Source organism: Streptomyces sp. NPDC029164 (assembly GCF_055563995.1).
Map to the genome: position 1 here is coordinate 108,347 of NZ_JBVHWW010000009.1, position 56,082 is coordinate 164,428.

Annotated in this window: 52 protein-coding genes, 2 pseudogenes and 2 riboswitches; of the genes and pseudogenes, 17 read left to right on the forward strand and 37 right to left on the reverse strand. The window is 71.7% G+C overall.

All coding sequences use genetic code 11. The features are described 5' to 3' along the window. Window positions 1-38 precede the first annotated feature (38 nt). The 5 genes from ACZ4VT_RS11280 to ACZ4VT_RS11300 form a co-directional block, all read right to left on the reverse strand. Complete coding sequence (locus ACZ4VT_RS11280; protein ID WP_467948548.1) at window positions 39-905, reverse strand: hypothetical protein; 867 nt, start codon at window positions 903-905, stop codon at window positions 39-41. Between the two features lie 50 nt (window positions 906-955). Next, window positions 956-1,870 carry a methylenetetrahydrofolate reductase [NAD(P)H] gene (gene metF, locus ACZ4VT_RS11285; protein WP_467948550.1) on the reverse strand — a complete coding sequence of 305 codons (915 nt, stop codon included), beginning with the start codon at window positions 1,868-1,870 and terminating at the stop codon, window positions 956-958. A gap of 167 nt (window positions 1,871-2,037) precedes the next feature. Continuing rightward, a complete protein-coding gene (thiE, locus tag ACZ4VT_RS11290) occupies window positions 2,038-2,673 on the reverse strand; it encodes a thiamine phosphate synthase (RefSeq protein ID WP_467948552.1) in 636 nt (211 codons plus the stop codon). A gap of 76 nt (window positions 2,674-2,749) precedes the next feature. Then, a complete protein-coding gene (locus ACZ4VT_RS11295) occupies window positions 2,750-3,115 on the reverse strand; it encodes an Rv2175c family DNA-binding protein (protein ID WP_362810719.1) in 366 nt (121 codons plus the stop codon). 88 nt (window positions 3,116-3,203) lie between these two features. Then, window positions 3,204-4,439, reverse strand: a complete 1,236-nt coding sequence (locus ACZ4VT_RS11300; protein WP_467948554.1) for an NAD(P)/FAD-dependent oxidoreductase — start codon at window positions 4,437-4,439, stop codon at window positions 3,204-3,206. A gap of 81 nt (window positions 4,440-4,520) precedes the next feature. Beyond that, window positions 4,521-4,632: riboswitch (TPP riboswitch) on the forward strand. On the opposite strand from ACZ4VT_RS11300, the gene thiO reads away from it, so the two are divergent. The 6 genes and pseudogenes from thiO to ACZ4VT_RS11330 all read left to right on the forward strand — a co-directional run. After that, window positions 4,630-5,799 carry a glycine oxidase ThiO gene (gene thiO, locus ACZ4VT_RS11305; RefSeq protein WP_467948555.1) on the forward strand — a complete coding sequence of 390 codons (1,170 nt, stop codon included), beginning with the start codon at window positions 4,630-4,632 and terminating at the stop codon, window positions 5,797-5,799. Its footprint overlaps the riboswitch before it by 3 nt. Continuing rightward, complete coding sequence (gene thiS / locus ACZ4VT_RS11310; RefSeq protein WP_362810728.1) at window positions 5,796-6,026, forward strand: sulfur carrier protein ThiS; 231 nt, start codon at window positions 5,796-5,798, stop codon at window positions 6,024-6,026. The genes thiO and thiS overlap by 4 nt, the downstream gene beginning before the upstream one ends. A 5-nt stretch (window positions 6,027-6,031) precedes the next feature. After that, window positions 6,032-6,826: a thiazole synthase gene (locus ACZ4VT_RS11315; RefSeq protein WP_362810730.1), complete on the forward strand. Its 795-nt coding sequence runs from the start codon at window positions 6,032-6,034 to the stop codon at window positions 6,824-6,826. 241 nt (window positions 6,827-7,067) lie between these two features. Beyond that, a complete protein-coding gene (gene pknB / locus ACZ4VT_RS11320) occupies window positions 7,068-8,981 on the forward strand; it encodes a Stk1 family PASTA domain-containing Ser/Thr kinase (RefSeq protein WP_467948557.1) in 1,914 nt (637 codons plus the stop codon). Window positions 8,982-8,990: 9 nt separating this feature from the next. After that, entirely contained in the window at window positions 8,991-9,848 is an 858-nt protein-coding gene (locus ACZ4VT_RS11325; protein ID WP_467948672.1) for a deoxyribonuclease IV, read from the forward strand. A gap of 33 nt (window positions 9,849-9,881) precedes the next feature. After that, window positions 9,882-10,199 (forward strand): annotated as a pseudogene (locus ACZ4VT_RS11330) (DUF4396 domain-containing protein); the annotation flags it as partial. An 18-nt stretch (window positions 10,200-10,217) separates the two neighbouring features. On the opposite strand, the gene ACZ4VT_RS11335 reads toward ACZ4VT_RS11330, so the two are convergent. After that, window positions 10,218-10,850, reverse strand: a complete 633-nt coding sequence (locus ACZ4VT_RS11335) for a sulfite oxidase-like oxidoreductase (RefSeq protein WP_467948558.1) — start codon at window positions 10,848-10,850, stop codon at window positions 10,218-10,220. Between the two features lie 202 nt (window positions 10,851-11,052). Between ACZ4VT_RS11335 and bfr the strand changes: the two genes are divergently transcribed. Continuing rightward, window positions 11,053-11,529 (forward strand): bacterioferritin, encoded by a 477-nt coding sequence (gene bfr / locus ACZ4VT_RS11340; protein ID WP_314248774.1) that lies wholly within the window; start codon window positions 11,053-11,055, stop codon window positions 11,527-11,529. Window positions 11,530-11,594: 65 nt separating this feature from the next. Here the strand turns inward: bfr and ACZ4VT_RS11345 are convergent, their stop codons facing one another. Both ACZ4VT_RS11345 and ACZ4VT_RS11350 read right to left on the reverse strand, forming a co-directional pair. Then, the gene (locus ACZ4VT_RS11345; RefSeq protein WP_467948674.1) at window positions 11,595-11,861 is read right to left on the reverse strand and encodes a (2Fe-2S)-binding protein; all 267 of its coding nucleotides are present in this window, start codon (window positions 11,859-11,861) and stop codon (window positions 11,595-11,597) included. 157 nt (window positions 11,862-12,018) lie between these two features. Beyond that, window positions 12,019-13,374, reverse strand: a complete 1,356-nt coding sequence (locus ACZ4VT_RS11350) for a class II 3-deoxy-7-phosphoheptulonate synthase (protein ID WP_351303669.1) — start codon at window positions 13,372-13,374, stop codon at window positions 12,019-12,021. A gap of 329 nt (window positions 13,375-13,703) precedes the next feature. Between ACZ4VT_RS11350 and ACZ4VT_RS11355 the strand changes: the two genes are divergently transcribed. Then, window positions 13,704-15,647 (forward strand): anthranilate synthase family protein, encoded by a 1,944-nt coding sequence (locus ACZ4VT_RS11355; protein ID WP_467948561.1) that lies wholly within the window; start codon window positions 13,704-13,706, stop codon window positions 15,645-15,647. 26 nt (window positions 15,648-15,673) lie between these two features. Here the strand turns inward: ACZ4VT_RS11355 and ACZ4VT_RS11360 are convergent, their stop codons facing one another. From ACZ4VT_RS11360 to ACZ4VT_RS11380, 5 genes and pseudogenes are all read right to left on the reverse strand, one after another. After that, complete coding sequence (locus tag ACZ4VT_RS11360) at window positions 15,674-16,414, reverse strand: NAD(P)-dependent oxidoreductase (protein ID WP_467948563.1); 741 nt, start codon at window positions 16,412-16,414, stop codon at window positions 15,674-15,676. After that, window positions 16,315-17,283 (reverse strand): annotated as a pseudogene (locus ACZ4VT_RS11365) (6-phosphofructokinase); the annotation flags it as partial. The pseudogene ACZ4VT_RS11365 and the gene ACZ4VT_RS11360, both read right to left, overlap by 100 nt. A 137-nt stretch (window positions 17,284-17,420) precedes the next feature. After that, window positions 17,421-18,098 (reverse strand): response regulator transcription factor, encoded by a 678-nt coding sequence (locus tag ACZ4VT_RS11370; protein ID WP_327413537.1) that lies wholly within the window; start codon window positions 18,096-18,098, stop codon window positions 17,421-17,423. Then, window positions 18,095-19,306: a MacS family sensor histidine kinase gene (gene macS, locus ACZ4VT_RS11375; protein ID WP_362810754.1), complete on the reverse strand. Its 1,212-nt coding sequence runs from the start codon at window positions 19,304-19,306 to the stop codon at window positions 18,095-18,097. The genes ACZ4VT_RS11370 and macS overlap by 4 nt, the downstream gene beginning before the upstream one ends. Before the next feature lie 33 nt (window positions 19,307-19,339). Further along, window positions 19,340-20,080 carry a lysophospholipid acyltransferase family protein gene (locus ACZ4VT_RS11380; protein WP_467948676.1) on the reverse strand — a complete coding sequence of 247 codons (741 nt, stop codon included), beginning with the start codon at window positions 20,078-20,080 and terminating at the stop codon, window positions 19,340-19,342. Between the two features lie 170 nt (window positions 20,081-20,250). On the opposite strand from ACZ4VT_RS11380, the gene ACZ4VT_RS11385 reads away from it, so the two are divergent. Then, window positions 20,251-21,030 carry an alpha/beta hydrolase gene (locus ACZ4VT_RS11385; RefSeq protein ID WP_467948566.1) on the forward strand — a complete coding sequence of 260 codons (780 nt, stop codon included), beginning with the start codon at window positions 20,251-20,253 and terminating at the stop codon, window positions 21,028-21,030. After that, window positions 21,023-21,619 carry a hypothetical protein gene (locus tag ACZ4VT_RS11390; RefSeq protein ID WP_467948568.1) on the forward strand — a complete coding sequence of 199 codons (597 nt, stop codon included), beginning with the start codon at window positions 21,023-21,025 and terminating at the stop codon, window positions 21,617-21,619. The genes ACZ4VT_RS11385 and ACZ4VT_RS11390 overlap by 8 nt, the downstream gene beginning before the upstream one ends. A 55-nt stretch (window positions 21,620-21,674) precedes the next feature. Here the strand turns inward: ACZ4VT_RS11390 and ACZ4VT_RS11395 are convergent, their stop codons facing one another. From ACZ4VT_RS11395 to ACZ4VT_RS11420, 6 genes are all read right to left on the reverse strand, one after another. Then, window positions 21,675-22,475, reverse strand: coding sequence for an endonuclease/exonuclease/phosphatase family protein (locus ACZ4VT_RS11395; protein WP_467948570.1), 801 nt, complete (start codon window positions 22,473-22,475; stop codon window positions 21,675-21,677). Between the two features lie 85 nt (window positions 22,476-22,560). Continuing rightward, window positions 22,561-23,502 carry an ROK family glucokinase gene (locus ACZ4VT_RS11400; protein ID WP_362810763.1) on the reverse strand — a complete coding sequence of 314 codons (942 nt, stop codon included), beginning with the start codon at window positions 23,500-23,502 and terminating at the stop codon, window positions 22,561-22,563. A 61-nt stretch (window positions 23,503-23,563) separates the two neighbouring features. Further along, window positions 23,564-24,019, reverse strand: a complete 456-nt coding sequence (locus ACZ4VT_RS11405; RefSeq protein ID WP_467948572.1) for a DUF5304 domain-containing protein — start codon at window positions 24,017-24,019, stop codon at window positions 23,564-23,566. Between the two features lie 76 nt (window positions 24,020-24,095). Next, entirely contained in the window at window positions 24,096-25,253 is a 1,158-nt protein-coding gene (locus ACZ4VT_RS11410) for an ArsA family ATPase (protein WP_467948574.1), read from the reverse strand. A 34-nt stretch (window positions 25,254-25,287) separates the two neighbouring features. Continuing rightward, window positions 25,288-25,728, reverse strand: coding sequence for an SRPBCC family protein (locus ACZ4VT_RS11415; protein ID WP_362810771.1), 441 nt, complete (start codon window positions 25,726-25,728; stop codon window positions 25,288-25,290). A gap of 136 nt (window positions 25,729-25,864) precedes the next feature. Beyond that, on the reverse strand, window positions 25,865-26,686 hold the full coding sequence (locus tag ACZ4VT_RS11420; protein WP_467948678.1) for a metallophosphoesterase family protein: 822 nt from the start codon (window positions 26,684-26,686) through the stop codon (window positions 25,865-25,867). Between the two features lie 255 nt (window positions 26,687-26,941). Here ACZ4VT_RS11420 and ACZ4VT_RS11425 point away from each other — a divergent pair, with 255 nt between their 5' ends. After that, complete coding sequence (locus tag ACZ4VT_RS11425; protein WP_467948576.1) at window positions 26,942-28,741, forward strand: AMP-dependent synthetase/ligase; 1,800 nt, start codon at window positions 26,942-26,944, stop codon at window positions 28,739-28,741. A 16-nt stretch (window positions 28,742-28,757) separates the two neighbouring features. On the opposite strand, the gene ACZ4VT_RS11430 is transcribed toward ACZ4VT_RS11425, so the two are convergent. The 7 genes from ACZ4VT_RS11430 to ACZ4VT_RS11460 form a co-directional block, all read right to left on the reverse strand. Next, window positions 28,758-30,374 (reverse strand): GMC oxidoreductase, encoded by a 1,617-nt coding sequence (locus ACZ4VT_RS11430; protein WP_467948578.1) that lies wholly within the window; start codon window positions 30,372-30,374, stop codon window positions 28,758-28,760. Window positions 30,375-30,542: 168 nt separating this feature from the next. Beyond that, entirely contained in the window at window positions 30,543-31,685 is a 1,143-nt protein-coding gene (locus ACZ4VT_RS11435) for a glycosyltransferase family 4 protein (protein WP_467948580.1), read from the reverse strand. 23 nt (window positions 31,686-31,708) lie between these two features. After that, window positions 31,709-32,827, reverse strand: coding sequence for a hypothetical protein (locus tag ACZ4VT_RS11440; protein ID WP_467948581.1), 1,119 nt, complete (start codon window positions 32,825-32,827; stop codon window positions 31,709-31,711). A 97-nt stretch (window positions 32,828-32,924) separates the two neighbouring features. After that, on the reverse strand, window positions 32,925-33,980 hold the full coding sequence (locus tag ACZ4VT_RS11445; protein WP_467948582.1) for a C40 family peptidase: 1,056 nt from the start codon (window positions 33,978-33,980) through the stop codon (window positions 32,925-32,927). Between the two features lie 222 nt (window positions 33,981-34,202). Next, window positions 34,203-35,231: a C40 family peptidase gene (locus tag ACZ4VT_RS11450; protein WP_467948584.1), complete on the reverse strand. Its 1,029-nt coding sequence runs from the start codon at window positions 35,229-35,231 to the stop codon at window positions 34,203-34,205. A gap of 252 nt (window positions 35,232-35,483) precedes the next feature. Continuing rightward, entirely contained in the window at window positions 35,484-36,848 is a 1,365-nt protein-coding gene (locus tag ACZ4VT_RS11455) for an NYN domain-containing protein (RefSeq protein ID WP_467948680.1), read from the reverse strand. A gap of 40 nt (window positions 36,849-36,888) precedes the next feature. Next, window positions 36,889-37,128 (reverse strand): hypothetical protein, encoded by a 240-nt coding sequence (locus ACZ4VT_RS11460; RefSeq protein WP_008738811.1) that lies wholly within the window; start codon window positions 37,126-37,128, stop codon window positions 36,889-36,891. Between the two features lie 146 nt (window positions 37,129-37,274). Here ACZ4VT_RS11460 and ACZ4VT_RS11465 point away from each other — a divergent pair, with 146 nt between their 5' ends. Next, window positions 37,275-37,997 (forward strand): rhomboid family intramembrane serine protease, encoded by a 723-nt coding sequence (locus tag ACZ4VT_RS11465; RefSeq protein WP_467948586.1) that lies wholly within the window; start codon window positions 37,275-37,277, stop codon window positions 37,995-37,997. Beyond that, window positions 37,994-38,275 (forward strand): Lrp/AsnC family transcriptional regulator, encoded by a 282-nt coding sequence (locus ACZ4VT_RS11470; RefSeq protein ID WP_008738815.1) that lies wholly within the window; start codon window positions 37,994-37,996, stop codon window positions 38,273-38,275. The genes ACZ4VT_RS11465 and ACZ4VT_RS11470 overlap by 4 nt, the downstream gene beginning before the upstream one ends. Before the next feature lie 562 nt (window positions 38,276-38,837). Here the strand turns inward: ACZ4VT_RS11470 and ACZ4VT_RS11475 are convergent. The 6 genes from ACZ4VT_RS11475 to ctaE all read right to left on the reverse strand — a co-directional run bounded on the left by ACZ4VT_RS11475 (window position 38,838) and on the right by ctaE (window position 46,151). Next, a complete protein-coding gene (locus ACZ4VT_RS11475) occupies window positions 38,838-40,274 on the reverse strand; it encodes an aminotransferase class V-fold PLP-dependent enzyme (RefSeq protein WP_467948587.1) in 1,437 nt (478 codons plus the stop codon). A gap of 258 nt (window positions 40,275-40,532) precedes the next feature. Further along, window positions 40,533-40,649, reverse strand: a riboswitch (SAM riboswitch). Between the two features lie 89 nt (window positions 40,650-40,738). Beyond that, complete coding sequence (gene trpD, locus ACZ4VT_RS11480) at window positions 40,739-41,803, reverse strand: anthranilate phosphoribosyltransferase (RefSeq protein WP_467948589.1); 1,065 nt, start codon at window positions 41,801-41,803, stop codon at window positions 40,739-40,741. Window positions 41,804-41,967: 164 nt separating this feature from the next. Then, entirely contained in the window at window positions 41,968-43,593 is a 1,626-nt protein-coding gene (gene qcrB, locus ACZ4VT_RS11485) for a cytochrome bc1 complex cytochrome b subunit (protein ID WP_467948591.1), read from the reverse strand. Next, a complete protein-coding gene (qcrA, locus tag ACZ4VT_RS11490; protein WP_467948593.1) occupies window positions 43,590-44,648 on the reverse strand; it encodes a cytochrome bc1 complex Rieske iron-sulfur subunit in 1,059 nt (352 codons plus the stop codon). The genes qcrB and qcrA overlap by 4 nt, the downstream gene beginning before the upstream one ends. After that, window positions 44,645-45,454, reverse strand: coding sequence for a cytochrome bc1 complex diheme cytochrome c subunit (gene qcrC / locus ACZ4VT_RS11495; RefSeq protein ID WP_351296691.1), 810 nt, complete (start codon window positions 45,452-45,454; stop codon window positions 44,645-44,647). Before qcrC ends, qcrA begins: the two co-directional genes overlap by 4 nt. 76 nt (window positions 45,455-45,530) lie before the next feature. Beyond that, window positions 45,531-46,151, reverse strand: coding sequence for an aa3-type cytochrome oxidase subunit III (ctaE, locus tag ACZ4VT_RS11500; protein ID WP_467948595.1), 621 nt, complete (start codon window positions 46,149-46,151; stop codon window positions 45,531-45,533). A 199-nt stretch (window positions 46,152-46,350) separates the two neighbouring features. Here ctaE and ACZ4VT_RS11505 point away from each other — a divergent pair, with 199 nt between their 5' ends. Continuing rightward, window positions 46,351-46,755, forward strand: coding sequence for a hypothetical protein (locus ACZ4VT_RS11505; RefSeq protein WP_467948597.1), 405 nt, complete (start codon window positions 46,351-46,353; stop codon window positions 46,753-46,755). Window positions 46,756-46,808: 53 nt separating this feature from the next. Here ACZ4VT_RS11505 and ACZ4VT_RS11510 read toward each other — a convergent pair whose 3' ends face one another. From ACZ4VT_RS11510 to ctaC, 4 genes are all read right to left on the reverse strand, one after another. Beyond that, window positions 46,809-48,056, reverse strand: a complete 1,248-nt coding sequence (locus tag ACZ4VT_RS11510; RefSeq protein WP_467948599.1) for a L,D-transpeptidase — start codon at window positions 48,054-48,056, stop codon at window positions 46,809-46,811. 127 nt (window positions 48,057-48,183) lie between these two features. Further along, window positions 48,184-48,582, reverse strand: a complete 399-nt coding sequence (locus tag ACZ4VT_RS11515) for a cytochrome c oxidase subunit 4 (protein ID WP_467948601.1) — start codon at window positions 48,580-48,582, stop codon at window positions 48,184-48,186. Further along, a complete protein-coding gene (ctaD, locus tag ACZ4VT_RS11520) occupies window positions 48,579-50,315 on the reverse strand; it encodes an aa3-type cytochrome oxidase subunit I (protein WP_467948602.1) in 1,737 nt (578 codons plus the stop codon). The genes ACZ4VT_RS11515 and ctaD overlap by 4 nt, the downstream gene beginning before the upstream one ends. Beyond that, window positions 50,312-51,283 (reverse strand): aa3-type cytochrome oxidase subunit II, encoded by a 972-nt coding sequence (ctaC, locus tag ACZ4VT_RS11525; RefSeq protein WP_467948604.1) that lies wholly within the window; start codon window positions 51,281-51,283, stop codon window positions 50,312-50,314. Before ctaC ends, ctaD begins: the two co-directional genes overlap by 4 nt. A gap of 291 nt (window positions 51,284-51,574) precedes the next feature. Between ctaC and ACZ4VT_RS11530 the strand changes: the two genes are divergently transcribed. Continuing rightward, the gene (locus ACZ4VT_RS11530; RefSeq protein ID WP_467948606.1) at window positions 51,575-52,954 is read left to right on the forward strand and encodes an aminotransferase class V-fold PLP-dependent enzyme; all 1,380 of its coding nucleotides are present in this window, start codon (window positions 51,575-51,577) and stop codon (window positions 52,952-52,954) included. Between the two features lie 231 nt (window positions 52,955-53,185). Here the strand turns inward: ACZ4VT_RS11530 and ACZ4VT_RS11535 are convergent, their stop codons facing one another. Next, window positions 53,186-54,160: a carbohydrate kinase family protein gene (locus tag ACZ4VT_RS11535; RefSeq protein WP_467948607.1), complete on the reverse strand. Its 975-nt coding sequence runs from the start codon at window positions 54,158-54,160 to the stop codon at window positions 53,186-53,188. Between the two features lie 130 nt (window positions 54,161-54,290). Between ACZ4VT_RS11535 and ACZ4VT_RS11540 the strand changes: the two genes are divergently transcribed. After that, window positions 54,291-54,530 carry a hypothetical protein gene (locus ACZ4VT_RS11540; protein WP_351304572.1) on the forward strand — a complete coding sequence of 80 codons (240 nt, stop codon included), beginning with the start codon at window positions 54,291-54,293 and terminating at the stop codon, window positions 54,528-54,530. A 76-nt stretch (window positions 54,531-54,606) separates the two neighbouring features. Continuing rightward, window positions 54,607-56,061: a hypothetical protein gene (locus ACZ4VT_RS11545; RefSeq protein ID WP_467948610.1), complete on the forward strand. Its 1,455-nt coding sequence runs from the start codon at window positions 54,607-54,609 to the stop codon at window positions 56,059-56,061. Window positions 56,062-56,082 lie beyond the last annotated feature (21 nt).

A 56,082-nucleotide genomic window follows, 5' to 3' on the forward strand; every position in this document is an offset into this window, starting at 1 on the left:
AGTGGGCGGACCGGTCCGCGGACCGGTCCGCGCGGGGGTCAGTAGCGGTACTGCTCGTACTCGCCGGGCTGGGAGTACGGGTACTGCTGCGGCGGCTCGGCCTGCTCGTCCCCCGGGTAGGGCTGGCCGGCCCCGTCGGTGGACCGCTGCTGGGGGACCCAGACCCCGCCGGGCGGGGTGTCCGTGGAGTACTGCTGCTGCCCGTAGTCGGCGTACGCGGTGTAGTCGTACGGCTGGGGCGGGGCGACACCGCCGCCGGTGCCGATGTACGGGTCCGAGTAGGCGGCGTAGACCTGCTGCTGGCCGCCCGTCGGGTAGCCGCCGGAGTAGTCGTACCCGCCGCCCTGGTTCTGCGGGTCGTAGTACGCCGCGTACTGGTGGGCGTCCTGTTCCGCCGTGGTGAACGGCGAGGCGAAGGCCGCCGTCTGGGCGGCCTCGGGGGCCTGCGCGAAGCTCTGTATCCCGTAGGACCCGGTCTCCTCGGGCACCGGTTCCGGGCTGTAGACCTCTTCGGCCGCGGCCTGGTACGGCCGCTCGTCCGCCGCCCCGTCCGCGTCCTCGTAGGCGAGCGCGGTGACCTGGAGCGCGGGCTCCCGCTGTGTGGCCGGGCTTCCGGACCGGCGGCGTCTGGACTGCCGTACGGGTTCCCCGCCACGGCGCAGGGCCCAGCCGGCGACGAAGCCCTTGCGGAAGGAGAGCGTCACCAGGGTCTGGCCCACGGCGAACGCCGCCGCGCCGGCCCCGATGACCGGCACCGACGGCAGCACCACCCCGGCGACCACGCCGAGGAAGCCCGCGAAGGCGAGCAGGCGCCAGCGGAGCCGGGCCTTGTACTGCATCAGGACCTCGGCAAGCAGCCACAGCGCGACGAAACCGAACGCGATGTAGAGGACCGTCATTCCCATGCATGGCCCCTCTCGGTACGGCCGCCGGCGCGGGAACGGGGGGCGGCCGCTCAGGCCCGCTGGTGCAGGCCCAGGTTCTCGTAGATTTCGAGAGTCGCCGTGGAATTGTTCAGCGTGATGAAGTGCAGCCCCGGGACACCCTCGGACAGCAGCCGCGCGCAGAACTCCGTGGCGAACTCGATGCCAATGGAGCGTACAGCGGCCGGATCGTCCTTGACGGCGAGCATGCGCTCTTTCACGTGCGCGGGGAAGACCGCGTTGCTGAGTTGGGGCAGCCGGTCGAGCTGCTTGATCGCCACAACAGGCATGACCTCGGGGATGATCGGGGTCTCGCAGCCCGCCTTCTCGGCGCCGTCGCGCAGCCGCAGATATTTCTCCGGATCGAAGAACATCTGGGTGATCGCGTAGTCGGCGCCCGCGCGGCACTTGTCCACGAAGTGCCGGATGTCCGTGTCCCAGTCCGTCGAACGCGGGTGCATCTCGGGGAAGGCCGCGACGCCGACGCAGAAGTCGCCGGACTCCTTGACGAGGCGGACCAGGTCGGCGGCGTAGTGCACGCCCTCGGGGTGCGCCACCCACTCGCCCATGGGGTCGCCCGGCGGGTCTCCGCGCACGACGAGCATGTTCCGGATCCCGGCGTCGGCGAACTGCCCGATGACGTTGCGCAGTTCGGCGACCGAGTGGTCCACGGCGGTGAGGTGCGCGACGGGCGTCAGGGTGGTGTCCGCGGCGATCTCCTGGGTGGCCTTCACGGTGCCGCCGCGGGTGGAGCCGCCGGCTCCGTAGGTCACGGAGACGAAGCTGGGGGATACCGCCTCGACCCGGCGCAGGGCGTTCCAGAGGTTGCGTTCGCCCTTCTCCGTCTTCGGGGCCCAGAACTCGAAGGAGTACGAGCGCCCGGACGCGAGGAGGTCGCGGACCGTGTGTGCACGATCCGACCAGGTGGAAGCGGTACCAGAGGCCATGTGGGCAGGTTAGACGCGGCCGGCCGGTCACCGAAGCGCTGTCCGCCTTTTGGACACGTTTTTGGACACTTGGTCGCGCGGCGCTGGCGAAGCACTTTCCAATCCGCTAGGGCGCGCTACGGCTGTCCGGGTGTCCGGGGTGTCCGCGGTGTCCGGGCGGACAGGACTCAGCCGAGCCGGGCCCGGACACGCTGGGCGAGCTCCGCGGCGGCCGCACCGGGGTCGGTGGCCTCGGTGAGGGCGCGGACGACCACGACGCGGGTGGCGCCGGCGTCCAGCACCTCGTCCAGGTTCGTGCTGTCGATGCCGCCGATGGCGAACCAGGGGCGGTCCTGCTCCCGCGAGGCCGCGTACCGGACCAGGCCCAGGCCGGGTGCGTGGCGGCCGGGCTTGGTGGGCGTGGGCCAGCAGGGGCCGGTGCAGAAGTAGTCCACGCCGGGCTCGGCGACGGCCGCGTCGACCTCGTCCTCGGCGTGGCAGGAACGGCCGATCAGCACTCCCTCGCCGAGGACGGCGCGGGCCGCGGGGACGGGGATGTCGCCCTGGCCGAGGTGCAGGACGTCGGAGCCGATGGCGTGGGCGACGTCCGCGCGGTCGTTCACGGCGAGGAGCCTGCCGTGGCGGCGTGCGGCCTCGGCGAACACCCGGAGGTGGTCGAGTTCCTCCCCCGCCTCCATGCCCTTGTCCCGGAGCTGGACGATGTCCACGCCTCCGGCCAGGACGGCGTCGAGGAACTCGGGGAGGTCACCCTGCCGCTTCCGGGCGTCCGTGCAGAGATAGAGCCGGGCGTCGGACAGCTGCATGGGTGAACCCCCCGTGGTGGAGGCGGTGCACGGGCGCGGGGCCCGTACACCGCGGTGGAGCGAACTGCGGATCAGGTCAGAGGGCGAGCGCCTGAGCGCGGCGCTTCACCTCCGTGCCGCGATTCTCGCTCAGCGCCTGCACCGGCGTGCCGGGCAGGGTCGGATCCTCGGTGAAGAGCCACTCCAGGATCTCCTCGTCGGTGAAGCGGTCGTCGCGCAGCACGGTCAGCAGCCCGACCAGGCCCTTGACGACCTTGTCACCGTCGATGAAGGGAGCCGGTACCTGCAGGGTGCGGTTCTCGCCCCGGCGTACGGCGATGAGCTGCCCTTCCTTCACCATCTGGCGGACCCGGGTCACCTCGATGTCGAGCATCTCCGCGATGTCGGGGAGGTGCAGCCACGAGGGGACAAGGGCATCGATCTTTGCGTCAATCTCGGTCACGGAGACAAGCCTGCCATCTCGGCTCCGCCGCCGGTACCTGGGCAGCCCGTACGGGTCGCCGCCCGCACTGGGCTGCGCCCCGGAGCCGTCAGGCCGTGGCCGACTTCAGTGGGGTCGCGGGGTCCGCCACCTTGGACGGGTCCAGTGGCACCGCCGCTTCGATGAGCTTCCGGCCCTGGGCCACGTCGCGGGGGCGGCCCACCGCGAGGACCGCGACCAGGGAGCCGGCCCGCAGCCAGCACACCGACCAGGCCGCCCCGGCCGGGTCGCCGCGCCACAGGAGGGTGTCGGCCCCGCCGTGGTGCCCGGCGTACTGCACGAAGCGCCCGAACTGCTCCGACCAGAAGTACGGCACCGGGTCGTAGACCTCGCCCGCCTCCCCGGCCGCCCGGGCTCCGGCCAGGATGTTCGCCGCGACCGTCCGCGGCCCCTGGAGCGCGTTGTCCCAGTGGTGGACGAGCAGCCGCTTCCCGTACCGCCCGGACGGGAAGGAGGCGCAGTCGCCGACGGCGTACACCCCGGGCAGGGAGGTACGCAGGTACGCGTCGGCGGTGACCGAGCCGTCCGGGCCCCGTTCCACCCCGGTCCCGGCCAGCCATCCGGTGGCGGGCCGGGCTCCGATGCCCACGACGACCGCGCCGGCCGGCAGGGCCCGCCCGTCCGCGAGCAGGACCCGGCCCTCCTCGATCCCGGCCACCTTCGCGCCGGTGATCAGCTCGGCGCCGGCCTCCTCGTACCAGCGCGCCATCGGCTCGGCGACCTCGGCGGGCAGCGCCCCCGCCAGCACCCGGTCCGCCGCCTCGACCACGGTCACCGCGCAGCCCGCCTCGCGGGCCGCGGTGGCGAACTCGGCGCCGATCCATCCCGCCCCGACGACCACCGCCCGGGGCGCGGCCGCGAGGACCGGACGCAGCCGCGCCGCGTCGTCCAGCGTGCGCAGCAGGTGGACGCCGGGGACGCCCTCGGTGCCGGGCAGGGTCAGCGGTTCGGCGCCGGTCGCCAGCACGAGGACCTCGTACGGGACCGGGCCGGCCTCGGTGTCCAGCTCGCGGTCGGCGGCCCGCAGTCCGGTGACCTCGATGCCGAGCCGCAGCTCGATGCCGAGCCCCTCGAAGTCCACGTCGAAGGCGGAGTCCTCGGCCTTGCCGAGCAGGACCGCCTTGGACAGCGGGGGGCGGTCGTAGGGCTGGTGGGGTTCGGCTCCCAGCAGGGTCAGGGGGCCGTCGAAGCCCTGCTCGCGCAGGGCGACCGCGGTCTGCACCCCGGCCATTCCGGCGCCGACGATCACGACGCCGCGCTGATTGTGTTCCGTCTGCTCGCTCACCCGGCCACCCTAGTCATCTGACGCTCCGTCAGGAATAGGTGCCGCCTTACCGGCCGTCCGCGGCCGGGTTAGTCTGGCCACCGTACCTATCGCGGGAGTCCGGCGCACCGGGCTGAGAGGGAGGCTGGCCGGCCTCCGACCGTACGAACCTGATCCGGGTCATGCCGGCGAAGGGAGGGGCTGGACGCCCATGCACTCATCTCTGAAGGGATCCGACGTCCTCGTCATCGGGGGCGGGATCATCGGGCTGGTCACCGCCTGGCGTGCCGCGGCGCGCGGGCTGCGCACCGTACTCGCCGACCCGGCGCCCGGCGGCGGCGCCGCCCAGGTCGCGGCCGGCATGCTCGCCCCCGTCACCGAACTGCACTACGGCGAGGAAGCCCTGCTGGGCCTCGGCCTCGCCTCCGCCGCCCGCTATCCGGAGTTCGCCGCCGAGCTCGCCGACGCCAGCGGCGGCATCGACATCGGCTTCCGCGCCTGCGGCACCCTCGCCGTCGCCCTCGACGCGGACGACCGCCTCCACCTGCGGGAACTGCACGCGCTGCAGCGCCGCTGCGGCCTGGAGTCCGAGTGGCTCACCGGCCGCGAGTGCCGCCGCCTGGAGCCCATGCTCGCCCCGGGCGTACGCGGCGGCCTGCGCGTGGACGGTGACCACCAGGTCGACCCGCGCCGGCTCGCGGCCGCCCTGCTGGCCGCCTGCGAGCGGGCCGGCGTGATCATCCACCGGGCGGCGGTGGAACGGCTGCTGGTCACCGCCGGCCGGGCGGCCGGAGCCGTGCTCGACGACGGTACGGAGCTGCGCGCCGGCCAGGTGGTGCTGGCGGCGGGCTCGCTCAGCGGCCGGCTGGCGGGCGTACCGGCGGAGGTGGTGCCTCCCGTACGGCCGGTCAAGGGACAGGTCCTGCGGCTGTCGGTGCCCCCGGCCTACGCGCCGTTCCTCTCCCGGACCGTCCGGGCCGTCGTCCGCGGCAGCCACGTCTACCTGGTGCCGCGCGAGAACGGCGAACTCGTCGTCGGCGCCACCAGCGAGGAACTCGGCTGGGACACCACGGTCACCGCGGGCGGGGTCTACGAACTCCTGCGCGACGCCCACGAACTGGTCCCCGGCATCACCGAACTCCCCCTCACCGAGACCCGGGCGGGGCTGCGCCCCGGCTCGCCCGACAACGCCCCGCTGCTCGGCCCGACCGACCTGCCGGGCCTGCATTTGGCCACCGGGCACTACCGCAACGGGGTGCTGCTGACCCCGCTCACCGGTGAGGTGCTCGTCGAGCTGCTGGCCACCGGCGAACTTCCGGAGATCGCGCGCCCCTTCAGCCCCCGCCGGTTCTCCGCCGCACGTCAGGAGTCGTACGCATGAGCCTTCCCGCATCCGCATCCGCATCGGTCTCCGTCTCGGTCAACGGCGAGCCGCGCGAGGTCGCGGCCGGCACCACGCTCGACACGGTGGTCGCCACCCTGACCGCGGCGCCCTCCGGCGTCGCCGCGGCCCTCAACGAGACCGTGGTCCCGCGCGGGCAGTGGCCGGCCACGCCGGTGGGCGACGGCGACCGGGTCGAAATCCTCACCGCGGTCCAGGGGGGCTGAGCGGCATGGCTGACGACCTCTTCACCCTGGGCGGCCGGACCTTCTCCTCCCGCCTGATCATGGGCACGGGCGGGGCCCCGAGCCTGGACGTGCTGGAACGCTCCCTGGTCGCGTCCGGCACCGAACTCACCACGGTCGCGATGCGGCGCCTCGACCCCACGGTCCAGGGCTCCGTCCTCTCCGTCCTGACCAGGCTCGGCATCGCGGTCCTGCCGAACACGGCGGGCTGTTTCACGGCGGGCGAGGCCGTGCTCACGGCCCGGCTGGCCCGGGAGGCGCTGGGCACGGACTGGATCAAGCTGGAGGTGGTCGCGGACGAGCGGACCCTCCTGCCGGACGGCGTGGAGCTGCTGGACGCCGCCGAGATCCTGGTGGACGAAGGCTTCACGGTGCTCCCGTACACGAACGACGACCCGGTGCTCGCGCGGAAGCTGGAGGACGTGGGCTGCGCGGCGATCATGCCGCTGGGGTCCCCCATCGGCTCGGGGATGGGCATCCGCAACCCGCACAACTTCGAGCTGATCACGGAGCGGGCGTCGGTGCCGGTCATCCTGGACGCGGGCGCGGGCACGGCGTCGGACGCCGCGCTCGCGATGGAACTGGGCTGCGCGGCGGTGATGCTGGCCTCCGCGGTGACACGGGCGCAGGAGCCGGTGCTGATGGCGTCCGCCATGCGGGACGCCGTCTCGGCGGGGCGGCTGGCGTTTCGCGCGGGGCGCATTCCGCAACGCCGCTTCGCCGAAGCCTCCTCTCCTGCGGAGGGCCGCGCTGTCCTGGACCCGGAACGCCCGGCGTTCTGACCCGCGGCTCTCCCGCTGGGGCTCCGCCCCAGCCCCCTACGGCGTTCCGCGCCCGCGCCTCACACGCCGGCGAGGCTGAAACGCCCAGCTCGCCGCACCATCCGGCCTCGCCGGCGTGTGAGGCGCGGGGTCTGGGGCGGAGCCCCAGGTGAGGGCGGCGCGGGCGGCTCGGACGTCACAGCTGCGCTGCAAGGCGGACCACCCAGGCGGGGCAGTCGCGGCGCCCCAATAGAATCGCGGCGTGGATACGACCCTGGATGACCCCCTCGTCGGGCGCGTGCTCGACGGCCGCTACCGCATCGACGCCCGCATCGCGGCCGGCGGCATGGCCACGGTCTACCGGGCCGTCGACACCCGCCTCGACCGCGTGCTCGCCCTGAAGGTGATGCACCCGGCCCTCGCCGCCGACACCGCCTTCGTCGACCGCTTCACCCGCGAGGCGAAGTCCGTGGCCCGGCTCGCCCACCCCAACGTGGTCGCCGTCTTCGACCAGGGCACCGACGGGCCGTACGTCTACCTCGCCATGGAGTACGTCTCCGGCTGCACCCTGCGCGACGTGCTCCGCGAGCGCGGCGCGCTCCAGCCGCGGGCCGCGCTCGACATCCTCGAACCCGTGCTCGCCGCCCTCGGCGCCGCCCACCGGGCCGGCTTCGTCCACCGCGACATGAAGCCCGAGAACGTCCTGATCGGCGACGACGGCCGGGTCAAGGTCGCGGACTTCGGGCTGGTCCGGTCCGTGGACTCGGTCACGAACACCACCGGATCCGTCCTCGGCACCGTCTCCTACCTGGCCCCCGAACAGATCGAGAGCGGCGTCGCCGACACCCGCGTGGACGTCTACGCCTGCGGTGTCGTGCTCTACGAGATGCTCACCGGCGCCAAGCCCCACCTCGGCGGCAGCCCCGCTCAGGTCCTGTACCAGCACCTCCACGAAAACGTCCCGCCGCCCTCCGCCGCCGTCCCGGGGCTCCCGGTCGGGCTCGACGAGCTCGTCGCGGACGCCACCGCCCGCAATCCCGAGCTGCGCCCCTACGACGCCGCCGCGCTGCTCGGCCTCGCCCGCGAGGTCCGCGGCCGGCTCAGCGACGCCGAGCTGGACGCCGTACCGCCGCAGGCGCGCGCCGAGGTGCGCTCCTCCGCCGAGGACCGCACGGGTGTGATCCCGCGCCCGGTGGCCGCGCAGCCCGTGAACCTCACCTCGCGGCTGGAGACGCTGCCCCCGCCGCCCGCCGGGCCCGCCCCGCACCGGCAGGTGCCCACCGGGCGGCCCCGCCGTGGCGTGTTCCTGATCATCGCCGGGGTGCTGCTCGCCCTCGGGGTGGGCACCGGCGTCTGGTACATCAACTCCGGCCAGTTCACGAAGGTCCCGAACCTGCTCGGCAAGACCGAGGCGCAGGCCCGGTCCCAGCTGTCCGCGGCGGGGCTCGGCGTGAAGGGGGTCGACCGGAAGTTCAGCGACGCCTTCGACCGCGGGACGGTGATGAACACCGATCCCCCGGGCGGCCGGCGGATCCGCGGCAACGGCGCGGTGACCCTCACCATCTCCCGCGGCCCCGAGGTCGTGGCCGTGCCCAACCTCAAGGGCAGGCCGCTGGAGGAGGCCAAGGCCGAGCTGACGAAGTCCGGGCTGGCGCCGGGCATCGTCACGCAGGCCTTCAGCCAGGACGTCGCGCAGGGCTCGGTGATCAGCTCCGACCCGGCGGTCGGCGACAAACGGGCGCCGGACACGGCGGTCTCGCTCGTCGTCAGCAAGGGCCGCCCGGTGCCGGTGCCGAGCGTGACGGGGCTCCCCGTCGACCAGGCGAAGGCCGGCCTGGAGGCGCTGGGGCTCAAGGTGGCGACCGCCCCCGAGCAGGTCAACTCCCCCGCGGCGGCCGGTACGGTCGCCAACCAGTCGGTCGGCGCCGGCACCCAGGCCGCGGCCGGTGACACGGTCACGCTGACCGTGTCCAAGGGCCCCCGTCTGCTTCCGGTCCCGAACGTCACCGGCCAGGACGTGGACGCGGCCCGCAAGGCACTGGAGGCCGCCGGGTTCAAGGTGAAGGTGGAGCGCCCCTTCCTCTCCTTCAGCAACACGGTGGACACCCAGTCGGTGCTGGGCGGGCTGAACGCCCCCGAGGGCAGCACCATCACGATCCGGACCAAGGGGCTGTAGGCCGCGGTGATACGCAATCCAGTCGGCGGGCACGTCCCCGTGGCGGGCGGCCTCGCCAAGGTCGGACTGCCCTACGCCCGCGAGATGGGCGCCGAGGCCGTCCAGGTCTTCGTCGCCAATCCGCGCGGCTGGGCCACCCCGGTCGGCAATCCGGCCCAGGACGAGCGGTTCCGGGCGGAGTGCGCGGCCGAGTCCATCCCGGCGTACGTGCACGCGCCGTACCTGATCAACTTCGGCTCGCACACCGAGGCCACCGTGGAGAAGTCGGTGGAGTCGCTGCGCCACTCACTGCGCCGCGGCCGGGAGATCGGCGCGCTCGGCGTGGTCGTGCACACCGGGTCGGCCACCGGGGGCCGGCCGCGCGAGGCGGCGTACGCGCAGGTCAGGGAGCACATGCTGCCGCTGCTGGACGAGCTGACGCACGAGGACGACCCGTTCCTGCTGCTGGAGTCCACGGCGGGGCAGGGTTCCTCGCTGTGCTCGCGCACCTGGGACTTCGGCCCGTACTTCGACGCGCTCGACCACCATCCGAAGCTGGGGATCTGCCTGGACACCTGCCACATCTTCGCGGCCGGTCACGACCTGGCGGAGCCGGGCGGTACGAAGGTGACGCTCGACCTGCTGGTGGACGCCGTGGGCGAGGGCCGGCTGAAGCTGGTCCACGCGAACGACTCCAAGGAGGGCGTGGGCGCCCACAAGGACCGGCACGCCAACATCGGGCAGGGCCACATCGGCCGGGAGGCCTTCGCCGAGCTGTTCACCCACCCCGCGATGGAGGGCGTACCGCTGATCATCGAGACCCCGGGCGGCGAGGAAGGCCATGCGGCGGACGTGGCGCTGCTGAAGGAGCTGCGCGGCCCGCAGTGATCCGGTGATCCCTTGAGGCATGCCCCTGGGGACACGGCACTCGGGTGGGGAAACGTGTCCACCATGATCCTGGCGATCGTGCCGGCGTTCTTCTTCGGCCACGCCCTCACCCTGCGCGGGATCCTCTGCGCCGGCGTCGACCTCCGTACGGCCATCCGGGTGCCAGTGATCGCCCTGTGGCCCGGCGCGATGGACGCGCACCTCTCGGAACCGCTGTTCTGGACGGTCCTCGCGCTCTCGCTCGCCGTCGCCTTCGTGGTCACGGTCACGGTCCCGGTCCCGGTCCCGGTCAACAAGTGGATGATCGGCCGCGGCAAGGGCCACGCGGTCGTCCACCAGTACCACCACTGAGCGTCGGCCGCCCCGGGCCTACAGCTCGGGACCGTCCCCCGGCTCCTCCTGGTACGAGTAGCGCTGCTCGCGCCAGGGGTCGCCCAGGTTGTGGTAGCCGCGCTCCTCCCAGAAGCCACGGCGGTCGGCCGTCATGTACTCGACGCCGCGGACCCACTTGGGGCCCTTCCAGGCGTACAGGTGCGGAACCACGAGCCGCACGGGGAAACCGTGTTCGGCGGTGAGCAGTTCACCGCCCTGGTGGGTGGCGAAGACGGTCCGCTCGGAAGCGAAGTCGGCCAGCCGCATGTTGGAGCTGAAGCCGTACTCGGCCCACACCATCACGTGCGTGACCTGCGGCGCGGGTGGCGCCAGGGCCAGGATCTCGCGGGCGAGGACACCGCCCCATTCGGCGCCCTGCATGCTGAACTTGGTGACGCAGTGCAGGTCCGCCACGACGGAGTCGAACGGCAGGGCCGTGAACTCCTCGTGGTTCCAGCAGTGCTTGTCCCCGTCGGCGGTCGCGCCGAAGACCCGGAATTCCCACCGGTCCGGCTTGAACTTGGGCACGGGCCCGTAATGGGTGACCGGCCAGCCCCGCTGCAGCCGCTGCCCCGGTGGAAGCTCCAGCGGCTCTGCTCCCGGAGATTCCCGGCTTTCCGGCTGACCCATGACTCCATGGTGACAGACTGCGCAGGGTGGTCATGACCAGGTCTGGACCTATTCGGGCAAGTCACGGCAACTCCCACTAAGGAGGCACTTACTGGACGGCCTCCGACGGCAGTGCAAGGATGCCCGCAGATCCCCCAGTTAGCGCTGGGAGGTACCCCCAGCCCCGTCACGTAGCTGACATTGCCTGGAAGGAGCCTCTGCGATGCAGGGCGACCCCGAGGTCCTTGAGTTTCTGAACGAGCAGCTGACCGGCGAGCTGACGGCCATCAATCAGTACTGGCTGCACTACCGCATCCAGGACAACAAGGGCTGGACCAAGCTCGCCAAGTACACGCGTGAAGAATCCATCGACGAGATGAAGCACGCGGACAAGATCACCGAGCGCATCCTGATGCTCGACGGTCTGCCGAACTACCAGCGGCTCTTCCACGTGCGCGTCGGACAGACGCTCACGGAGATGTTCCAGGCGGACCGCCAGGTCGAGGTCGAGGCCATCGACCGGCTCAAGCGCGGCATCGAGGTCATGCGCGGCAAGGGCGACATCACCTCGGCCCGCCTCTTCGAGGAGATCCTGGAGGACGAGGAGCACCACATCGACTACCTCGACACCCAGCTGGAGCTCATCGATTCCCTGGGCGAGCCGCTCTACATCGCGCAGCTGATCGAGCAGCCGAGCTGACAGCCGGCCGTCGGTTCATCGGCCGCCCGTCGATCCAGAGGCCGACCCGGCCGATCAGGAGCCGATCAGGCCGCTTCCGCCAGTGCGGGCGAACGTGCCGGCGCCGTCTCGGCGGCGAGCACGGCCACCGCGTCACCCTTCTCCAGCAGCTCCCGGCGCGGGCAGGCGCCGCGGCCGAGTATGCCCTGGATGGTGCGGACGCAGGAGCCGCAATCGGTGCCGGCCTTGGTGGCCGAGGCGATCTGCCGCGGGGTGCAGGCCCCGGCGGCCGCGTGGTCCTTGACCTGCTTGTCGGTGATCCCGAAGCAAGAGCAGACGTACACGCGGTTCACCTCCCTGGGCGGAATGGTTCGACGAGCCATCCCCTTTTCGGTGAGGCTTACCTAACCGTACCCAAAGTTAGGGTGACCTAAAAGCCCTGGATACGACTGTGGGGCGCGGATCACATCGATCCGCGCCCCACAGTCGTACGAAGGTACTGACTGATCCCTACTGGTCCCGGTACATCTCGGCGACCAGGAACGCCAGGTCCAGGGACTGGCTGCGGTTCAGCCGCGGGTCGCAGGCCGTCTCGTAGCGCTGGTGCAGGTCGTCGACGAAGATCTCGTCGCCGCCGCCCACGCACTCGGTGACGTCGTCACCGGTGAGCTCGACGTGGATGCCGCCCGGGTGGGTGCCCAGGGCCTTGTGGACCTCGAAGAAGCCCTTGACCTCGTCGAGCACGTCGTCGAAACGGCGCGTCTTGTGGCCTGAGGCCGCCTCGAAGGTGTTGCCGTGCATCGGGTCGGTGACCCAGCCGACGACCGCACCGGAGGCGGTGACCTTCTCGACCAGCTCGGGGAGCTTGTCGCGGACCTTGTCGGCGCCCATGCGGACGACGAAGGTCAGCCGGCCCGGCTCGCGCTCGGGGTCCAGGCGGTCGATGTACGTCAGCGCCTCGTCCACCGTGGTGGTGGGGCCGAGCTTGATGCCGATCGGGTTGGCGATCTGCGAACAGAACTCGATGTGCGCGTGGTCCAGCTGGCGGGTGCGCTCACCGATCCAGACCATGTGGCCGGAGGTGTCGTACAGCTTGCCGGTACGCGAGTCGGTGCGGGTCAGCGCGCCCTCGTAGTCGAGCAGCAGCGCCTCGTGGGAGGCGTAGAACTCGACGGCCTTGAACTCGGCCGGGTCGGTGCCGCACGCCTTCATGAAGTTCAGCGCGTTGTCGATCTCCCGCGCCAGCTGCTCGTACCGCTGACCGGACGGGGAGGACTTCACGAAGTCCTGGTTCCAGGCGTGCACCTGGCGCAGGTCGGCGTAACCACCGGTGGTGAAGGCACGCACCAGGTTGAGCGTGGAGGCGGAGGCGTTGTACATGCGCTTCAGCCGCTCGGGGTCCGGGATCCGGGCCTCTTCGGTGAAGGCGAAGCCGTTGACGGAGTCGCCGCGGTAGGTCGGCAGGGTGACGCCGTCGCGGGTCTCGGTGTCCTTGGAGCGCGGCTTGGAGTACTGGCCCGCGATGCGGCCGACCTTGACGACCGGCACGGAGGCCGCGTACGTCAGTACGGCACTCATCTGGAGCAGCGTCTTCAGCTTGGCTCGGATGTGTTCGGCGGACACGCCGTCGAAGGCCTCGGCACAGTCGCCGCCCTGGAGGAGGAACGCCTCGCCCTTGGCGACGGCTCCCAGACGGGCACGCAGCTGGTCGCATTCACCCGCGAAAACGAGGGGAGGATACGACTCGAGGTCCGCGACGACAGCGCGCAGAGCCTCGGCATCGGGGTACGAAGGCTGCTGCGCCGCGGGAAGGTCTCGCCAGGTCGCCTTGGCGGCGGGGGCTTGGGTTTCAGCGTTCACGGTCACCTCGTACACATTACGGCGTCATACGTCTCATCCCGCCCTCCGCCCACAACGTGAGACGGTCCCGCTCGAAGGCAGGGGGACCCCTGCGGAACGGAATCCGTGGTTCAGCCCACGCCGTGAGACGGATCCGGCGCCGGCGGGCCGCTCTGGGCTAAGGTGCCTCCCATGTACGCGCACGCGAACCAGAACTGGTGGTGGCCCGCTCCCGGCGGCCCACTTCTCGCGCGTACCTGAGACGACACGCGACGACGCGAAGGCCGCCCCGAGGGGCGGCCTTCCGTGTTTTCCGACGCGGGCGCCGTTCCTCCCACCGGAAGGACGCCCCGCCCATGGATCCCAGGCCCCTGAACCGACCGACCCGACCGACCCGGCCGACCCGGCCGAACCCGCCGAACCGGCTGAGCCGCCTGCTCGACGACTCCTGCCCGCCGTTCGCCCTGCTGCGCCGGCGGACCCCCGGCCGCGACCACGACACCGTCGAGGTGCTGATCGGCGCCGTCCACGAGGCCGAACACCTCGCCGACCTGCCCGTCCGCGCGCTGCCCACCCTCGCTCTCGTCCCCTTCCGGCAGATCCGGGAGCGCGGGTTCGACGTACGCGACGACGGCACGCCGCTGAGCGTGCTGGTCGCCGAGGAGGCCTACGAGATCCCGCTCGCCGAGGCCCTGGCCGCGCTGCCCGCGCACGAGGTGCGGGTCGAGGGCGGCGGCTTCGACGTCCCCGACGCGCAGTACGCGGCCACGGTCGAGCGGGTCATCGAGGACGAGATCGGCTGCGGCGAGGGCGCGAACTTCGTCATCCGGCGCACCTACGAGGGCCGTATCGACGGCTTCGGCCGGGCCGACGCCCTCGCCCTGTTCCGGCGGCTGCTGCTGGGCGAGCGCGGCGCGTACTGGACGTACGTCGTCCACACCGGCGGGCGGACGCTGGTCGGGGCGAGCCCCGAGGTGCACGTGCGAATGTCCGGGGGCACGGTCGTGATGAACCCGATCAGCGGGACCTACCGGTATCCGGCCGGGGGACCCACCGTGGACTCCCTCCTCGCCTTCCTCGGCGACCGCAAGGAGACCGAGGAGCTGTCGATGGTCGTCGACGAGGAACTCAAGATGATGTGCACCGTCGGCGACCGCGGCGGGGTCGTCGTCGGACCCCGGCTGAAGGAGATGTCCCACCTCGCGCACACCGAGTACGAGCTGCGCGGGCGCTCCTCGCTGGACGTGCGGGACGTGCTGCGCGAGACCATGTTCGCGGCGACGGTCACCGGCTCGCCGGTGCAGAACGCCTGCCGCGTGATCGAGCGGTACGAGAGCGGGGGCCGCGGCTACTACGCGGGGGCCCTGGCGCTGCTCGGGCAGGACGCGGCCGGGGCGCAGACGCTGGACTCCCCCATCCTGATCCGCACCGCCGACATCGCCCCGGACGGCGTGCTGCGGGTGCCGGTGGGCGCCACGCTCGTACGGCACTCCGACCCGGCGGGCGAGGTCGCGGAGACGCACGCGAAGGCGGCGGGGGTGCTGGCGGCGCTCGGGGTGCGGCCGGCCGCCCCCCGGCCGGCCTTCGAGGGCGCGCGGCTGGCGGACGACCCGCGGGTGCGGGCGGCCCTGGCGGCCCGGCGGTCGGACCTGGCCCCCTTCTGGCTGCGCATGCAGGAGCGGCCGTCCTCCCTGACCGGCCACGCGCTGGTGGTGGACGGCGAGGACACCTTCACGGCGATGCTGGCGCACGTCTTGCGGGTGGCCGGGCTGGAGGTGACCGTACGCCGCTACGACGATCCGGGGCTGCGGACGGCGGCCCTGTCCTGGGCGGGCCCGATCCTCCTGGGCCCCGGCCCGGGCAACCCGGCGGACGCCTCGGACCCCAAGATGCGGATGCTGCGCGCGCTGGCGGCGGAACTGCTGGCCGGGCACCGGCACGGGCTGGTCGGGGTCTGCCTGGGGCACGAGCTGCTGGCGGCCGAGCTGGGGCTCCCGCTGATCCGCAAGGCGGAACCGGCGCAGGGGGCGCAGACCCGGATCGACCTGTTCGGGGCGGAGGAGGTGGTCGGGTTCTACAACACGTACACCGCGCACTGTGACGAAGCGGGCGAGAGCCGGCTGGCGGATGCGGGCGTCGAGGTGTCCCGCGACCCGGCGACCGGGGAGGTCCACGCGGTCCGCTCCGTCGGCGGCGGCTTCGCGGGGGTCCAGTTCCACCCGGAGTCCGTCCTCACCCTCCGCGGCGCGGACCTGCTGCGCGAGCTCCTGACCGGCGTGATGACCCCGGCCCCGGCGTAGTCGGCCCCGGCTCTGGACCGGCGGTGTCAGGACGGCACGAGGGTGTTCTCGGAGCGGCGGCCCGCCAGGTAGTCCTCGACGGCCTCCAGGGACTTGTCCAGGATGAAGACGCCGGCCTCGGCCTCGTAGACGTCGAGGCCGACGCCGGCGAACCGGCCCGCCCGCAGCTGCGCGACCAGCGCGTCGGTGTCGATCAGCCCGCCGCGGCTGGAGTTGATCAGGATCGCGTCGTCCCGCATCAGCTCCAGCGCCGCCGCGTCGACGATGCGGCGCGTGGCCCCCAGCAGCGGCACGTGCAGGCTGATCAGGTCCGAGGACGCGAACAGCTCCTCCTTGTCCACGTACTTCATGCCGAGCTCCACGCACGCCGGGTTCGGCGCCGCGTCCCAGCCCAGCAGGTTCGTGCCGAAGCCGTGCGCGATCCGGGTGAACGCCTCCCCGATCCTGCCGGTGCCGAGCACGCCCACCGTGCGGCCGCGCATGTCTCGCCGGCTCACCGTCAGGCCGAGCCGGCTCCACGTGGACTCCCGTACGCCGGACCATGGGCCGTCGTCACGATACGACCCATGGTGCGCGAACGCCCGGCGGCTCAGCCGAAGAAGACCCCCACCTCCTTGTAGAGCGCGGGGTCCACCGTCTTCAGCCGCGCCGTCGCCTCCGCGATCGGCACCCGGACGATGTCCGTTCCCTTGAGCGCGACCATCTTTCCGAAGTCCCCGTCGTGCACGGCGTCGATCGCGTGCAGGCCGAAGCGGGTCGCCAGCCACCGGTCGAAGGCGCTGGGCGTGCCGCCCCGCTGGATGTGCCCGAGCACGGTCGTACGGGCCTCCTTGCCGGTCCGCGCCTCGATCTCCTTGGCCAGCCACTCGCCCACGCCCGACAGCCGGACGTGCCCGAAGGAGTCCTTGGTGGCGTCCTTCAGCACCAGGTCCCCGTCCTTGGGCATCGCGCCCTCGGCGACCACGACGATAGGGGCGTAGCTCGCCTTGAAGCGGGAGGTCACCCAGGCGCACACCTCGTCCATGTCGAAGCGCTGCTCCGGGATGAGGATGACGTTGGCGCCGCCCGCGAGGCCCGAGTGCAGGGCGATCCAGCCGGCGTGCCGGCCCATGACCTCGACGACGAGCACCCGCATGTGCGACTCCGCCGTGGTGTGCAGCCTGTCGATCGCCTCGGTCGCGATGCCGACGGCGGTGTCGAAGCCGAAGGTGTAGTCGGTGGCGGACAGGTCGTTGTCGATCGTCTTGGGCACGCCGACGCAGGGGATGCCGTACTCCTCGTACAGCTTGGCGGCGACCCCGAGGGTGTCCTCGCCGCCGATCGCGACGAGCGCGTCCACCTCGTACTTGGCGAGGTTGTCCTTGATGTCGCGCACCCCGTTCTCCGTCTTGAACGGGTTGGTGCGCGAGGAGCCGAGGATGGTGCCGCCGCGGGGCAGGATGCCGCGGACGGCGGGGATGTCGAGCGGGACTGTCCTCCCCTCGACCGCGCCCCGCCAGCCGTCCTTGAACCCGACGAACTCGCAGCCGTACTCCTGGGTGCCCTTGCGGACGACGGCCCTGATCACCGCGTTGAGCCCGGGGCAGTCTCCGCCACCGGTCAGCACTCCGACCTTCATTGCATCTCCCTTCGCCATGACGGTCACGCTAGTGGTGACGCAGGTCACAGCAAGGGTCCTGAAGGGGTCAATTCCGGTGGAATCGCGGGGCGTTGCGTACGCCCGTTCACTCGTACGAGGACGAAAGTACGATCGACGCCCGGTGATCGGGGTGCCTACGCGTCGTCGAGGCCCCGCTCTATGGCGTACCGGACCAGCTCCACGCGGTTGTGCAACTGCAGCTTGCCCAGGGTGTTCTGCACGTGGTTCTGCACGGTGCGGTGGGAGATGACCAGCCGCTCCGCGATCTGCTTGTACGAGAGCCCCTTGGCCACCAGGCGCAGCACCTCGGTCTCGCGGTCCGTCAGTTGCGGCGCCTTCGGCTCGTCGGAGGCGGTCGGCACCGGGTCGGTGGCGAGGCGCCGGTACTCGCCGAGCACCAGACCGGCCAGGCCAGGGGTGAAGACCGGGTCTCCGGCCGCGGTGCGGCGGACCGCGTCGATCAGCTCCTGGGCGCCGGCGGACTTCAGCAGGTAGCCGGTCGCGCCGGACTTCACCGCCTCCAGGACGTCCGCGTGCTCACCGCTGGCGGACAGCACCAGGACGCGCAGCGCGGGGTGGGCGCCGACCAGTTCCTTGCAGACCTGCACGCCCGGCATGCCGGGCAGGTTGAGGTCGAGGACCAGGACGTCGGGGGTGACGGCGCGGGCCCGGCGTACCGCTTCGGGGCCGTCGCCTGCGGTCGCCACGACGTCGAAGCCGGCGGCGGCCAGGTCGCGGGCGACCGCGTCCCGCCACATCGGGTGGTCGTCGACGACCATCACCCTGATCTCGTGCGGTTCCTTCGTGCTCATTGGGTCCTCCCCCTCGGTACTTTCAGTTCCACTTCGGTGCCCTGTCCGGGGACGGACACCAGATCGGCGCTGCCGCCGAGGTCGCGCAGTCGGCCCCGGATCGACAGGGCCACGCCCATCCGGCCCTCGCCCTCCGCCTGGTCGAGCCGGCCGGCCGGGATGCCCGGGCCGTCGTCGCGGACGGTCACGATCACCTCGTCGCCCCAGTCCTCGACCAGGATCCAGGCCCTGGCCCCCTCGCCCGCGTGCTTGCGCACGTTGTCGAGGGCGGCGCCGACCGCCGCGGCCAGCTCCTTCGCCGCGGGTACCGGCAGCGGCACCGGGGTGCCCGGCTCGGCGAAGCTCACCCGGGACCCGGCGTGCGGGGCGAGGAGCGTGCGCAGGTCCAGCTCGCCGTCGTCGGCGCCCGGCTCGTCCACCTCGTACGTGTCCACCAGCGCGCCGCGCGACTCGTCGGAGGAGACCCGGGAGGGGTGCGCCAGACCGGTGGTGACCAGCGTGCGCAGCGCCACCTCCTGCTCTCCCGCCATCCGGCCCAGCTCGGCGGCCTCCCCGCCCACCTCGGCGCCGCGCCGCTGGACCATGGCGAGGACCTGGAGGACCCCGTCGTGGATGTCGCGGGCGAGGCGCTCGCGCTCGCGGGTGGCGGCCTCGATCTCCAGGGCGCGGGCGAGGGTGTTCTCACTGGCCCGGGCGACCTCGACGACGTAGCCGATGGCCACGGAGGAGACCCAGACGAGCAGCACGTTGTGCAGGGCGTCCCGGGTGGGCTGGCCGCTGTGGATGAGGATGGTGGCCGCGGCCACGAAGGTGGAGGCGAAGCAGGCCCAGCGCCAGCCGCCCTTGATGGCGAACCCGAGGACCGCGCCCCCGGTCCAGATCGTGGGGAGGGTGGGACCGCCCCCGGTGATCCGCTCGTGGGTGTCGGCGAGCGGGGTCAGCCCGATCCCGACGATGGCGACGGTGAGGTCGGCGACGAGGAAGCCCTTGGTGCAGCTGGCGGCGTTGGCCACCTTCGAGGTGGTGGCCAGGGTCCAGACGGCGAGGAAGGCGAGGTAGCCGGCCGCGATCCAGGGGTGCGGGTACCGCTTGTAGGCGGAGGCGAACAGCAGCACCGCGTAGACCATCGTCAGCAGCCGGTAGACCGTCAGGGCACGCCAAAGCGGCTGCTCGACCGACATGCGTACGACGCGTTCGCGTTTCGCCATCTCCCCCACCCCTTGCGGGCGGTACCGCCCGACCTACTCCGGCTTGCCGTCGGCCTTCTCGGCCTTGCCGGTCTTCTCCGCCTTCTCCGCCTTCTCGGCCTTCTCCGCATCGGCGATCTGGCGCTTGGCCGCCGTCGCGTAGATGTCGACGTACTCCTGGCCGGAGAGCTTCATGATCTCGTACATGACCTCGTCGGTCACCGAGCGCAGGATGAAGCGGTCGCCGTCCATGCCGTGGTACCGGCTGAAGTCCAGCGGCTTGCCGATCCGGATGCCCGGGCGCATCAGCTTGGGCACCACCTTGCCGGGCGGCTGGATCTTCTCGGTGTCGATCATCGCCACGGGGATCACGGGTGCGCCGGTGGCCAGCGCCACCCGCGCCAGCCCGCCGGGCTTGCCGCGGTACAGGCGTCCGTCGGGTGAACGCGTGCCCTCGGGGTAAATACCGAACAGCTCCCCCCGCTCGATGACCTCGATGCCGCTCTTGATCGCGGCCTCGCCGGCCCCGCGCGCACCGGAGCGGTCCACCGGAAGCTGGCCGACGCCCTTGAAGAAGGCGGCCGTCAGCTTGCCCTTGACGCCCGGGGAGGTGAAGTACTCCGCCTTCGCGATGAAGGTGACCTTCCGGTCCAGCACCGCCGGGAGGAAGAACGAGTCGGAGAAGGACAGGTGGTTGCTCGCGAGGATCGCCGGCCCCTCGGCGGGAATGTTCTCGAGGCCCTCCACCCACGGCCTGAAGGCGAGCTTCAGCGAACCGCCGATGGAGAACTTCATTGCGCCGTAGATCAACTCGAAAGCCTTCCTGTGTCTGTCGAACAGACCATATCCCCTGGCTCCCGCGGCAGCGGCCCGACGACCCTGGCCGGTGCCACCCCGGTCGCGTACGGTGAAGTCACACAGAGCAACGCACCCACCCGACGTACATCATGATCAAGGAGACCCTGGTGCCCGTCCTCCCTGGAGCCGAGCCGTTCCGCCACGAGGGCGGAGAGGTCGGCGTCCTCCTCTGCCACGGCTTCACCGGTTCCCCGCAGTCGCTGCGCCCCTGGGCCGAGTATCTCGCCGGGCAGGGACTCACGGTGTCGCTGCCGCTGCTGCCCGGACACGGGACGCGCTGGCAGGACATGCAGCTCACGGGCTGGCAGGACTGGTACGCGGAGGTCGACCGCGCCCTGCGGGAACTGCTGGACCGGTGCGAGCAGGTGTTCGTCTTCGGGCTGTCGATGGGCGGCGCGCTGACCCTGCGGCTGGCCGCCAAGCACGGGGACGCCATCAGCGGCATCGTGCTCGTCAATCCGGCGAACAAGGTGCACGACCCGCTGGCCGTCGCCCTTCCGGTGGCCAAGCACTTCATCCGGTCGACGCCTGGCATCGCCAGTGACATCGCGAAGCCGGGCTCGGAGGAGGTCGGCTACGACCGCGTCCCGACCCGGGCCGCGCACTCGCTGCGGAAGTTCCTGCAGCTCGTGGACGCCGACCTGCCGCAGGTCACGCAGCCGCTGCTGCTGCTGCACAGCCCGCAGGACCACGTCGTACCGCCCGTCGACTCCGCGCGGATCCTCGCCCGGGTCTCCTCCACGGACGTCACCGAGACCCTCCTGGAACAGAGCTACCACGTCGCGACGTTGGACCATGACGCGGAGCGGATCTTCGCGGACAGCTGTGCGTTCGTCGGCCGACTGGCGGAGAGCGTGGGCAGGGAGGGGGCGGAGGCCGGTGGCTGAGCACGAGGAGCAGTCGGGCGGAGTCCCGCCGCTGGACGAGGAAGCGGCATGGGCGGCGATCGTCGCCGGGTACGGGCAGGAGCCGCCGGACCCGCCGGGGGCCCGGCCGTTCAAGCCGATCGAGAACCTCCTCCTGCCGGAGGAGGACGTCAGGCCGCTGCCGGCCGAGCCGGAGGCGGGGCCTGAGCCGAAGCCCGAGCCGAAGGCCGACCCGAAGCCCGAGCCCGAGCCGCCGGCCGCGGGGCTGGGCAGCTCGGTGGTCTTCGCCCCGGGCGTGGGCATGGCGGGCCCCCGGGACCACTCGCTGGCGGAACCGCGGGAGGACGACCTGACCCCGGCGGACGAGGGCCACTTCGTCCAGCCGGAGCCGGAGCTGCCGCCGGCGGACACGACGTCGAAGTTCGCGTGGCTCGCGGTGGCCGGCGGGCCGGTGCTGCTGCTGCTCGCGGTGCTGCTGCAGTGGGACATGACGTGGTGGCTGACGACGCTCGGCATCGGCGGCTTCCTGGGCGGGTTCGCGACGCTGGTCGCACGCATGCAGCACGACGACGACGAGGACGACGACCCCGGCCGCGGAGCCGTGGTCTGACCGTTCGGCCCTGGGCTCCGCCCAGGCCCTGGGGCTCCGCCCCAGACCCCGCTCCTCAAACGCCGGAGGGGCTGGATTCTCCAGCCCCTCCGGCGTTCGGCGCAGCCGGCAGGTGGAGGGCCGCCAGGACCGGGAGGTGGTCCGTGGCCGCCATCAGGTCCCCGGGGGTCACCCCGGGCAGTCCCACCGGCACGCCACAGCCCAGCACCTCCACCCCCTGCGTGGCGAACACCGCGTCGATGCGGCGGTCCGGTGCGGACACCGGGAAGGTTCCTTCCTCGCCCCAGGGGGCCACCGACCAGCAGTCCTGCAGCGTTCCCGCGAGGCGGGCGAAGGCCGGACCGCCCGGGGCCTCGTTCACGTCGCCCGCGGCGATCACGTGGGGAACGTCCATCGCCGCGGCGCGGTCCAGCAGCAGCGCCGCCTGGGCGACCCGCTCCGCCCGGTCCAGGGACAGGTGCGCGCTGACCAGCCCCGCCCGGGCGGCGCCGACGCGGACCACCGCCGTGGCGAAGCCCCTCCGGTGCAGGCCGGGGGTGCGCGGCAGCAGGACGTCCTCCGTCCGCTCCACGAAGACCCGCAGCGAGCACAGCAGCAGCGGCCCTGCCGCCGTCCCGCCCCCGCTGAGCACCACCAGGTCACACTTCGCGGCGAGTCGCGCCGCGTGTTTGCGCCAGCGGAAGAAGCGCGGCGCCTCCTGGACGAAGACGAGGTCGGGTTCGCACGCCCGGATGACCCGGGCCAGCGCCTCCTCGTCGTCGCGCAGCGAGCGGATGTTGTAGCTGAGTACCCGGATCACGGCAGAACCGTCGGGCTCCGTACGGGACTTCGGCAGCGAGGGCAGCAACTGGTCCATGCACCGCAAGATACGCAGCCGCCCGCCGCTCCCCCAAGGGGCGCGGCGGGCGGGACGGATGGAAGGCGCGTCGGCCCCCGGCGCGTCAGCCCTGGCGGGCGAGGTCCGCCGCGCCGACGAGGCCGGCCTTGCCGCCGAGCTGTGCGGCGAGCACCTGTGCGTGCGGTCGCCAGGCGCCGCCGACCAGCCAGCGCTTGAAGGACTTGCGGATCGGGTCGAGGACGAGGTCGCCCTCGTCGGAGACCCCGCCGCCGACGATGAAGGCCGACGGGTCGAAGAGCGAGGCCAGATCGGCGAGGCCGGCGCCGGCCCAGCGGGCCAGCTCGCGGAAGGCGTCGATGGCCACCAGGTCGCCCTGTCGGGCGGCCTCGCTGATGTGCTTGCCCTCGATGCCGTCGGGGGTGCCGTCGCCGAGCGCGAGGAGGACCGTCGCGTTCTCGGGGGTGGCGTTGGCGCGCTGCTTCGCGTACCGGACGAGGGCGCGCCCGGAGGCGTACTGCTCCCAGCAGCCCTGGCTGCCGCAGCCGCACAGCAGGCCGTCCGGGACGACCCGGATGTGGCCGAACTCGGCGGCGACGCCGAAGCGTCCGCGGCGCAGCTTGTTGCCGATGATGATGCCGCCGCCCAGGCCGGTGCCCAGCGTGATGCAGATGACGTCGTCGTGGCCCTGGCCGGCGCCGAAGCGGTACTCGCCCCAGGCGGCGCAGTTCGCGTCGTTCTCGACGACGACGGGCAGGCCGATGCGCTGCTCGACCTTGTCCTTGAGCGGCTCGTGGCGCCAGTTGATGTTCGGCGCGAAGAGTACGGTCGCGCGCTTGTCGTCCACGTATCCGGCGGCGCCGATGCCGACGGCGTCGATGGTGTGGTTGCTGCTGACCTCGGAGACGGCGGCGCAGATGGCCTCCGTCACTCCGTCCGCGGTCGGCGGGGTGGGCACCTTGTACGTCTCAAGGATCGTGCCCTCTTCGTCGACCACGCCGGCCGCGATCTTCGTGCCGCCGATGTCGACGCCGATGGTGAGTCCCATTAGTCCCTCGGTTTCCGGTCAAACCCCGCCACGGCCAACGGTACCCGAGGGCGGCGGGCCCTCAGTCGAGATCGATCCGCTCGGCCGGGCCCGCGTCGGGGCCGTCGTCGCGGGGGTCGCGCTCCCGGCGCGGCGCGGGAGGGGTGTCCTGGGTCCAGCGGCGCTCGTGGCCCTCGACGGCCGAGCGGTAGGCGGCGAGGAGCTCGGAGCCGGCGGCCGCGAGGTGGTCGAAGACCTCGGGGTTGCGCGCGATGACGGGCTTGGCCGCGGTCTTGGCCTGGTCGACGATCTGGCGCACCGCGCCCTGGGCGGCCACGCCGAACAGCGGGTTGTTCAGCCCGGAGACCTTGTCGGCGACGGCTTCGAACAGCTTGAACAGCTCCTCGGCGGCGGTTCCGGTGCCGGCCGAGCCGGCCCGGTCCTGGCCTCGCATGCGCTCCTTCTCGGCGGCGAGGTCCTCGGCACAGGCCTTGGCCCAGGCGTCGTCGTCGGTGGGGCGGTCGGTGGCCTCGCTCATGGCGGACTCTCCTGCGGCGGCTGCTGGGCGTGCGGTACGGGCTACCTTCGACGGTACCCGAACGGGGGTACGCCGTTCACCGCGCGCGCGGCCACAGCCCCGGGTCGGGGGTGAAGCGGATGCGGAGCTCGCCCGCGGCCAGGGCGGCGCCGGAGACGGTGCAGCGGCGCAGCGCCGCGGGGAGCGAAACGGTCCTGCGGTACGGGCCGGCCGTGAGCAGCAGCTCGTCGCCGCGGCGTACGAGGTCGAGGTCGCGCTTGTGCGCGCCGGGCAGCGGCACCACCCAGACGAGCACCCCGTCCGCGGCGAGCCGGTCCTCGACGGCCCAGGCCCGGCGAGGCGCGGGCGGCGCGGGCAGGAGCCCGTCCGCGGCGGCGAGCCGGTCCAGGTCCTGCGGGCCGCGCGGGTCCCGGCCGAGGTGGGCGAGCGGGACGACGGGGTTCTCCCCGGCCCACTCGGCGGCGTACTTCTCCTGCTGGGCGGCGAGCCCGGCGAGCCAGGGGTCGGCCGAGCCCTGCGGCACCATCCGGTTGGCGACGAGGTCGCGGACGGGCAGCTGCTGGAGGGCGAGCCCGAGCCGTCCGATCCGCAGCGCGTCGGCGGCGGCCGGTCCCGGTTCGGCGACCAGGCGCAGTTCGGTGGTGTCGGCCTCGACGACGGCCTGGACGGCGGCGAGCTCCTCGTCCCAGCGGGCGGCGGCCTCGTAGAGCCACTGCGCGGGCATGGGCACGCCGGCGAGCTGGGCCAGTACGGGCCGCAGGGCGCGGGCGGCCTGCTTCTCCGCGGGGAGCAGCCGGGTGAGGTAGCGGCGCAGCTGGGCGGGCAGGGCCAGGGTGGAGAGGGCCTGGTGGAGCGGGGGCATGTCGACGACGACGAGGTCGGTGCCGGGTGCGGCGGCGGCCCGCCGCAGGGCGCGCAGCAGGGCGAACTGCTCGGCGCCGGGCAGCTCGGTGAGCTCCTCGGCCCCGAGCGGGCGGGCGCCGACCATCGCGAGGAGCGCGGATCCGCGCTCCTGCAGGGCGACGAGCTCCTCGCGGAACTCCTCGCCGGAGTCGACCCGGGCCACCCGCAGACCGGGGACGGGTTCCTCCCCGGTGAGGGCGGCGCGCGGGTCGCCGACGTCGCCGGACAGCAGCAGCACCCGCCGCCCGTGGCGGGCCGCGGCGAGGGCGGTGGCCGCGGCCACGGTGGTCCGCCCGGCCCCGCCGGGGCCGGTGATCAGCAAGGTGTGCATGTGCGGGTGCCTACTGCCGGGTTGCTACGGGTGCTCAGACGGATTCGACGCGCTTCTTCAGGCCCGCCAGCGCCCGGTCGATGATGACCTTCTCCGCCTTGCGCTTGATCATGCCGAGCATGGGGATCTTGACGTCCACGGTCAGCTGGTAGGTGACCTCGGTACGCTTGCCACCGTCCACCGGGGCCAGCCGGTACGAGCCGTCCAGCTGGCGCAGCATCTGGGACTTGTCCAGGGTCCAGCTGACCTCGTCCGTGCCCTTCCAGGTATAGGCGAGGGTGTGGTCGTCCTTGATCGCGCCGGCGTCGAGCAGCAGGCGGACCTTCTCGGCGCGCCCGTCGGCGTCGGTGGCCAGCACCTCGGCCTCCTTCACCTCGCCGGTCCATTCGGGGTAGCGGGCGAAGTCGGCGATCACGGCCATCACGTCGCTGGGCGCAGCCTCGATCGTGATGCTTGAGCTGGTGTGTTCCGCCATCGCGGTCGCTCCTCCGTGGAGTGTTTCGAGGATGTGTGCGGCCTCCGGCCGCCGCGTGAAGGCTACCGCGCGTGCGGACTCCGCCACTCCAGGGCCTCCCCCGGCCCGTGGGAGGCCGTCGTGAACCGGCCTCCGGTCACCATTCCAGCACCCACGGCCGGCCCGTCGCGGCGAAGTGGCCGACGTTCACGCACTCCGTGGCCCCGATCCGCATCCGCCGCGCCAGCGGCTGGTGCACGTGCCCGAAGAGGGCGTACCGGGGGCGGGTGCGGCGGATGGCGGCCAGCAGGGCCTCGCTGCCGCGTTCGAACCGGCGCGCGACGGTGTCGTAGCAGAGCTCGGGCACCTCCGGCGGGATGTGGGAGCACAGCACGTCCACCTCGCCGAGCGCCTCCACCTTGGCCGCGTACTCCTCGACGCCGACCTCGTACGGGGTCCGCATCGGCGAGGGCAGCCCGCCGCCGACGAAGCCGAAGACGCGGCCGCCGATCTCCACCCGCTGGCCGTCGAGCACGGTCAGGCCGTCACGGTCGGCGTATTCCGGCCACAGACCCGGGATGTCGACATTGCCGTAGGTGGCGTACGTCGGGTTCGGGAAGGCGGCGAACATCTCTGCGTACTGGCGGCGCACCGCGCCCTCGATCAGCCGGTCCCGGTCCAGCCCGGCCCACAGCCGCCGCCCGAAGGCGTGGGCCTCCTCGAACCGGCGCGCGGTGCGCAGCTCGACGATCCGGTCGGCGTTCTCGACGCCGAACAGGTCGGGGAAGATCCCGCGCGAGTGGTCGGCGTAGTCGAGGAAGAGGACGAGGTCGCCGAGGCAGATCAGGGCGTCGGCCCCCTCTCCCGCACGGGCGAGGGCCTCGGTGTTGCCGTGCACGTCGCTCACGACGTGGACCCGCGTGCGGCCCGGTCCGCCGGTCCGGCTCGATCCGCTCGCGCCGCTCTGCCCGCTCCGCATGCTGCCACCCATGCCGCCCACCCTAGGGGGGCCCGGCAGCGCCTGGTAGAGGGGCTGGGAGAGGCGGTCGGACCTGCGGTTACTTCCGAGTCGCCGAAGTGGTCGACTAGTGTCGGCACGTGAGGGCCAGGCAGTGCAAGGACAGAATGTGACGCACGGAACATCTGGCCGGTTCCCTCTATCGGGAACCCACTACCGGTGGGTAACGTCCGCTCGGTCCACATGGTGGCGATGGCGCCCAGAGGAGCAGCAGTCTTGCGCGAGTTCAGCCTTCCGGCCCTGTACGAGGTCCCGTCGGACGGGAACCTGACGGATCTCATCCGCCGCAACGCCGCTCAGCATCCCGACACCGCCGTCATGAGCCGCAAGGCCGCCGACGGCCGGTGGCAGGACGTGACCGCGACGGAGTTCCTGGCCGAGGTCCGCGCCGCGGCCAAGGGCCTCATCGCGGCCGGCATCCGGCCCGGCGACCGGGTCGCCCTCATCTCCCGCACCCGCTACGAGTGGGTGCTGTTCGACTTCGCGATCTGGAGCGCGGGCGGCGTCACCGTCCCCGTGTACGAGACCAGCTCCCCCGAGCAGGTCCAGTGGATCCTCGGCGACTCCGGCGCCGTGGCGGTCATCGTGGAGAGCCCGGCGCACAGCGCGTCCGTGGCCTCGCTGCGCGACCGCCTCCCGGAGCTGCGCGAGGTCTGGGAGATCGAGCGGGGGGCGCTGGACACGCTGAAGGCCGCCGGCGCGGGGATCGCCGACGAAGAGGTCGAGGAGCGCGGCAGCCTCGCCAACGCCGACGACCCGGCCACCATCGTCTACACCTCGGGCACCACCGGCCGCCCCAAGGGCTGTGTGCTGACCCACCGCAACTTCTTCGCCGAGTGCGGCAACGTGGTGGAGCGCCTCAGCCCGCTCTTCCGCACCGGCGAGTGCTCCGTGCTGCTCTTCCTGCCGGCCGCGCACGTCTTCGGGCGCCTGGTGGAGGTGGCGGCCGTCCTGGCGCCGATCCGCCTGGGCTGCGTACCGGACATCAAGAACCTGACCGACGAGCTCCAGTCCTTCCGGCCCACCCTGATCCTCGGTGTGCCGCGCGTCTTCGAGAAGGTCTACAACTCGGCGCGCGCCAAGGCCCAGGCCGACGGCAAGGGCAAGATCTTCGACGCCGCCGCCGAGACGGCGATCGCCTACAGCCGGGCGCTGGACGCCCCGGGCGGCCCGTCCTTCGGCCTGAAGCTGAAGCACAAGCTGTTCTCGAAGCTGGTCTACAGCAAGCTGCACACGGTCCTCGGCGGGCGCGGCGAGTACGCGATCTCCGGCGGCGCCCCGCTGGGCGAGCGCCTCGGCCACTTCTTCCGCGGCATCGGCTTCACGGTGCTGGAGGGCTACGGCCTGACGGAGTCCTGCGCGGCCACGGCCTTCAACCCGTGGGACAAGACGAAGATCGGTACGGTCGGCCAGCCGCTGCCGGGCTCCGTGGTGCGCATCGCGGACGACGGCGAGGTGCTGCTGCACGGCGAGCACATCTTCAACGGGTACTGGCAGAACGAGACGGCGACCGCCGAGGCGCTGACCGACGGCTGGTTCCACACCGGCGACGTCGGCACCCTCGACGAGGACGGCTACCTCGCGATCACCGGACGCAAGAAGGAACTCATCGTCACCGCGGGCGGCAAGAACGTCGCACCCGCCGTGATCGAGGACCGGATCCGGGCGCACGCGCTGGTCGCGGAGTGCATGGTGGTGGGCGACGCGAGGCCGTTCGTGGCCGCGCTGGTCACCATCGACGAGGAGTTCCTCGGCCGCTGGGCCGCGGAGAACGGCAAGCCGGCCGGGGTCACGGCGGCGGAGCTGCGCGAGGACGCGGACCTCATCGCCGCCGTCCAGAAGGCCGTGGACGACGGCAACGCGGCGGTGTCCAAGGCGGAATCGGTGCGGAAATTCCGCATTCTGCCCTCCCAGTTCACGGAGGAGTCGGGCCACATCACGCCGTCGCTGAAGCTGAAGCGCAACGTGGTGGCGAAGGACTTCGCGGACGAGATCGAGGCGCTGTACCGGGGCTAGTCCCGGTCGGCCACGGTCAGCGGGGGTCCTCGGCGAGGATCCTGGCCATGTTCCGCTCCGCGAGGGCGGTGATGGTCACGAACGGATTCACGCCGAGCGACCCGGGGATCAGGGAGCCGTCCACGACGTACAGCCCCTGATGGCCCTTCGCCCGTCCGTACACGTCGGTGGCGTCGCCGAGCACGCAGCCGCCGAGCGGGTGGTAGGTGAAGTTGTCGGCGAAGGCCCTGTTGCCGCCGAAGAGGTCGTACCGGTACATCGTGAAGTTCCGCCGGTTGACGCGGTCGAAGAGGTTCTTCGCCGCGTTGACCGAGGGCGTGTTCTGGTCCCTGCGCCAGTTGAGGCGGGCCGAGTCGGTGGCGGCGTCGTAGGTGAAGTGTCCGCGCTCCGGGTTCTTCGTGATGGCCAGGTACATCGAGATCCAGTGCTCCAGCCCCATGGGGAGCGGGGCGATCTCGGCGAAGACCGGGTGGGCGGCGTTGTCCCAGTCGTCGATGCCCAGGGCGGGCATGGTGGCCTGGTTGGCGCCGACCGTGTCCCAGAGGTGGTTGGCGCGGGCGGTCATGACGTTGCCGTTGGGGCCCCAGCCGCGCCCGACCTTCGCGTCGAGCGCGGGCAGCGTCCCGGTCTCGCGGGCCCGCAGCAGGATCTCGGTGGTGCCGAGACTGCCCGCCCCGAGGAAGAGCTGCCGGCAGCCGAGCTCGCGGACCTGGGTGACCCGTCCGGTCACATCGCTGGTCTGCACGGTCAGCACGTACCCCCCGGCGGGGTCCTGCCGTACGCCGACCACGCGCTGCATGGTCTCGATGGTGACGTGGCCGGTGCCGAGGGCGGCGGCGAGGTAGGTCTTGTCGACGCTCTTCTTCCCGTGGTTGTTGCCGTAGATGACCTCGCCGGCCAGCGCCGACCTGGGGGCGGTGCCGGCCGCCTCGCGCTTCATGTACTCGAAGTCGTAGACGTTGGGCACGAAGACGGTCTTCAGGCCGGTGTTCTGGGCGTGCTTGCGGGAGATCCGGGCGAAGCGGTACCACTCCGTGGACTCGAACCAGGCCGGGTCGATGTCGTTGACGCCGAGCATGGCGCGGGCCCGGGGGTAGTACGTGCCGTACATCTCGTCGGCGTTGACCTGGGGCAGCACCTCGGAGAAGTACGAGCGGCGGGGCGTCGGCGCCATGCCGCCGTTGACCAGCGACCCGCCACCGACGCCGCGGCCCACGTACACGGACATGTCGCCGAAGTTCACCCGGTCCAGCACCCCCGGGTACGGGCTGATGTCGCGGTTGACCACGTCGAGCCAGAGGAACTGGGCGAGCGGGGCCTCGGTGCGGGTGCGGAACCACATGGAACGGTGGTCGGGCGCGGAGGTGGAGGGGAAGACCTTGCCGTCGGGCCCGGGCCCGTCCCAGAGCCGGCCCATCTCGAGGACGACGGTCCGCACGCCGGCCTGCCCGAGCCGCAGCGCGGCGACGGCGGAGCCGTAACCGGAACCGACGACGATGGCGGGGGCGTACTGGGCCGCGGCGGGTTCGACGGCGGCGGCGGAGGCCGCTCCGATCCGTGTGAATCCGAGCGCGGAGGCGGTCGAGAGTGCGCCGAGCCCCAGAAGGTGACGGCGCGTCAGGTTGGGTGTCATGGCCGCATCATGGGCGGAATCCAGCCGTCCGCCCAGACGCGGTATTGACAGACATCTGAGGAACAGTCAGGCGTGGCTGCGCAGTCCGCCGGCGGCGGCACCGCTGCCGGGGGCCAGCCCCCGGACCCCCGCTCCTCAAACGCCGGAGGGGCTGTAATTGCCGCACCGCTACAGCAGCTCGCGCAGGCGTTCCGCCAGGAGGTCCCAGCGCCACTTCTCCTCGACCCACTCACGGCCCCGCTCGCCCATCCGGCGGCGCAGTTCCGGATCCTTCAGCAGGGTGACGATCCGGTCCGCCGCGTCGTCGGGGGCGCCGCCGCGGACGACCCAGCCCGTCTCGCCGTCCAGCACCGCGTCCGGCGCCCCGCCGGAGTCCCCCGCGATCACCGGCAGGCCCGTGGCCGAGGCCTCCAGGTAGACGATGCCGAGCCCTTCCACGTCCAGTCCGCCCCGCCGGGTCCGGCACGGCATCGCGAAGACGTCGCCCGCGCCGTAGTGGGCGGGCAGTTCGGACCACGGGACCGCCCCCGTGAAGACCACCGAGTCCGCGACCCCCGTCGAGACCGCGAGTGCCCGCAGGTCCGCCTCGTACGGCCCGCCGCCCACGATCAGCAGCACCGCGTCCGGCACCGCCGCCAGGATCCGCGGCATCGCCTCGATCAGCGTGTCCTGCCCCTTGCGGGGAACGAGGCGCGAGACGCACACGACCACCGGGCGGTCGGTCAGCCCGAGCCGCGCCCGGACCTCCGCCCCGCCCGATTCCGGGTGGAAGGTCTTCTCGTCCACCCCCGGCGGGAGTTGCACCATCCGGGCCGCCGCCCGCTCCGTCACCGCCGAGGCGATCCGCGAGCGCGTGTACTCCCCGAGGTAAGTCAGCGTGTCCGTGCCCTCGCCGATCCGCCGCAGCAGCTGCCGCGCCGCCGGCAGCTGGGCCCAGCCCGCCTCGTGCCCGTGCGTGGTCGCCACGATCCGCCGGGCGCCCGCGCGCCGCAGCGCCGGGCCCATCAGGCCGAGCGGGGCCGCCGCCCCGAACCACACGGACTCGCAGCCGTGTTCGCGCAGCAGGCCCACCGCCCGCCGCGTCACGCGCGGCGTCGGCAGCAGCATCGTCGTACGGTCGCGGACCACCTGGAACGGCTGCTCCGCGTCGAAGGCCGCGGTGGCCTCGCGGCCCTCCGCGCTGTGCTTCCACGTGGAGGCGTAGACGACGATGCGGTCGGGATCCAGCCTCAGCGCCATGTTGTGCAGGAAGGCCTGGATGCCGCCGGGTCGCGGCGGGAAGTCGTTGGTCACGATCAGCGTCTTGTGCATCGCTGCCAACGTACCGGACGCCCTCAGCGGAACTCCTTCCGCAGGGCCTCCTGCCACTCCTTCGTCAGCCCGGCCGGGTCCGTCCCGAGCGCCTCGCGCAGCGCCGTCGGCCACGGCTCGCGCCCCGCCTTCTCGTACAGGCCCACGAGCGCCGCCCCGCCCCACCGGTCCGCGATCAGCCGGCAGGCCAGCCACGCCCCCTCGTACGCACGGGCCAGCGCCTCCCGGTCGCCGCCGAAGGCGAAGTCCTCCGTCCGGGGCAGCTGGGCCGGTACCTCGCCGCGCCGTACCGCCCGGGCCAGCGCCGGGGCGCCCTGCTCCGGGGTGGTGGGGGTGCCGCGGTACGCCGCCCAGTCCGCGAAGCCCTCGGAGAGCCACAGCGGGGTCGTGGCGGAGGTCGCCGCCCGGGTGGCCACGTGGGTGACCTCGTGGGTCAGGATGACCCGCCGGCCCTCCTCGCCCAGCTCCGCGTACCCCTCCGGGTTGATCACCACCCGGTCCGCGGGGGCCGGCCCGGCGCCCACCCGGCCGGTGGTGACGGCGCCCATGCCCCGGTACGCGTCGGCGGGCCGGCCCAGCAGCTGCGCCATCCGCTCCAGGGACCCGGGGACCAGCACCACCACCCGTCCGGCCCAGGTCCCGGGCCAGGCCGCGCTCGCCGCGGGCACCGCCCGGTCGGCCTCGGCGGCGATCGCGGCAAGCGCCTCGGGGGACTGCCCGGCGCCGCCCAGGACCAGGGAGTGCGCACCGCGGACCACCGCCACCGGGCCCTGGTCCCACAGCTGCGGCAGCGCGCCCGGCGCGGGCCGGTCCGCGCGCACCCGCCAGGGGCCGCCGCCCGCCGCGCGTTCGAGTTCCAGCTCGCGTTCCGAGCCGCCAGGGGCCGTGTCGTATTCGGTCAGCCGGTAGCGCAGTCCGGCCCGTACGAGGGCCCGTACGCCGTCCCGCCGCACCGAGGCGACCTCGTACGCCCAGCCGTCGAGCGGGATCCCGGAGAGCCTCTCGGGCGCCGCCCGCGACCAGTCGGCCACCGCCGCGCGGACGTCGCGCTCGGTCGTGTCGGCCGGCCGCGTCGCGCAGCCGGCGAGCAGCACGCACAGCAGCAGCGGCAGGACACGGACGAGGCGGCGGACCGGGAGCATCCGCCGATCGTACGCACGGTCCGGGCGACGGGCCCCCGGCCGGAGCCGGGGGCGGGGGCAGGGGCAGGGGCGTCGGCCGGGGCTCGGCGGCCGGCCGTCAGGGGCGGGTCACCGAGGACACGGGCATCATCCCGACGGGGTCGTAGCGCACCCGGGCCCCCGGGTACGGGGCGTGCACCACCTGGCCGTTGCCGACGTACATGCCGACGTGGCTGGCGTCCGAGCGGTACGTCACCAGGTCGCCCGGGCGGGCCTGCGACAGGGGCACCTGCCGGCCGGCGTGCCGCTGGGCCTGCGAGGTGCGCGGCAGCGAGACCCCGGCCTGCCGGTACGACCAGACCATCAGCCCGGAGCAGTCGAAGCCGGAGGGGCCCGTCGATCCCCATACGTAGGGGCGGCCGACCGCGGACCGGGCCGCTTCCACGGCGGCCGCGGCGCGCCCCGACGACGGGCCGAAGGAGGGCGGCTCGGGCAGCGCGTCGGCGCGGCCGGCGGAGCGCGAGGAGCGCTCGAAGTCGGCCCGCTCCTCGGACGGCATGGCGTTGAGCAGCCGCCGGGCGGCCGCGAGCTTCGCGGTGACGGAGCGCTTGTGCCGGGCCACGTCGGAGCGCAGGGCGTCGAGTTCGGCGAGTTTGCGGGAGGCCTCGCGGCGCTCCTGGCCCAGCCGGCGCTGCTCCTCGCGGAGTTCGTCGAGCTGCCGGGCCTGACGGCTGGTCAGCCGGTCAAGTGCGGCGGCCTGCTCCAGGTAGGCGTCGGGGTCCTCGGCCAGCATCAGGCCGACGGCGGGGTCGATGCCGCCGCTGCGGTACTGGGCCCCGGCGAAGGTGCCGAGGACGCCCCGCATGGTGTTGATGCGCTCCTGGCCGCGGGCCACCGCGTCCTGGGCCCGGTTGACCTCGGCGCGGAGCCGGTCGGCCTTCTCGCCCGCCTCGTTGAACCGCTCGGTGGCCTGCTCGGCCTCCTCGAAGAGCCGGTCGACCTGGGCGCTGACTCCCGTCCTCGCCGCGCCGCCGGGCTCGTACGGGAGGCCGGGGGCGGCGCCGGCGGGTGCGCCCGTCATGGCGACCGCGGCCGTGGCCGCGGCGGCGGTGAGGACGGTGACCTTCGTGTTCCGGTCGAGGCTGCCGAGCCCGCTCCGGCGATGGGACGCCACGTGAAACCGCTCCCTTCCGCTGTGTGTGGCCCGGGTCCGCCCCCCGTGGACGGCCTTGTGCCGGGTTCCGCGCTGGCAGACAGTAGCCGGACGGTCACATGCCGGCCAACGACCGTCGGAGGGCGCACACAGGGACGCCCCGCAGGAGACGCAGGTCACCGGCGGGGCGTGTGGTCGGAAAGGGGCCGCGGAAATTCGCCCGGATGGGCGGTGTGCGACGCGTCAGCCGACGCGGACGCCGAACTGGAACGGCATGTTGTCCATGGACTCGTACTTGATGCCGCTGCGCGGGTTCGAGGCGTGCAGCGTCATGTTGTTGCCGGCGTAGAGGCCGACGTGGTGCAGGTCCCCGTAGAAGAAGACCAGGTCACCGGGCTGGAGCTGGCTGCGGCTGATGCGGGTGCCGTCATTGACCTGGGTGAAGGTGGTGCGGCTGATGCTGACGCCGGCCTGCTTGTACGCCCACTGGGTCAGACCCGAGCAGTCGTAGACGTTGGGGCCGGTGCCGCCGGACTGGTAGGTGAAGCCCAGCTTGGTCTTCGCGGCGGCGAGGGCGGCTCCGGCGCGGCCGGAGGCGCTGACGTTGCCGAGGTCGACGCGCTGGCCGTCGGCGCGGCTCGCGCGGGACTCCTCGTCCTTGAGCGCCGCACGCTCCTGCGCGGTCAGGCTGTTGAGCAGGGCCTGCGCCGCGGCGAGCTTGTCCGTGGAGACCTTCTTCTTCTCGGCCAGCTCCTTGCGGGTGGCGTCGAGGTCGGCGAGCTTGCCGGAGGCCTCCTGGCGCTGCTGCGCGAGGCTGCGCTGCTTGGCCTGGATCTTCTGGACCGCCTCGACCTGCTTGCCGCTCAGGTGCTCGAGGGAGGAGGCCTTGTCGAGGTAGCTGTCGGGGTCCTCGGAGAGGAGGAGGGCGAGGGAGGGGTCGATGCCGCCGTTGCGGTACTGGGCGCTGGCCATCGAACCGAGGGTGCTGCGCAGCTCGTTGAGGTCGCCCTGGCCGCGTGCGACCTGGTCCTGGAGCTGGGCTATCTCCTTCTCCAGCGTCTCCTGGCGTTCCTTGGCCCCGTTGAACTTCTCGGTGGCCTGCTCCGCCTCTTCGTAGAGGGCGTCGACCTGGGTCTTGACCTCGTCCTTGGTCGGCTTCGCCGGGGCGGCGGAGGCGCTCTGGGAGGTGAGGGCGACCACGGCGGCCGCGGTGGCGCCGAGCACGGTCACACGAGTGCGGTTCGGCTGCTTGGGTCGACGGTGGGACGCCACGGAGGCGAGCTCCTTCTTCCTAGAGCCACCGAAGAACGCAACTCGGCAGCACCTTCGCCGCCACTCCGAATGAGTGATCTACCGCACGAAGGTTTGAACGCACCCTAGTGACCTTGCTGTGATCAGTTCAAATCCCGCCGGGAAAAAATGTGCTCTCCGACCAGGTTCTTTACCTACAGCGCACGCTCTGTGCCGGGCACTTGACGGTACGTTCACTGCGACGCCGGTCAATTCCGGCATTCAGGAGGGGAGTTACGAAACTCGCGAAAGCCGCTTCAGGAGCAAAGCGGACGTCACCGGCCGCGCACCCGCCTTGGCCACCCCGTCGGCGACCTCCCGGTCGGTGGAGACCACGACCACCGGCCGGCCGGGCGGTTCGGCGCGCACCAGCTGACGGATCAGCTCGTCCGCCGTCACCCCCGCCTTGGAGAACAGCACCCGCACCCCGCGCGGCGGCGCGAGCAGCACCGGGGCCGCCAGTTCGGCACCGTCGAAGACACAGGTCATCTCCGCGCCCGTCTGCGCGGCCAGCATCGACAGCCCGCCCAGCAGCCGCAGCCGCTGCTTCTCCAGCGGCATCGTCGGATAGCCCGTCTTGGTCACGTTGTAGCCGTCGACCACCAGATGGGCCTGGGGCAGTGCCAACAGCTGGTCCAGCAACGCCGGATCGGTCTCCGACAGGGCGCGCGCCGCGATGTCCTTCGGCGTCATCCGGCCCGGCTCCACCGCGTCCACGGTGTCCGCGGGGCGGGTGTTCACGGGCGGCAGCGCCAGCTCGCGGCGCAGCCCCTGGGCCGCGTCCAGCACGGTGTCCAGCAGCAGCCGCAGCCGCATGTCCTCGATGCTGCGCCCCTCGCGGGTGGCCCGGCGCGAGGTCTCCAGCGCCGCCTCCACCTCCGCGAGACGGGACTTGAGCCGGCGGCTCTCGCTCTCGGCGGCGGCCACCCGGGTGGCCGCGTCGCCGCGGATCCCGTCGACCTCGGCAGTCAGCTTGCGCAGGGCCGCCTCACCGCGCTTGACGTCGCTGAGGGCGCTGCGCAGCTTGCGCTGAAGCGATTCCGCTTCCTTGCGGGCCGCGTCCAGCTCCCCGCGCACGTGCTCACCGCCCGTGCGCTGCGCCTCCCGGGCGTGGGCCAGCTCCTCGCGCAGCCGCTCCAGCTCACGCCGGGTCTCCTCGCCGACCCGCTCGGCGTCGGCGCGCTGCGCCTCCTCGCCCGCGGCGGCCACCAGCTTGACCCAGCCGGCCGGCCTCAGGACGAACGCGGCGGCCGCCACGTCCAGCGGATCCGCGGCGGCGGGCGGCGCACCCGACTCCAGGGCCGCGGCCAGCTCCGCCTGCGCCTCGCGCAGCTTCTCGGCGACCCGGCCGCGGAACACGGCATCGGTCTCGACCGCCGTGGCCATGGCGTTGCCGGCGAACTTGGCGCGCCGGGTCGGGGTGAAACGGGCGTACTGGCGCAGCTGCGCCGGCAGGTCCGCGACCGTCAGCGCGCCGAAGGCGTCCGAGACGAGCGCGACGACCCGCCGCCGCACGCCTTCCGGCAGCGGGCGGTCGAGTGCCTCGGCGGCGTCGCCGGCCGCGTCGGCCGGCTCAGCGCCGCTTGCTGGCTCCACAATCCGTCACCCCTACCGTGATCTACCTGTGGGCACGCCTCCGTCAGGAGTCCGCGCCCGGCCTGTCCACGAGCTCGATCTGGTCCACCGCGTTGCACCAGCGGCAGCGGACCGACTCGATGGTCTCATTGACCACCTCGCGTTCCTCGACCTTGGGTTCCCCGGCGAGGTCCAGGTGGACGTACTCGACGACCTTCGACGAACGGGTGACGTCGAAGCGCGTGAGGTTGCCGCACAGGGTGCAGCGCCACCGGGTGGTGTCGGTCGGCAGGGGAACCGTCATCAGGACGCTCTCTCCTTCGTAGCTGATTCAATTAAAGCCGTCCGCGCCGCCGTGTGCGCGTGTCTTCACCGGCCGGCGGACCGCAGCTCGTAACCCTACGGCCTGCCACCGCCTCAGGTGGGTCCCGTTGCGTCATGCTCTGTCACATGATCGTAAGGTGGCGGGCCGTACGCGAGGCTGCCCGGGGACCGGTGGTCACCCATGCGCTGATCGCGGGCTGCGGTGTGGTGTTCGTACTCGGCCCTGCCTCGGGGCTCAACCCGGTCTACGGGACGGGCGACGAGCTGCTGACCGCCGGGACCGCGTACTTCCGGCGCTGGGGCGTGGTCCCGGACGAGCTCTTCACGGGCACCCCGCGCGCCTGGCTCACCCCGCTGACGGCGCTGTTCGTCCACGGCGGCTGGCTGCACCTGCTCGGGAACATGCTCTTCCTCCACGTCTTCGGGGCGATGGCGGAGGAGCGGATGGGCCGCCCGGCGTTCCTCGTCTTCTACATCTGTACGGGGTACGTGGCACTGGCGGCGTACGCGGCGGCCAACGAGGGGTCCGCGCAGACCCTGGTGGGAGCGTCCGGAGCCATCTCGGCGGTGCTGGGCGCCTTCCTCTACCTGCTCCCGCGGGCGAGGGTGACGAGCCTGTTCCCCTTCCTGTTCTTCCTGCCGCTGCGGTTCCCGGCGTGGATCGTGCTGCTGTTCTGGTTCGCCCTCCAATGGGTGGCGGCGCAGCGGGCGGACAGCGGCCCCGGGGTCGCCTACCTGGCCCACCTGGTGGGCTTCTCGGTCGGCTTCCTCTACGCATGGGTCCGGTATCGGGGTGCGACTAGAGTGAGGCGACCAGCGACGGCCACCGAGGGAGACAGCCAGCCGTGATCACCGCGATCGTGCTCATCAAGACCAGCGTGGACCGGATCCCCGAGATCGCCGAGTCGATCGCCGCGCTGGACAGCGTCAGCGAGGTCTACTCCGTCACGGGGACGTACGACCTGATCGCGCTGGTCCGCGTGGCCCGCCACGAGAACCTGGCGGACATCATCCCGGGCCGCATCAGCAAGATCCCGGGCGTCGAGGCGACGGACACGCACGTGGCGTTCCGCACGTACTCGCAGCACGACCTGGAGGCGGCGTTCGCGATCGGCCTCGACGCGTAGCGCTGTGCCGTGCGGGTATCGGGTCGCCCCGTAGCCCCGGCCGCGGCTTCGCGACGCCTCAAACGCCGGCGGGGCCCTGCGCCCTCCGGCACGGTCCGCAGTAGGGCATGGGCTCCGCTCGGGGCGGCCCTTCGAGTGCGCCGGGCCGACCGCGGGGTCCCTCCGGGACGTCTCCTCGTCGTCGCGCCTGCGGGCCCGTCACGGCCGTGAGGGCGGTTGCGCGCTCCTCCTGCGGGGACGCCCCTGCGTGCCCCCGCTCCCCCGCGCCGGCCGTGGGGTGGGGACACGGCGGAGTGTCCCCGCAGGAGGAGCGCGCAACCGCCCTCCCCCGGTCGCAGCGGTGCCCGCAGGCGCGACGACGAGGAGACATTCCGGCGGGGCACCGGCCCACACCCGTCAGAGGTTCGGCAGGGGCTCGCCCGGCTGGGCGAGACGGTGCTCTCCCCGAGCCAGAAGACGTAGCCGCGGAGGTAGTCCGCGAGGCCCTCGTCGATGTGGGAGACGTACCCGGGCGCCGGCCGCCGCCTCCCGCTCGTCGGCGGCCTCCGAGACCCGTACGGTGTCACACGGCGGGAACGCAGCGGCCTTCCTCCGTGCGGTACTGCCACTTCGCGCCGTCCGCGACGAGCTCCTGCACCGCACGGACGAAGCGCTCGACGTGCTCGTCGGGGGTGCCCGCGCCGAAGCTGACGCGGATCGCGTTCAGCGAGCGCTCCCCCGGGGCCGCCTCCGGGGCTCCGCATTCGCCCTGGGCCTGCGGCTCGCTGCCGAGCAGGGTGCGGACCAGCGGGTGGGCGCAGAACAGGCCGTCGCGGACGCCGATCCCGTACTCCGCGGACAGCGCGGCGGCGAAGTGGGAGCTGTTCCAGCCGTCCACCACGAAGGAGATGACGCCGACGCGCGGGGCGTCGTCGCCGAAGAGCGACAGGACGCGGACCGCCGGGACCTCGGACAGGCCTTCGCGGACCTTGGCGATGAGGTGGCGCTCGCGGGCGACGAGACTGTCGAAGCCCGCCTCGGTCAGGGCCTTGCAGGCGGAGGCGATGGAGTAGACGCCGATGACGTTCGGGGAGCCGGCCTCGTGGCGGGCGGCCGTGGTGTGCCACTCGACGTCCACGCCGCCGTCCTCGCGCCGGGCCACCTTGCGGGAGGCGCCGCCGCCCGCGAGGTACGGCTCCGCCTGCTGGAGCCAGTCCGCGCGGCCGGCGAGCACGCCCGAGCCGAAGGGCGCGTAGAGCTTGTGTCCGGAGAAGGCGACCCAGTCCACGTCCAGGTCCTGGACCGAGACGGGGTGGTGCGGGGCCAGCTGGGCGGCGTCCAGGACGATCCGCGCGCCGTGGGCGTGCGCGGCGGCGGCGAGTTCCTTCACCGGCCACAGTTCACCGGTGACGTTGGACGCGCCGGTGACGCAGACCAGGGCCGGGCCCTTGGGGTCTCCCCAGCTCGAAGAGCCAGGGGATGGCTCGCGGTCGGCGAGGGCCCGCTCCAGGGTGGCGACGGCCTCACCCGGGGTGCGGGGGGCGTTGAGGTAGGTGACCTGCGCGTTCGTCCAGGGCAGGAGCGAGGCGTGGTGCTCGGTCTCGAAGACGAACACCTGGCAGTCGGCGGGGAGCACGGCGGCGAGCAGGTTCAGCGAGTCGGTGGTGGACCGGGTGAAGACCACCTGGTCGCAGGGGCGGCAGTCGAGGAACTCGGCGACCGTGACCCGGCTCTGCTCGAAGAGGTCGGTGGAGAGCTGCGAGAGGTACCCGGCGCCGCGGTGCACGCTGCCGTAGTACGGGGCGTACGCGGCCACGTCGTCCCAGACCCGCTGGAGCGCGGGGGCGCTGGCGGCGTAGTCCAGGGCGGCGTAGGTGACCTCGCCGCCGATGACGAGCGGGACGGTGACGTCCCGGCCGAGCACCGGCAGCGGCGCGGCACAGGCGGGGCCCTCGGCGGCGTCGGCGGTGGCGACGGAGGTGGCGGCGGCGGTGGCGGCGGCGTTCAGGAATGCGGACATGGCGGTATCTCCCGGCAGGCAGGGCTGAATGGCTTCGGAGTGCCCGTACGCGGGTACGGCCGTGCGGCCGTCCTGGGGGTCCCCCCGGACGTAGTCTGGGGGAGGTACGGGAGAGCCCTCGGGCCGGACCGAACGGTCGGCGGGGGTACACGGAAGTGACCCTGATCCGAGGGGTGAAGTAGGGGCGGAGTCGCCCTATCGCATTCGCTTGCTCACGGAAAACGCTCCTCGAGAAGACCAGGACCCCTGGTGTCGAGGGATCCGCGCTTGCCGTAGGCCTTGCTGCCTACGACCTGGTCATCACCCGGGGCACCCCGCCACGGAAGGAGGGTTGCCGGACAGCAAGCCGGGGCCTAAACGCTGTCACTCGTGACCTGGTCAGCATCCTGCCACAAGATCCCCCGCGCGCAAGACCCCGGTCCGCATGGTGGACCGGGGCCTTGGCTCGATTCGCCCGATCGTGGTCAGGCGTTGCTCGCCGCGACCCAGCGCTCCAGCGCCGCGCGCGCCGCGCCCGAGTCGATGGACTCCGCCGCGCGCACCAGACCGGCGGCGAGCTGCTCCTCCAGCGTGCCCGTGCCCGGGTCCAGGGCGACCAGGGCCGCCGCCGAGTTCAGCAGTACGGCTTCGCGGACCGGGCCGGTCTCGCCGGCCAGCAGGCGGCGGGCCACGTCCGCGTTGTACGAGGGGTCGCCGCCGGCCAGCGCCGAGACCTCGACCAGGTCGATGCCGATGTCGCGCGGGTCGAAGGACCGCTCCGAGACCTTGCCGTCGCGGACCCACCAGATGCGCGAGGTGGCCGTCGTGGTCAGTTCGTCCAGGCCGTCGTCACCGCGGAAGACCAGCGCGGACGAGCCCCGCTCGGCGAGTACGCCCGCGATGATCGGGGCCATCCGGGGGTCGGCCACGCCGGTCGCCTGGGCGCGCACCCGGGCCGGGTTGGTCAGCGGGCCCAGCGCGTTGAAGAAGGTCCGGATGCCCAGCTCCTTGCGGGCCGCCGCCACGTGCCGCAGCGCCGGGTGGAACTTGACCGCGAAGCAGAAGGTGATGCCGGCCTCCTCGGCGACCTCCACGACCCGCTCCCGGCTCAGGTTGAGGTTCACCCCGAGCTTCTCCAGGACGTCCGAGGAGCCGCTCGCGGAGGAGGCGGCCCGGTTCCCGTGCTTGACGACCTTGGCACCGGTTCCGGCCACGACGACCGCCGACATCGTCGAGATGTTCACCGTCTTGGCCCCGTCGCCGCCCGTGCCGACGATGTCCACCGTCCGGCCCGGCACCTCGATCAGGTTGGCGTGCTCGTACATCGCCCGTACGAGGCCGTTGATCTCCGCGACCGTCTCCCCCTTCGCCCGCAGCGCGACGGTGAAGCCGGCGATCTGGGCGTCGGTGGCCTCCCCGCGCATGATCCGGTCCATGGCCCAGGCGGTGTCGTCGGCACGCAGGTCCTGGCCGGTCAGCAGAGCGTCGAGGACGCCCGGCCAGCCACGGGCCGCCACGCTGTCGCCGCCTGCCGGGGTCACAACGTTCATGGTCCGCTCCTGCTGCTTGTCAAGGTTTCCACGTCGAATGGGAGGGCTCCAGCCTATCCAGCCCGGAACACGGCAAAGAGCCCCGTCCGGACACTGGACGGGGCTCTCGCCGTGGCGACACCAGAACTGACCGAAATCAGTCCCTCATACGGTCGTGCAGGGGATCAGTGGTGGCCGTGGCCGGCCTGGATCTCCTTGTACTCCTCCACCGTGGGCTTCGGAATCTGGTTGTTCTCCGCGTAGAAGCCCTTGCTGAGCTTCGCGCGGAGCTTCTCCGTGGCCTTCACCTTGCGCTCGACACCGTTCTCGTCGACCGTCGGGCCGATCTCGATCGGCTTGTACTGCTCGTGCGCGGTGAGCTTGTGCAGCTGGCCCGCCGGGAGCGGCTCGTGGACCTCGACGAACTCACCGTGCGGCAGACGCTTGATGATGCCGGTCTCGCGACCGTGCAGCACCTTGTCGTGGTCCCGGCGCTGGAGGCCGAGGCAGATCCGCTTGGTGACGATGAAGGCGAGGACCGGGACGACGAAGAAGCCGATCCGGACGAACCAGGTGATCGAGTTGATCGACAGGTGGAAGTACTGGGCGAACATGTCGTTGCCGCCGCCGATGAGGAGCACGATGTACTCCGCGATCCAGGCGACACCGAAGGCCGTACGGGTCGGGACGTTGCGCGGGCGGTCCAGGATGTGGTGCTCGCGCTTGTCCCCGGTGACCCAGGACTCGATGAACGGCCACACGGCGATCGCACCCAGCACCAGCGGGAAGAGCACCAGCGGGATGAACACGCCCAGGACGAGCGTGTGGCCCCACAGGTTGATCTCCCAGCCGGGCATGGCACGGATCAGGCCTTCCGGCATACCCATGTACCAGTCGGGCTGCGCACCGGTGGACACGTGGTCCGGGCGGTACGGGCCGAGCGCCCAGATCGGGTTGATCGAGGCGATGGCCGCGACGGCCGAGATGACACCGAAGACCAGGAAGAAGAAGCCTCCGGCCTTGGCCATGTAGACCGGCAGCAGCGGCATGCCGACGACGTTGTTGTTCGTCTTGCCGGGACCCGCGAACTGGGTGTGCTTGTGGTAGAAGACCAGGATCAGGTGGGCCACGAGCAGGCCCATCATGATGCCGGGCAGCAGCAGGATGTGCACCGAGTAGAACCGCGCGACGAAGTCGCCGCCCGGGAACTCCCCGCCGAACAGGAACATCGACAGGTACGTGCCGACGACCGGGACGGACAGGATGGCGCCCTGCATGAAGCGGACACCGGTACCCGAGAGCAGGTCGTCCGGCAGCGAGTAACCGGTGAAGCCGGTGAACATGCCGAGGACCAGCAGCAGGAAGCCGAAGATCCAGTTGACCTCACGCGGCTTGCGGAACGCGCCGGTGAAGAAGACGCGCATCATGTGCACGACCATGGCCGCGACGAAGATCAGCGCCGCCCAGTGGTGGATCTGACGGATCAGCAGACCACCGCGGACGTCGAAGCTGATGTCCAGCGTCGAGGCGAAGGCCTCGGACATCATGACGCCCTGCATCGGCACGTACGAGCCGTGGTACACGACCTCGTTCATGCTCGGGTGGAAGAACAGCGTCAGGTACACACCCGTGAGGATGATGATGATGAAGCTGTAGAGGCAGATCTCACCCAGCATGAAGGACCAGTGGTCCGGGAAGATCTTGCGCATGTTGGCCTTGGCCAGGCCGTAGATGCCCAGGCGGCCGTCCGCCCAGTCGGCTACGCGCTCGCCGGCCGGCGCTTTGCGCTCGTTGTTGTCGCTGGTGCTCATCCGCGCTCCCAGAATGCAGGACCGACGGGCTCTTCGAAGTCGCCGAGCGCTTCGAGGAAGCCTTCGTCATTCACGCCGATCCGCAGCTGCGGAAGCGCGTGACCGGCCGGGCCGAAGATGACACGGGCGCCGTCGGAGAGGTCGAAGGTGGACTGGTGGCACGGGCAGAGCACGTGGTGCGTCTGCTGCTCGTACAGGCTGATCGGGCAGCCGACGTGGGTGCAGATCTTGGAGTAGGCGACGATCCCGTCGTGGGACCACTCCAGCTCCTTCTTGTCCTTGATGTCGTCCGGCTGGATACGGACGATCATCAGGGCGGCCTTGGCGATCTGGACCTGGAAGTCGTGCTGCTCCTCCTCCAGGCCTTCCGGCCTGGCGAAGGTCAGCGACCCGACGAGCACGTCCTCGGGACGCAGCGGCTCGTTCGTGTTGTCGTTGATGAGCAGCTTGCCCTTGGCCCAAACGGTCTTGCGCAGCTTGTCCTCAGGCAGCGGGCCCAGGTCGCGCATGATCATGACGGCGGAGAGCGGCAGCATCGCCAGCGCACCGAGCATCGTGTTGCGGATCAGGGGCCGGCGGCCGATGCCGGACTCGTTCGCGCCGTCGCGGAAGTCCTGCAGGACCTGCGCCTTGACCTCCGGCGGAGCGGCGATCTCGTGGCGCTCGGCGGCGACCTCCACGTCGGACATCAGGGTGCGGGCCCAGTGGACCGCGCCCGCGCCGATGCAGAAGAGGGCCAGGCCCAGCGTCATGCCCAGGGCGAAGTTGAGCGCGCTGACCTTCCCGATGGGGAAGATGTAGACGATCTTCTCGACCGGGAAAATCACGTACGACGCGATGAAGCCGATCGTGGCCAGCATGGACAGCGTGAACAGCATCGCGACGGTGCGCTCGGAGCGCTTCGCCGCCCGCTCGTCGATGTCCTGGATGCGGGGCTTGTGGACCGGCAGGCCCGGGTCGGCGAACGGGTCGTCCGCGACCGCTACGGCACCGTGGTGCGCGTCGCCCTGCTCGCTCGGCAGGTGCTTCTCTTCGGGAATCTCTTGGCTACTCATGACTTCTTGGCCTTAGCGGTGTGGGCCGCGACCCAGACGGCGACAGCGATCAGCGCACCCAGAGCGAAGATCCAGCCGAACAGACCCTCGGAGACGGGGCCGAGGCCACCGAGCTTGAGACCACCGGGGCTGGTCGACTTCTCACCGTTCACGTTCTGGAGGTACGCGATGATGTCCTTCTTCTGCTGCTCCGGCATGGTCTGGTCCGGGAAGGAGGGCATGTTCTGCGGGCCGGTGAGCATGGCCTCGTAGACGTGCTTCGGGTCGACGCCCTCAAGGTTGGGGGCGTACTTCCCGTTCGTCAGCGCGCCGCCCTCACCGGTGAAGTTGTGGCACTGCGCGCAGTTGTTGCGGAACAGCTCACCACCCCTGGCGATGTCGGCACCTGCCGGGTCGTACTGCTTTGCGGTCGGCGTGATCGGACCGGCGCCGAGGGACGCGACGTACGCCGCCAGCTGGTCGATCTGCGCCTGGGTGTAAATGACGGGCTTCTTCGGCACCTGGGCGCCGGGCTGCTGGGCGGGCATGCGGCCCGTGCTCACCTGGAAGTCGACGGCCGCGGAGCCGACGCCGACCAGGCTCGGGCCGTCAGAGGAACCCTGACCGCCGGTTCCGTGGCAGCTTGCGCAACCCACGGCGTAGAGCTTCTTGCCCTCCTCGATGGCGAGGGACTGGGCGGTTTCATCGGCCTGCGCCTTGCCCGCGGGAGCAAAGGCGGCGTACAGCCCCCCAGTGGCCGCCAGCGCGAGGAGTAGAACGACGACCGCCGCCAGCGGATGGCGTCGTCGTGCGGAGAGCTTTTTCACGGATTACCCCGGTGTCAGGATCTTCTGCGTCGGTGTGTCTGGATGGAGTGCCGGGTCGGGCCCGGTGACGTGTTCGCTACTTGATCAGGTAGATCGTGGCGAAGAGGCCGATCCAGACGACATCGACGAAGTGCCAGTAGTAGGACACGACGATGGCCGACGTGGCCTGTTCGTGGGTGAACCTCTTGGCCGCGTACGTCCGGCCGAGGACCAGCAGGAAGGCGATGAGGCCGCCCGTCACGTGCAGACCGTGGAAGCCGGTGGTCAGGTAGAAGACCGAGCCGTACGGACCGGACGAGAGGCTCATGCCCTCGTGCTTGACCAGCTCGGTGTACTCGAACACCTGGCCGCCAATGAAGATCGCACCCATGACGAACGTGATGATGAACCACGTCCGGAGCTTCTTCACGTCACCGCGCTCGGCGGCGAATACGCCGAGCTGGCAGGTGAGCGAGGAAAGCACCAGGATCGTCGTGTTCGTCGCCGAGAAGGGCAGATTCAAGGCCGAAGCCTGCTCTGTCCAGTACTCGGAACCCGTCACGGATCGCAGGGTGAAGTACATCGCGAAGAGGGCCGCGAAGAACATCAGCTCGGAACTCAACCAGATGATGGTTCCGACGCTGACGAGGTTCGGCCGGTTGACCGTCGGGTGCGCGTGCCCGGTATCTACTGTCGTTGCTGTCGCCACGACCGACATTATGTCGGTCGCTTATCCCGCCCTCACCCCGGGGGGTGCCGTTCGGAGTGTCCGGGGCGTGTGCAAGGCCCGAACGGCCCATCAGATCGCCCCGGTGGGATGTCCCGTGCACATGTCCGAACCGATGTTGACAGCGCATCGGGAGGAGTAGCATCCCGCGCAACATCAACGTGATTCACGTGACACGTGGAGGAACGAAATGCGGGCGACTGCGCGGGTTCTGGTCTACAGCGACGACGCGGGCACCCGGGAGCAGGTGCGGCTGGCGGCCGGACGCCGGCCCGCCGCGGACCTGCCGCCGGTGGAGTTCGTGGAGTGCGCGACGCTGCCGGCGGTGCTGACACAGCTGGACGCGGGCGGCATCGACGCGTGCGTGCTCGACGGCGAGGCGGTTCCGGCCGGGGGCATGGGCGTGTGCCGGCAGATCAAGGACGAGATCTTCCGGTGTCCGCCGGTGCTGCTGCTGATGGGACGCCCCCAGGACGCCTGGCTGGCCACGTGGAGCCGTGCGGACGCCGCCGTGACCCTTCCGGTGGACCCGGTGGAGTTCGCGGACACCCTGGCGGGCGTGCTGCGCTTGCGCCTCTCCTCCTCGGCCGCCTGACGGTGCGCCTGCGGGCCCACGGGTGAACCGTGGGCCCGCACAGGCGCTCGCGGTCAGACGGTGGGCCGCAGGCGGGCCTGGTCCATCGGGTTGCGGCCTTCCTCGGTGCCCTTGAGCAGCGCGCTGCCCTGGCGCCAGTCCTTCCAGTCCATGTTCCAGTCGCCGAAGCCGTTGCCGAAGATGTCCATGTCGTCGCCGATGCTGTTGATCACCTTGACGATGTCGCCCTCGGTGATGTTCTCGTAGAACCAGGCGGCGTTGCCGGTGCTCATGCCGGTGCATCCGTGGCTGACGTTCTCGTAGCCCTGGGAGCCGACGGACCACGGCGCGGCGTGGACGTATTCACCACTCCAGGTGACGCGGGTGGCGTAGTAGACGGGCAGGTTGTAGTACTCGCTGCCGCCGATGCCCACGGTGTCGCCGCGCATCTGGACGAAGTACTGCTTGCCCAGCACCACCTTGACCCCGTTGCGGGTGGAGAAACCGGGCTTTCCGGTGGTCACCGGGATGGTGTTGATCACTTCTCCGTTGCGCCGGAACGTGAGGTAGTGCGAGGAGGCGTCGGTGGTGACCTCGACCCGGTCCCCGATCTCCAGCTTCACGGGCTTGGCCGCGACGCCGTGGAGCTCGTCGGTGATCCTGATGCCCTCCAGGTTGCTCCGTACGGAGACGGTGGAGTTGGCGGGCCAGTAGTCCTTGGGCCTGAAGTGGAGGTTCTTGTCGTCCACCCAGTGCCAGGCGCCCTCGACGCCGGCCGGGGCGTCGACGATCAGGCCCCGTTCCACGATCGCGCGGGCGGCCTTGTCCTTGACCGGCTCGCTGAGCTCGGCCGTGAGGGGCTGTCCGACGCCGTATTTGCCCTCCTCCGGGCCGAATTCGACCTTCAGGACCCCCTTGGACGGGGTGGTGTCGAACGTCAGCGTGCGCTGCCCCGGGGCGCCCCGCTCGTCCTCGGTGCTCACCGTGACCGTGTAGCGGACCCCTGAGGCCATCGGGACGGTGCTGTGCCAGCGATCGCCCTTGGCGCTCAGTTCGCCCGCCAGGCGGCGGCCGTGGGTGTCCACGGCCAGCACGTCGGTGATCCGGCCGCCACCGGCCTTGGCGGTGATTTCGAGGGGCTTGTCGGGGTCCACGGGGCGACTGCCCGCGGTCTGGTTGAAGGCGACCTGATCGCCCGCGTCGTACGGGCGGGCTGACAGCGGGTTCTTGTCGCCGGACCCGCATGCGGTGGCGCCGGCCCCGAGGGACGCGACCAGCAGGGAGCAGCTGAGTACCGTCCAAAGACGCGGTGAGTGCTTCATGGAGCCAACGCTATGAAGATATGACAATTACGGCGCGCGGGGTGACTGCAAACGAGGGGCCCGGACTCCTCCGAAGAGGTGTCCGGGCCCCAAGTGTGCTCGCGCGGCGCGGCCGCGCGGGGTGCTTCTACTGGTTCGCGTTCTCACCGCGGTAGTACTCGTACACCCAGCCCCACAGGCCGATCACGATGATCGGGGCCGAGAAGTACATGAGCCACCAGCCGAAGACGACGCCCATGAAAGCGAGCGCGCCACCGACGGCCAGCGAGAGCGGCTGCCAGCTGTGCGGGGAGAAGAACCCCAGCTCGCCGGCCTCGTCGGCGACGTCGGCCTCCAGGTTGTCCTGGGCCATCTCGTCGACGCGCTTGGCCGTGAAGGCCAGGTAGTAGCCGATCATGACGCTCAGGCCGAAGGCCAGGAAGAGCGCGGTGGTGCCGACGGGCTCCTTCGACCACACGCCGTACACGACGGCCATGACCAGGATGAAGAAGGAGAGCCACAGGAACATCTTGCCCTGGATCTTCACTTGCCGGCCTCCTTGTCACCGGTGAGGGCCTGGGTCCCGCCGGCGATGTGGTCCTCGAGGTGGTCCAGGGCCGCGATGTCCGGGTGGTGCAGGTCGAAGGCCGGGGACTCGGAGCGGATCCGCGGCAGGGTGAGGAAGTTGTGCCGCGGCGGCGGGCAGGAGGTCGCCCACTCGAGCGAACGGCCGTAACCCCACGGGTCGTCGACCTCGATCTTCTTGCCGTACTTGGCCGTCTTCCAGACGTTGTACATGAACGGAAGCATCGACAGGCCGAGCAGGAAGGAGCTGATCGTCGAGATCGTGTTCAGCGTGGTGAAGCCGTCGGCCGCGAGGTAGTCCGCGTAGCGGCGCGGCATGCCCTCGGCGCCCAGCCAGTGCTGCACCAGGAACGTGCCGTGGAAGCCGATGAACAGCGTCCAGAAGGTGATCTTGCCGAGGCGCTCGTCCAGCATCTTGCCCGTGAACTTCGGCCACCAGAAGTGGAAGCCGGCGAACATCGCGAAGACCACGGTGCCGAAGACGACGTAGTGGAAGTGCGCGACGACGAAGTACGAGTCGGAGACGTGGAAGTCCATCGGGGGCGAGGCCAGGATGACGCCGGTCAGACCACCGAAGGTGAAGGTGACCAGGAAGCCGATCGTCCAGAGCATCGGGGTCTCGAAGGACAGCGAGCCCTTCCACATGGTGCCGATCCAGTTGAAGAACTTCACACCGGTCGGTACCGCGATCAGGAAGGTCATGAAGGAGAAGAACGGCAGCAGTACACCGCCGGTGACGTACATGTGGTGGGCCCACACGGTCACCGAGAGGCCGGCGATCGCGATCGTCGCGGCGATCAGACCGATGTAACCGAACATCGGCTTGCGCGAGAAGACCGGAATGATCTCGGAAACGATTCCGAAGAATGGCAGCGCGATGATGTACACCTCTGGGTGTCCGAAGAACCAGAAGAGGTGTTGCCAGAGCAATGCGCCGCCGTTCGCGGCATCGAACACATGCGAACCGAACTTGCGGTCGGCCTCCAGCGCGAAGAGCGCGGCGGCCAGCACCGGGAAGGCGAGCAGGACCAGGACACCGGTCAGCAGCACGTTCCAGGTGAAGATCGGCATGCGGAACATCGTCATGCCGGGTGCGCGCATGCAGATGATCGTGGTGATGAAGTTGACCGAGCCGAGGATCGTGCCGAAGCCCGAGAAGGCCAGACCCATGATCCACATGTCGGCGCCGATGCCCGGCGAGCGGACCGCGTCCGACAGCGGGGAGTAGGCGAACCAGCCGAAGTCGGCGGCGCCGTTCGGCGTCACGAAGCCGGCCACCGCGATGGTCGAGCCGAAGAGGTACAGCCAGTACGCGAACATGTTCAGCCGCGGGAACGCCACGTCGGGCGCGCCGATCTGCAGCGGCATGATCCAGTTCGCGAAGCCCGCGAACAGCGGGGTGGCGAACATCAGCAGCATGATCGTGCCATGCATGGTGAACGCCTGGTTGAACTGCTCGTTCGACATGATCTGCGTGCCCGGACGGGCCAGCTCGGCGCGCATGAAGAGCGCCAGCAGGCCGCCGATGATGAAGAACACGAACGACGTGACCAGGTACATCGTGCCGATGGTCTTGTGGTCGGTGGTGGTGAGCCACTTCACGACCACGTTGCCCGGCTGCTTGCGCCGTACCGGCAGCTCGTTCTCGTACGAGTCAGCTGCGGCGGCACCCTGGGATTCGTTGAGGATGCTCACAGTTTGTTCACTTCCGCATTCCGGGCCGGGTCGGTCTGCTGGATGCCGGCGGGCAGGAAGCCGGTCTGGCCCTTCTCGGCCAGCTCCTTCAGGTACGCCTGGTACTTCTCGGGCGAGACCACCTTGACGTTGAAGAGCATCCGGGAGTGGTCGACGCCGCAGAGCTCGGCGCACTTGCCCATGAAGGTGCCCTCTTGGCTCGGGGTGACCTCGAAGACGTTGGTGTGGCCCGGGATGACGTCCTGCTTGAACAGGAAGGGGACCACCCAGAAGGAGTGGATGACGTCGTTGGACGACAGGATGAAGCGGACCTTCTCACCCTTGGGCAGGACGAGGGTCGGCCCCGGGTTGCCCGTCTGCGGGTTCCGGTCGCTCGGAACGCCCTTCTCGTAGACGCCCTCGGCGCCCGCCGGGAAGGCCTTCGTGAAGCGGTCCGGGATCGAGGCGAGCTCCTTGGGAACCTCGCCCGCCTTCGGGGTCGCCGCGTCGCCGTCGACGTTCTCGACGTAGTTGAAGCCCCAGCTCCACTGGAAGCCGATCACGTTGATCGTGTGCGCCGGCTTGGAGAGGGCGAGCAGCTTCGACTCGTCACGCGCGGTGAAGTAGAAGAGCACCGAGACGATGATGAGCGGGACCACGGTGTACAGCGCCTCGATGGGCATGTTGTACCGGGTCTGCGGGGGGACCTCCACCTTCGTCCGGCTGCGCCGGTGGAAGATGACGCTCCAGATGATCAGGCCCCACACCAGGATGCCCGTGACGAGCGCGGCCGCCCAGGATCCCTGCCACAGGGAGAGGATGCGCGGCGCCTCCTCGGTTACCGGAGTCGGCATTCCGAGGCGGGGAAAGTTTTGCCATGTAAACGAGCAACCAGTGGCGGTCGCCAGGACCACGCCCGCAGTCAGCGCCTGCAGCAGCTTCCGCCGCATCGGGCGCCGCGGCGAGCGGTCGGAGCCGTAGGGACTCACGTAGCGCCTTCCCGAGAGTCTCGGCCCGCGCGGCCGGCCGCGGCCGTGTTCGGGTCGGTCGCCGGCCCTGACGCAGGCAGGGGTTTGGATGTTTATGCGGACCAAACCCTACTGGACGCTATTTGGGGTCGCGCGGGGAGGGTGCCCAACGCGCCGCTACAGCCCCCGAAGGGATGGATCCGCCGTCCGGGGGACGGTGCGAACGGCCCTGAATGGCGGTCTCCGGGGCCGAACTGACGCCCCCTGACCTCGGACGCTCCCCGACCCGCCGCCTTGCCTTACGGTGGCCGGATGCCGTACTTCGACAGCGCGTCCGCCGCCCCCCTGCACCCCGTGGCCCGGCAGGCGTTGCAGGCCTCCCTGGACGAGGGCTGGGCCGATCCGGCCAGGCTGTACCGGGAGGGCAGGCGCGCCCGGCTGTTGCTGGACGCGGCACGGGAGGCCGCGGCGGAGGCGGTGGGATGCCGTGCCGACGAGCTCGTGTTCACTCCTTCGGGGACGCACGCCGTTCACACGGGAGTGGCGGGGGCCCTCGCGGGGCGCCGACGCGTCGGGGGCCATCTGGCCATGTCCGCGGTCGAACACAGTTCTGTACTGCACGCTGCGGCGACGCACGAGGCGCACGGCGGGACGGTGACCGAGGTCCCGGTGGACCGCTACGGCGCGGTGACGGCGGCCGGATACGCGGACGCGCTCCTCCCGACGACCGCCCTCGCCTGCCTCCAGTCGGCCAATCACGAGGTGGGCACGGTCCAACCGGTGGCGGAGGTGGCCGAGGTCTGCGCGGCGGCCGGGGTGCCGTTGCTGGTGGACGCGGCGCAGTCGCTGGGCTGGGGCCCGGTGGAGGGTGCCTGGTCGCTTCTGGCGGCGAGCGCCCACAAGTGGGGCGGCCCGCCCGGGGTCGGTCTGCTGGCGGTCCGCAAAGGGGTCCGTTTCGCCCCCCAACACCCCTCGGACGAACGGGAGGCGGGCCGCTCCCCCGGTTTCGCGAACCTCCCCGCGATCGTGGCGGCGGCGGCGTCACTGCGGGCCGTTCGGGCCGAGGCCGAGGCGGAGGCGGCCCGGCTGCGCGTCCTGGTGGACCGGATCCGGCGGCGGGTGGTGCGGCTGGTCCCGGACGTGGAGGTGGTCGGCGACGCGGAGCGGAGGCTGCCGCACCTGGTCACCTTCTCCTGCCTGTACGTCGACGGGGAGACCCTGCTGCACGAGCTGGACCGGGCGGGCTTCTCGGTCTCCTCGGGCTCCTCCTGCACGAGCTCCACGCTGACCCCCAGTCACGTGCTGCGGGCCATGGGCGTGCTGTCGGAGGGGAACGTACGGGTGTCCCTGCCGCCGGGGACCACGGCGGAGGAGGTCAACGCGTTCCTGGAGGTGCTGCCGGGTGCGGTGGCGGGCGTACGGGAGCGGCTCGGGGTCTCGCACACCCCGGCGGTGCAGCCGGTGGGGGACACCCTGGAGATCGACGCGCTCGGCCTGCGGTGCCCGCAGCCGGTGATCGAACTGGCCCGGGCCATTTTCCGGGTACCGGTGGGCGGCACGGTGACGGTCGTCTCCGACGACGAGGTGGCCCGGCTGGACATCCCGGCGTGGTGCGCGATGCGGGGGCAGGAGTACGTGGGCGAAACCCCCCGCGCCACCGGCTCCGCCTACACGGTCCGCCGCCTGCTCTGACCCGGGGCTCCGCCCGGACCCGCGCCTCGGTATTTCAGCCTCGTGGCGTCCGCAGCGCGCACTTGAAGGCTGACGCCGGCACAATGCAGCCCCTCCGGCGTGTGAGGAGCGGGGGTCCGGGGGCAGCGCCCCCCGGCGGCGGCGCCGCACCCGGGGTCGGGCAGGACCACCGGCTCCGCCGGCGCACCGGGGCTCCGCTCCTCAAACGCCGGAGGGGCTGAAATACGGAGGTCAGGCGAGGTGGGCGCGGACTTCTGCCGCGGCCTCGTCGCCGTAGGCCTTCGTGAAGCGCTCCATGAAGTGGGCCCGGGCCAGGGTGTACTCCTGGGTGCCGAGGGTCTCGATGACCAGCGTCGCGAGCATGCAGCCCAGCTGCGCCGCCCGCTCCAGGCCCACACCCCACGCCAGCCCGGTCAGGAACCCGGCGCGGAACGCGTCGCCGACACCCGTCGGGTCGACCTTCGCGGTCTCCTCCGGGCAGCCGACCACGATCGGGGCCTCGCCGACCCGCTCGATCTTGACTCCGTTGGAGCCGAGCGTGGTGACGCGGGTGCCGACCTTCGCGAGGATCTCCGCGTCCGTCCAGCCCGACTTCGACTCGATGAGGCCCTTCTCGTACTCGTTCGAGAAGAGGAAGGTCGCGCCCTCCATCAGGGTGCGGATGTTGTCGCCGTCCATCCGGGCGATCTGCTGCGAGAAGTCGGCGGCGAAGGGGATCCCCCGCGTCCGGCACTCCTCCGTGTGGCGCAGCATCGCCTCGGGGTCGTCCGCGCCGATGAGGACCAGGTCCAGTCCACCGACGCGGTCGGCCACGGACTTCAGCTCGATCAGGCGGGCCTCGCTCATCGCGCCCGTGTAGAAGGAGCCGATCTGATTGTGGTCGGCGTCCGTGGTGCACACGAAGCGCGCGGTGTGCAGCACCTCGGAGATCCGGACGGACTCGGTGTCGACGCCGTGCCGGTCCAGCCAGGCGCGGTACTCGTCGAAGTCGGATCCGGCGGCTCCGACCAGGATCGGGCGGCTGCCGAGCTGCCCCATGCCGAAGCAGATGTTCGGGCCGACACCGCCCCGTCGCACGTCGAGGTTGTCGACGAGGAAGGAGAGGGAGACCGTGTGCAGCTGGTCGGCGACCAGCTGGTCGGCGAATCGGCCGGGGAAGGTCATGAGGTGGTCGGTGGCGATGGAGCCGGTGACTGCAATGCGCACGGCGTGGACGCTCCTGCTGAGGACGGCGGGGACAGTCAAAACTACCCGGTAAGCGACCCCAGGCCGAACCCCAGAAACTACCCCTTAGTAGCTCTTTCTTCGCGAGAGCCCCGATGCCTACGGTGCCTTCATGACCTATACCGATGGTTTCGGCTACGGCGAGTACACCGCGGACAAGCGCGGCACGGAAGCCCCCCGGCAGCCCGGCCTCACCCGGCTGCTCGGCGACTGCGCCCGGATGGCCCCGCACTGGGCGGTCCCGGCGGACCCCCGGCCGGCCCGGGTCGCGCCCTCGCAGATCCACGGGATCAGCGTCCCGCCGGCCTCGGCGCGGCTGATCGCCTCCACCGCGGCGTACGGGGACCAGTAGGGGGACGGGAACCGGTTTCGCCCCTGCTCCGTCCCACCCGCATCAGACACTGCGGGACCGGAGAAGGAGCGTTGCGGTGACCAGCGAACAACCCGACACATCACGCGGCACACGACGGCGGCCCGCCTGGGCCGTCGGCTCGATCGCGGCCGCTGTCCTGCTCGCGGGCGGCGGCACCGCGTACTGGGCGTCCACCGCCCACGGCGACGGCGGGCCGGGGGACCGTACGGGTGACAGCGCGGCCTCCGCGCGCCGTGACGCGGGGGATCCCACGGGTCCGGGCATCGCGCCGGGTGAGCCCGATCCGTCCGGCGAGGGCGTGGTCTACCGGGCCGACGTGCGGCTCCCGGAGGGCCCGGCCTCCGCGCCGGCCTTCGCCGCCTCGGGCGAGGTCACCGCTGCGGAGGTGGCCCGGCTCGCCGCGGCCCTCGGCATCCCGGGCGAGCCGCGGCTCGCCGGGGACGTCTGGCTGACCGGGGAGGCCGCCGACGGCTCCGGCCCCCGGCTCACGGTCAGCCGTACGGCGCCGGGGACGTGGAACTTCTCCCGCTTCCAGGCGCCGGCCAACGGCACCGGGGACGACTGCGCCCGCGGCAAGGACACCTGCGGTCCCGCTACCGTCCCGCGGGACGCCGACGGAGCGGTCCCGGGGGCGGGCAAGCCCGAGGCGCAGGCCAAGCCGGTGTCCGAGGAGGCCGCCAAGGCCGCCGCGGCCCCCGTACTGGCCGCCGCGGGGCAGGACGGGGCGAAGCTCGACGCCCGGCTCACCCAGGGTTCGGTGCGGGTGGTGAGCGCCGATCCGGTGATCGGCGGGCTGCCCACGCAGGGCTGGTCCACGAAGGTGAGCGTGGGCGGCGAAGGCACGGTCGTGGGTGGCAGCGGCGAGCTGAAGGCGCCCGTACGGGCGGCCGAGCAGCCGGTGGTCGGGGCCGTGGAGGCGCTGGCCCAGCTGAACGCGAAGTCGGGCGGCCGGGAGGGCGCCGCCCCCGACCCCAGCGGCTGCGCCAGCGCGGTCCCGCTGGCGCAGGACGCCCCGGCGGCGGCCACCGACACGGTGCCGTGCAACCCGGAGCCGCGGCCGATGAAGCCGCCGCGGACGGAGACGGTGCGGGGCGCGGTGCTCGGGCTGACCCCGGGCACGGTGAACGGCGCGCGCGGCCTGGTCCCGGCCTGGCTCTTCGAGGTGGCGGGCCGCGATGGCGCGCCCGCCCACACGGTGGCCCAGCCGGCCGGCGCCGGGCAGGGCACCCCCGCCCCGAAGGACGGTCGTTCCGTGCCCGGGTTCTCTTACGCGCAGGCCGACCGGAAGCTGACCGTGAACTTCTGGGGCAGCGTGTGCAGCACCTACTCCCTGGAGGCGCGGGAGTCGGCCGAGTCGGTCCTGGTGAAGATCACGGACACCCCGAACAAGCCGGGTCAGGCCTGCATCATGCTCGCGCAGGAGATGTCCCTGACGACGGCGCTGCAGCAGCCGCTGGGTGACCGGAAGGTGCTCGACGCGACCACGGGCAAGCCGCTCCCCCGGCAATAGCCCTCAGCCCCTCGGACATGC

Coding starts and splice junctions, on each gene's coding strand:
- ACZ4VT_RS11415 (WP_362810771.1), bottom strand. CDS start 25,728: ATGGCGGAACACACCAGCTCAAGCATCACGATCGAGGCTGCGCCCAGC.
- thiO (WP_467948555.1), top strand. CDS start 4,630: ATGCACTCATCTCTGAAGGGATCCGACGTCCTCGTCATCGGGGGCGGG.
- ACZ4VT_RS11475 (WP_467948587.1), bottom strand. CDS start 40,274: ATGTCCGCATTCCTGAACGCCGCCGCCACCGCCGCCGCCACCTCCGTC.
- ACZ4VT_RS11420 (WP_467948678.1), bottom strand. CDS start 26,686: ATGCGGAGCGGGCAGAGCGGCGCGAGCGGATCGAGCCGGACCGGCGGA.
- ACZ4VT_RS11510 (WP_467948599.1), bottom strand. CDS start 48,056: ATGAAGCACTCACCGCGTCTTTGGACGGTACTCAGCTGCTCCCTGCTG.
- ACZ4VT_RS11395 (WP_467948570.1), bottom strand. CDS start 22,475: ATGGACCAGTTGCTGCCCTCGCTGCCGAAGTCCCGTACGGAGCCCGAC.
- ACZ4VT_RS11460 (WP_008738811.1), bottom strand. CDS start 37,128: ATGACGGTTCCCCTGCCGACCGACACCACCCGGTGGCGCTGCACCCTG.
- ACZ4VT_RS11280 (WP_467948548.1), bottom strand. CDS start 905: ATGGGAATGACGGTCCTCTACATCGCGTTCGGTTTCGTCGCGCTGTGG.
- ACZ4VT_RS11405 (WP_467948572.1), bottom strand. CDS start 24,019: ATGAGCGAGGCCACCGACCGCCCCACCGACGACGACGCCTGGGCCAAG.
- ACZ4VT_RS11380 (WP_467948676.1), bottom strand. CDS start 20,080: ATGAAGTTCTCCATCGGCGGTTCGCTGAAGCTCGCCTTCAGGCCGTGG.
- ACZ4VT_RS11505 (WP_467948597.1), top strand. CDS start 46,351: ATGCGGGCGACTGCGCGGGTTCTGGTCTACAGCGACGACGCGGGCACC.
- ACZ4VT_RS11410 (WP_467948574.1), bottom strand. CDS start 25,253: ATGCACACCTTGCTGATCACCGGCCCCGGCGGGGCCGGGCGGACCACC.
- ACZ4VT_RS11335 (WP_467948558.1), bottom strand. CDS start 10,850: ATGGGTCAGCCGGAAAGCCGGGAATCTCCGGGAGCAGAGCCGCTGGAG.
- metF (WP_467948550.1), bottom strand. CDS start 1,870: ATGGCCTCTGGTACCGCTTCCACCTGGTCGGATCGTGCACACACGGTC.
- bfr (WP_314248774.1), top strand. CDS start 11,053: ATGCAGGGCGACCCCGAGGTCCTTGAGTTTCTGAACGAGCAGCTGACC.
- ACZ4VT_RS11540 (WP_351304572.1), top strand. CDS start 54,291: ATGACCTATACCGATGGTTTCGGCTACGGCGAGTACACCGCGGACAAG.
- ACZ4VT_RS11435 (WP_467948580.1), bottom strand. CDS start 31,685: ATGCACAAGACGCTGATCGTGACCAACGACTTCCCGCCGCGACCCGGC.
- qcrA (WP_467948593.1), bottom strand. CDS start 44,648: ATGAGTAGCCAAGAGATTCCCGAAGAGAAGCACCTGCCGAGCGAGCAG.
- trpD (WP_467948589.1), bottom strand. CDS start 41,803: ATGAACGTTGTGACCCCGGCAGGCGGCGACAGCGTGGCGGCCCGTGGC.
- ACZ4VT_RS11465 (WP_467948586.1), top strand. CDS start 37,275: ATGATCGTAAGGTGGCGGGCCGTACGCGAGGCTGCCCGGGGACCGGTG.
- ACZ4VT_RS11370 (WP_327413537.1), bottom strand. CDS start 18,098: ATGAGCACGAAGGAACCGCACGAGATCAGGGTGATGGTCGTCGACGAC.
- macS (WP_362810754.1), bottom strand. CDS start 19,306: ATGGCGAAACGCGAACGCGTCGTACGCATGTCGGTCGAGCAGCCGCTT.
- ACZ4VT_RS11355 (WP_467948561.1), top strand. CDS start 13,704: ATGGATCCCAGGCCCCTGAACCGACCGACCCGACCGACCCGGCCGACC.
- qcrB (WP_467948591.1), bottom strand. CDS start 43,593: ATGAGCACCAGCGACAACAACGAGCGCAAAGCGCCGGCCGGCGAGCGC.
- thiS (WP_362810728.1), top strand. CDS start 5,796: ATGAGCCTTCCCGCATCCGCATCCGCATCGGTCTCCGTCTCGGTCAAC.
- ctaE (WP_467948595.1), bottom strand. CDS start 46,151: ATGTCGGTCGTGGCGACAGCAACGACAGTAGATACCGGGCACGCGCAC.
- ACZ4VT_RS11530 (WP_467948606.1), top strand. CDS start 51,575: ATGCCGTACTTCGACAGCGCGTCCGCCGCCCCCCTGCACCCCGTGGCC.
- ACZ4VT_RS11400 (WP_362810763.1), bottom strand. CDS start 23,502: ATGGGACTCACCATCGGCGTCGACATCGGCGGCACGAAGATCGCGGCC.
- ACZ4VT_RS11440 (WP_467948581.1), bottom strand. CDS start 32,827: ATGCTCCCGGTCCGCCGCCTCGTCCGTGTCCTGCCGCTGCTGCTGTGC.
- ACZ4VT_RS11315 (WP_362810730.1), top strand. CDS start 6,032: ATGGCTGACGACCTCTTCACCCTGGGCGGCCGGACCTTCTCCTCCCGC.
- thiE (WP_467948552.1), bottom strand. CDS start 2,673: ATGCAGCTGTCCGACGCCCGGCTCTATCTCTGCACGGACGCCCGGAAG.
- ACZ4VT_RS11430 (WP_467948578.1), bottom strand. CDS start 30,374: ATGACACCCAACCTGACGCGCCGTCACCTTCTGGGGCTCGGCGCACTC.